The organism is Gordonia sp. QH-12, from assembly GCF_001578675.1.
In the GTDB taxonomy this organism is placed as follows: domain Bacteria; phylum Actinomycetota; class Actinomycetes; order Mycobacteriales; family Mycobacteriaceae; genus Gordonia; species Gordonia sihwensis.
This window is the reverse complement of sequence record NZ_KQ969285.1, coordinates 1-57,671: the sequence shown is the minus strand read 5'-3', so window position 1 is coordinate 57,671 and position 57,671 is coordinate 1. Positions and strand designations below refer to the sequence as shown.

Annotated in this window: 48 protein-coding genes, 1 tRNA gene and 1 riboswitch (1 of these 50 running past the window's edge); of the genes, 21 read left to right on the top strand and 28 right to left on the bottom strand. The window is 67.9% G+C overall.

The genetic code is table 11. The features are described 5' to 3' along the window. On the bottom strand, positions 1-436 hold the 5' portion of the coding sequence (locus Y710_RS04875; RefSeq protein ID WP_052692385.1) for a SigB/SigF/SigG family RNA polymerase sigma factor. Its footprint begins 323 nt before the window's first position; the window shows 436 of its 759 coding nt (coding positions 1-436); it begins with the start codon at positions 434-436; its stop codon lies off the left edge, out of view. Positions 437-690: 254 nt separating this feature from the next. Beyond that, positions 691-1,278: an HdeD family acid-resistance protein gene (locus tag Y710_RS04870; RefSeq protein WP_006895167.1), complete on the bottom strand. Its 588-nt coding sequence runs from the start codon at positions 1,276-1,278 to the stop codon at positions 691-693. 387 nt (positions 1,279-1,665) lie between these two features. On the opposite strand from Y710_RS04870, the gene Y710_RS04865 reads away from it, so the two are divergent. Continuing rightward, on the top strand, positions 1,666-2,160 hold the full coding sequence (locus Y710_RS04865; protein WP_045537654.1) for an FBP domain-containing protein: 495 nt from the start codon (positions 1,666-1,668) through the stop codon (positions 2,158-2,160). Here Y710_RS04865 and Y710_RS04860 read toward each other — a convergent pair. After that, entirely contained in the window at positions 2,058-3,257 is a 1,200-nt protein-coding gene (locus tag Y710_RS04860; RefSeq protein WP_062366609.1) for an NAD(P)-binding domain-containing protein, read from the bottom strand. The two genes, Y710_RS04865 and Y710_RS04860, sit on opposite strands and share 103 nt — an antisense overlap. A 97-nt stretch (positions 3,258-3,354) precedes the next feature. Between Y710_RS04860 and Y710_RS04855 the strand changes: the two genes are divergently transcribed. Together Y710_RS04855 and Y710_RS04850 are read left to right on the top strand one after the other, a co-directional pair. After that, entirely contained in the window at positions 3,355-3,969 is a 615-nt protein-coding gene (locus Y710_RS04855; protein WP_045539747.1) for a TetR/AcrR family transcriptional regulator, read from the top strand. Then, entirely contained in the window at positions 3,966-5,624 is a 1,659-nt protein-coding gene (locus Y710_RS04850; protein ID WP_062366607.1) for an MDR family MFS transporter, read from the top strand. Before Y710_RS04855 ends, Y710_RS04850 begins: the two co-directional genes overlap by 4 nt. 50 nt (positions 5,625-5,674) lie before the next feature. On the opposite strand, the gene Y710_RS04845 is transcribed toward Y710_RS04850, so the two are convergent. From Y710_RS04845 to Y710_RS04830, 4 genes are all read right to left on the bottom strand, one after another. After that, positions 5,675-7,045, bottom strand: coding sequence for an FtsX-like permease family protein (locus Y710_RS04845; protein WP_062366605.1), 1,371 nt, complete (start codon positions 7,043-7,045; stop codon positions 5,675-5,677). Continuing rightward, positions 7,042-7,806 (bottom strand): ABC transporter ATP-binding protein, encoded by a 765-nt coding sequence (locus tag Y710_RS04840; RefSeq protein WP_006895161.1) that lies wholly within the window; start codon positions 7,804-7,806, stop codon positions 7,042-7,044. The genes Y710_RS04845 and Y710_RS04840 overlap by 4 nt, the downstream gene beginning before the upstream one ends. A gap of 119 nt (positions 7,807-7,925) precedes the next feature. Next, the gene (locus Y710_RS04835) at positions 7,926-8,567 is read right to left on the bottom strand and encodes a response regulator transcription factor (protein WP_006895159.1); all 642 of its coding nucleotides are present in this window, start codon (positions 8,565-8,567) and stop codon (positions 7,926-7,928) included. After that, positions 8,564-9,760, bottom strand: coding sequence for a sensor histidine kinase (locus Y710_RS04830; protein WP_062366603.1), 1,197 nt, complete (start codon positions 9,758-9,760; stop codon positions 8,564-8,566). Before Y710_RS04830 ends, Y710_RS04835 begins: the two co-directional genes overlap by 4 nt. A gap of 111 nt (positions 9,761-9,871) precedes the next feature. On the opposite strand from Y710_RS04830, the gene Y710_RS04825 reads away from it, so the two are divergent. Continuing rightward, positions 9,872-10,606: a hypothetical protein gene (locus tag Y710_RS04825; RefSeq protein ID WP_039866923.1), complete on the top strand. Its 735-nt coding sequence runs from the start codon at positions 9,872-9,874 to the stop codon at positions 10,604-10,606. A 51-nt stretch (positions 10,607-10,657) separates the two neighbouring features. Here Y710_RS04825 and Y710_RS04820 read toward each other — a convergent pair. The 3 genes from Y710_RS04820 to dnaG all read right to left on the bottom strand — a co-directional run bounded on the left by Y710_RS04820 (position 10,658) and on the right by dnaG (position 14,795). Continuing rightward, positions 10,658-10,731: transfer RNA gene (locus tag Y710_RS04820), tRNA-Ile, on the bottom strand. A 38-nt stretch (positions 10,732-10,769) separates the two neighbouring features. After that, the gene (locus tag Y710_RS04815) at positions 10,770-12,773 is read right to left on the bottom strand and encodes an OPT family oligopeptide transporter (RefSeq protein ID WP_045539753.1); all 2,004 of its coding nucleotides are present in this window, start codon (positions 12,771-12,773) and stop codon (positions 10,770-10,772) included. Between the two features lie 111 nt (positions 12,774-12,884). Beyond that, positions 12,885-14,795, bottom strand: coding sequence for a DNA primase (gene dnaG, locus Y710_RS04810; protein WP_006897813.1), 1,911 nt, complete (start codon positions 14,793-14,795; stop codon positions 12,885-12,887). A 155-nt stretch (positions 14,796-14,950) separates the two neighbouring features. Here dnaG and Y710_RS04805 point away from each other — a divergent pair, with 155 nt between their 5' ends. The 3 genes from Y710_RS04805 to Y710_RS04795 all read left to right on the top strand — a co-directional run bounded on the left by Y710_RS04805 (position 14,951) and on the right by Y710_RS04795 (position 17,369). Further along, positions 14,951-15,427, top strand: coding sequence for a DUF4262 domain-containing protein (locus tag Y710_RS04805; protein WP_006897814.1), 477 nt, complete (start codon positions 14,951-14,953; stop codon positions 15,425-15,427). 65 nt (positions 15,428-15,492) lie between these two features. After that, complete coding sequence (locus tag Y710_RS04800; RefSeq protein WP_062366756.1) at positions 15,493-16,533, top strand: ATP-binding cassette domain-containing protein; 1,041 nt, start codon at positions 15,493-15,495, stop codon at positions 16,531-16,533. After that, the gene (locus Y710_RS04795) at positions 16,530-17,369 is read left to right on the top strand and encodes an ABC transporter permease (RefSeq protein ID WP_006897816.1); all 840 of its coding nucleotides are present in this window, start codon (positions 16,530-16,532) and stop codon (positions 17,367-17,369) included. Before Y710_RS04800 ends, Y710_RS04795 begins: the two co-directional genes overlap by 4 nt. Before the next feature lie 16 nt (positions 17,370-17,385). On the opposite strand, the gene Y710_RS04790 is transcribed toward Y710_RS04795, so the two are convergent. From Y710_RS04790 to Y710_RS04765, 6 genes are read right to left on the bottom strand one after another with little or no spacing between them, the layout of a single operon-like run. Further along, positions 17,386-20,574 carry an ATP-binding protein gene (locus tag Y710_RS04790; RefSeq protein ID WP_062366601.1) on the bottom strand — a complete coding sequence of 1,063 codons (3,189 nt, stop codon included), beginning with the start codon at positions 20,572-20,574 and terminating at the stop codon, positions 17,386-17,388. Positions 20,575-20,623: 49 nt separating this feature from the next. Next, positions 20,624-21,652: a FecCD family ABC transporter permease gene (locus tag Y710_RS04785; protein WP_006897818.1), complete on the bottom strand. Its 1,029-nt coding sequence runs from the start codon at positions 21,650-21,652 to the stop codon at positions 20,624-20,626. Then, positions 21,649-22,701 carry an iron chelate uptake ABC transporter family permease subunit gene (locus Y710_RS04780; protein ID WP_062366599.1) on the bottom strand — a complete coding sequence of 351 codons (1,053 nt, stop codon included), beginning with the start codon at positions 22,699-22,701 and terminating at the stop codon, positions 21,649-21,651. Before Y710_RS04780 ends, Y710_RS04785 begins: the two co-directional genes overlap by 4 nt. Next, positions 22,698-24,068, bottom strand: coding sequence for a siderophore-interacting protein (locus tag Y710_RS04775; RefSeq protein WP_197462912.1), 1,371 nt, complete (start codon positions 24,066-24,068; stop codon positions 22,698-22,700). The genes Y710_RS04780 and Y710_RS04775 overlap by 4 nt, the downstream gene beginning before the upstream one ends. Next, positions 24,017-24,490, bottom strand: coding sequence for a siderophore-interacting protein (locus tag Y710_RS04770; protein ID WP_052692453.1), 474 nt, complete (start codon positions 24,488-24,490; stop codon positions 24,017-24,019). The genes Y710_RS04775 and Y710_RS04770 overlap by 52 nt, the downstream gene beginning before the upstream one ends. After that, positions 24,490-25,494, bottom strand: coding sequence for an ABC transporter substrate-binding protein (locus tag Y710_RS04765; RefSeq protein ID WP_006897821.1), 1,005 nt, complete (start codon positions 25,492-25,494; stop codon positions 24,490-24,492). Before Y710_RS04765 ends, Y710_RS04770 begins: the two co-directional genes overlap by 1 nt. A 163-nt stretch (positions 25,495-25,657) precedes the next feature. Here Y710_RS04765 and Y710_RS04760 point away from each other — a divergent pair, with 163 nt between their 5' ends. After that, positions 25,658-26,407 (top strand): helix-turn-helix domain-containing protein, encoded by a 750-nt coding sequence (locus Y710_RS04760; protein ID WP_062366595.1) that lies wholly within the window; start codon positions 25,658-25,660, stop codon positions 26,405-26,407. Here the strand turns inward: Y710_RS04760 and Y710_RS04755 are convergent. After that, positions 26,397-29,435, bottom strand: coding sequence for a hypothetical protein (locus tag Y710_RS04755; protein ID WP_231875677.1), 3,039 nt, complete (start codon positions 29,433-29,435; stop codon positions 26,397-26,399). The two genes, Y710_RS04760 and Y710_RS04755, sit on opposite strands and share 11 nt — an antisense overlap. Before the next feature lie 225 nt (positions 29,436-29,660). Further along, entirely contained in the window at positions 29,661-31,031 is a 1,371-nt protein-coding gene (locus tag Y710_RS04750) for an FAD-binding oxidoreductase (protein WP_062366591.1), read from the bottom strand. Between the two features lie 144 nt (positions 31,032-31,175). Here Y710_RS04750 and Y710_RS04745 point away from each other — a divergent pair, with 144 nt between their 5' ends. Next, positions 31,176-32,003 (top strand): alpha/beta fold hydrolase, encoded by an 828-nt coding sequence (locus Y710_RS04745; protein WP_062366589.1) that lies wholly within the window; start codon positions 31,176-31,178, stop codon positions 32,001-32,003. 69 nt (positions 32,004-32,072) lie between these two features. Here Y710_RS04745 and mgtA read toward each other — a convergent pair whose 3' ends face one another. Beyond that, entirely contained in the window at positions 32,073-34,829 is a 2,757-nt protein-coding gene (mgtA, locus tag Y710_RS04740) for a magnesium-translocating P-type ATPase (protein WP_062366587.1), read from the bottom strand. Positions 34,830-35,092: 263 nt separating this feature from the next. Continuing rightward, a riboswitch (M-box (ykoK) riboswitch) is annotated at positions 35,093-35,270 on the bottom strand. A gap of 376 nt (positions 35,271-35,646) precedes the next feature. Here mgtA and Y710_RS04735 point away from each other — a divergent pair. After that, on the top strand, positions 35,647-36,201 hold the full coding sequence (locus Y710_RS04735; RefSeq protein WP_231875676.1) for a S1 family peptidase: 555 nt from the start codon (positions 35,647-35,649) through the stop codon (positions 36,199-36,201). A gap of 118 nt (positions 36,202-36,319) precedes the next feature. Continuing rightward, entirely contained in the window at positions 36,320-36,673 is a 354-nt protein-coding gene (locus Y710_RS04730; protein ID WP_197462911.1) for a VOC family protein, read from the top strand. Between the two features lie 34 nt (positions 36,674-36,707). Here Y710_RS04730 and Y710_RS04725 read toward each other — a convergent pair whose 3' ends face one another. Continuing rightward, complete coding sequence (locus tag Y710_RS04725) at positions 36,708-37,208, bottom strand: O-acetyl-ADP-ribose deacetylase (protein WP_062366585.1); 501 nt, start codon at positions 37,206-37,208, stop codon at positions 36,708-36,710. 40 nt (positions 37,209-37,248) lie between these two features. Continuing rightward, positions 37,249-37,734, bottom strand: coding sequence for a PPOX class F420-dependent oxidoreductase (locus Y710_RS04720; protein ID WP_062366583.1), 486 nt, complete (start codon positions 37,732-37,734; stop codon positions 37,249-37,251). A gap of 112 nt (positions 37,735-37,846) precedes the next feature. Here Y710_RS04720 and Y710_RS04715 point away from each other — a divergent pair, with 112 nt between their 5' ends. The 3 genes from Y710_RS04715 to Y710_RS04705 are packed head-to-tail and all read left to right on the top strand — an operon-like array spanning position 37,847 to position 43,355. Then, positions 37,847-39,358 carry a DUF3375 domain-containing protein gene (locus Y710_RS04715; protein WP_006897831.1) on the top strand — a complete coding sequence of 504 codons (1,512 nt, stop codon included), beginning with the start codon at positions 37,847-37,849 and terminating at the stop codon, positions 39,356-39,358. Next, entirely contained in the window at positions 39,355-39,954 is a 600-nt protein-coding gene (locus tag Y710_RS04710) for a DUF4194 domain-containing protein (RefSeq protein WP_006897832.1), read from the top strand. The genes Y710_RS04715 and Y710_RS04710 overlap by 4 nt, the downstream gene beginning before the upstream one ends. Beyond that, positions 39,951-43,355 carry an ATP-binding protein gene (locus Y710_RS04705; RefSeq protein ID WP_006897833.1) on the top strand — a complete coding sequence of 1,135 codons (3,405 nt, stop codon included), beginning with the start codon at positions 39,951-39,953 and terminating at the stop codon, positions 43,353-43,355. The genes Y710_RS04710 and Y710_RS04705 overlap by 4 nt, the downstream gene beginning before the upstream one ends. Before the next feature lie 13 nt (positions 43,356-43,368). Here the strand turns inward: Y710_RS04705 and Y710_RS04700 are convergent, their stop codons facing one another. Genes Y710_RS04700 through Y710_RS04690 form a run of 3 tightly spaced genes read right to left on the bottom strand, consistent with a single transcriptional unit; the run spans position 43,369 to position 45,413 of the window. Beyond that, the gene (locus Y710_RS04700) at positions 43,369-43,587 is read right to left on the bottom strand and encodes a dodecin (RefSeq protein WP_006897834.1); all 219 of its coding nucleotides are present in this window, start codon (positions 43,585-43,587) and stop codon (positions 43,369-43,371) included. Between the two features lie 57 nt (positions 43,588-43,644). After that, positions 43,645-44,328 (bottom strand): IMPACT family protein, encoded by a 684-nt coding sequence (locus tag Y710_RS04695; protein WP_006897835.1) that lies wholly within the window; start codon positions 44,326-44,328, stop codon positions 43,645-43,647. 47 nt (positions 44,329-44,375) lie between these two features. Next, positions 44,376-45,413 carry a hypothetical protein gene (locus Y710_RS04690; RefSeq protein ID WP_081598149.1) on the bottom strand — a complete coding sequence of 346 codons (1,038 nt, stop codon included), beginning with the start codon at positions 45,411-45,413 and terminating at the stop codon, positions 44,376-44,378. A 57-nt stretch (positions 45,414-45,470) separates the two neighbouring features. Between Y710_RS04690 and Y710_RS04685 the strand changes: the two genes are divergently transcribed. Continuing rightward, positions 45,471-46,052, top strand: a complete 582-nt coding sequence (locus Y710_RS04685; RefSeq protein WP_062366581.1) for a TetR/AcrR family transcriptional regulator — start codon at positions 45,471-45,473, stop codon at positions 46,050-46,052. Between the two features lie 93 nt (positions 46,053-46,145). Here the strand turns inward: Y710_RS04685 and Y710_RS04680 are convergent, their stop codons facing one another. After that, positions 46,146-47,798: a DUF222 domain-containing protein gene (locus tag Y710_RS04680; RefSeq protein WP_062366579.1), complete on the bottom strand. Its 1,653-nt coding sequence runs from the start codon at positions 47,796-47,798 to the stop codon at positions 46,146-46,148. A gap of 206 nt (positions 47,799-48,004) precedes the next feature. Between Y710_RS04680 and Y710_RS04675 the strand changes: the two genes are divergently transcribed. The 4 genes from Y710_RS04675 to Y710_RS04660 all read left to right on the top strand — a co-directional run bounded on the left by Y710_RS04675 (position 48,005) and on the right by Y710_RS04660 (position 53,502). Next, positions 48,005-48,748, top strand: a complete 744-nt coding sequence (locus tag Y710_RS04675) for an N-formylglutamate amidohydrolase (RefSeq protein WP_062366578.1) — start codon at positions 48,005-48,007, stop codon at positions 48,746-48,748. A 241-nt stretch (positions 48,749-48,989) separates the two neighbouring features. Then, positions 48,990-50,120 carry a pyridoxal-phosphate-dependent aminotransferase family protein gene (locus tag Y710_RS04670; protein ID WP_062366576.1) on the top strand — a complete coding sequence of 377 codons (1,131 nt, stop codon included), beginning with the start codon at positions 48,990-48,992 and terminating at the stop codon, positions 50,118-50,120. Between the two features lie 482 nt (positions 50,121-50,602). Next, positions 50,603-52,483: a DUF2075 domain-containing protein gene (locus Y710_RS04665; protein WP_197462910.1), complete on the top strand. Its 1,881-nt coding sequence runs from the start codon at positions 50,603-50,605 to the stop codon at positions 52,481-52,483. A gap of 110 nt (positions 52,484-52,593) precedes the next feature. Then, on the top strand, positions 52,594-53,502 hold the full coding sequence (locus Y710_RS04660; RefSeq protein ID WP_062366574.1) for an HNH endonuclease: 909 nt from the start codon (positions 52,594-52,596) through the stop codon (positions 53,500-53,502). Between the two features lie 81 nt (positions 53,503-53,583). Here Y710_RS04660 and Y710_RS04655 read toward each other — a convergent pair whose 3' ends face one another. Continuing rightward, entirely contained in the window at positions 53,584-53,850 is a 267-nt protein-coding gene (locus Y710_RS04655; protein WP_062366572.1) for a hypothetical protein, read from the bottom strand. Between the two features lie 156 nt (positions 53,851-54,006). Between Y710_RS04655 and Y710_RS04650 the strand changes: the two genes are divergently transcribed. Continuing rightward, positions 54,007-54,585, top strand: a complete 579-nt coding sequence (locus Y710_RS04650) for a hypothetical protein (protein WP_062366571.1) — start codon at positions 54,007-54,009, stop codon at positions 54,583-54,585. Here the strand turns inward: Y710_RS04650 and Y710_RS19045 are convergent. Next, entirely contained in the window at positions 54,580-55,074 is a 495-nt protein-coding gene (locus tag Y710_RS19045) for a hypothetical protein (protein ID WP_231875675.1), read from the bottom strand. The genes Y710_RS04650 and Y710_RS19045 overlap by 6 nt on opposite strands. Positions 55,075-55,181: 107 nt before the next feature. Then, positions 55,182-55,514 carry a uracil-DNA glycosylase family protein gene (locus Y710_RS19265; protein WP_062366568.1) on the bottom strand — a complete coding sequence of 111 codons (333 nt, stop codon included), beginning with the start codon at positions 55,512-55,514 and terminating at the stop codon, positions 55,182-55,184. Between the two features lie 823 nt (positions 55,515-56,337). Here Y710_RS19265 and Y710_RS04630 point away from each other — a divergent pair. Next, positions 56,338-57,582, top strand: a complete 1,245-nt coding sequence (locus Y710_RS04630; RefSeq protein ID WP_062366564.1) for a hypothetical protein — start codon at positions 56,338-56,340, stop codon at positions 57,580-57,582. Positions 57,583-57,671: the final 89 nt, after the last annotated feature.

Genomic DNA, 57,671 nt, shown 5'->3' with positions numbered 1-57,671 from the left:
CGAGGTCGGCATCCAGTTCGGCCGCCAGCTCGGCACGCGTCGGTAGCCGATGGAGTCGGTGCGTCAGGCGTCCTTCAGCCGTCCCGATCCTCGATGACAGTTCCTTGATGCTGCGAGGAGTGCGAAGGACCGCGGTCCGGTCCCGGAAGTGCCTGCGCACCTCGCCCATCACTGTCGGGACGGCGAATGACAGAAAATCGGACCCGCGAGACGGCGCGTACCTGTCGACGGCCTGGACCAGTCCCAGTCGTGCCACTTGCACGAGGTCGTCGTGGAACTCCCCTCGGCCGCCGAACCTCTGCGCGATGTGCTGAGCGAGCGGGAGGCTCGCCACCACCGCCTCGTCTCGAAGGCACTTTCTGCGGGGATCCCCCGCGGGAAGCGCTTCGCGCTGCGCGAGCAGGTCCCGCACGTGGTCGTACCCGTCGTCGGTCATGGCAGAGCTCCTTCAACGCCGACCGCACCCAGGCGTGGCCACACGTGACCGGAGCCCGCTGTGCGGTGATGATGTGAACGCCCGGGCGCGGTGCGCCTTCCGGGCAGGAGTTCGGCTGCCGTTTCAACCGAGTGGATTCGACGCTACCCGCTGCGAGCGTCCCGCGGAAGGCAATCGGCCCCACCGACGCATATCGCCCCCGACCTGCGGGTCGGGGGCGATAGGTTTTCCGGCAGTGCCTGCGCAGTTCGGTGTCAGACGGACTTGACCTTCGACCGCAGCATGAACGCGTGCACGATCTCGACTGCGCCGACCACCACGAGCATGATGCCCGAGACGACGGTGAGGGTGGCGACCGACGAGATGGGCCAGATGATCAGGATTCCGCCGGCGATCACGGTCACGATTCCCAGGAAGATGCCCCAGCCACGGCCGGGCAGGCCGCTCGCCGAGTCCATGAAGACCGACAGTTCGGTGACTCCGCGGAAGATCCAGCCGATACCGACCCACAGTGCCAGGAGAATCACCGCGGTCTCGATGTTCCGGAAGGCCACGAAGGCCAGCAGAATCGAGATGGCGCCGGAGAGGAACGAGAGAACGCGCCACCAACCGTGGGTGTGCTGCACTCCGAAGGTCGCGGCGACCTGGAAGATGCCCGAGATCAGCAGATAGATGCCGAAAAGAATGGCGACCACCAGAAGTGTCGCCGCCGGCCAGATCAGGACGATGACGCCGAGGATCAGCGAGGCGATGCCGATTCCGAGGAGGCTCTGCCATGTGCGGGTCGCGATGTCCTTGACGGCGTCGCGCGCCGCAGCGCTGAGCGGATCATTGATTGCCAAAGTGCTCGTCGGCCTTTCTCTTTCGATGGGTGACGATCGGTGTGGACCGTCTCCGGGAACCGGGCGAGAGGCGAACTCTGTCCGGATTCATCGGAGCAGGACGATACTAGCGCGGACGGCCTTCCCCGTCCCGGTACATCGGCCCAGGTGATACGGCATCGTCACCGAGTCCGCACACCCGCCGCGCGATGCGCTAGCGTGGAGTCGACATGATCACTCACATTCAGGAGATGTCCGGCGCGTTCCGCGCCGCGAACAGATGACCGCGCTCCGCAGCCGATTCCAATGGATCGGCCAGTGGATCCTGCCGTCGCACCCGCGCCCGCGGGCCGACCTCACCTCATCTCTCCCGCGCGACCACGCGCATTCGACTGATCGGTCATCGATATGAAGCAGTACACCCAACAGCAGATCCTCGACTCGTTCCGCGGCGCCACCCGCAGCGAGATCAAGAAGGTCACCTTTCCCCTCGACTTCGACGACGTCGACTTCTCGCGCCTCGAGTACTACGGCTGGCGCGACCGCAAGATGCCCCGCCGCGCCTACATCGCGGTGGAGCACGACGGCCGGCTCGTGTCGTTGATCCTCAACCGCGCCGAGGCGACGCCGTCGCGCCGCACGATGTGCACCTGGTGCCGGGACGTCGACCTCAGCGAAGAGGTGGTGCTGTACACCACCAGGCGCACCGGTGCGCAGGGCAGGCGTGGCGACACCATCGGCACGCTGGTGTGCTCGGGGTTCCACTGCTCGAAGCACGCCCGTAAGCTGCCGCCCGCCTATCACAAGGCCACCGACCTCGACGCCATTCGGGCCGAGCAGGTGGCCGGACTGCGCAACCGCGTCGGATCGTTCGTCGCCGAGGTGCTCTCGACCGAGGACTGACGCGCGGCGCGGGCCGCACGGCGGCCCGCGCGGGTCGCGCCGAGCGTCGAGGCACTGCGGCCGTAGCCCACCAGGAACAGACCGGGGACCCGGACCACGCTGACGTCGTCGTCGGCCATCAGCACGCCGCCGGAGGGCTCCCGGATCCCGAGCGGGGCCAGGTGTGCGAGCGACGGCCGAAAGCCAGTGGCCCAGATGATCACGTCCACCGGTTCGCTCGTGCCGTCGGCGAACTCGACACCGTTGCGCACCAGACGCGCGAGCGGACCGCGCGAGGACAGGACACCGCTGTCGATCGCCGGCGCGAACCGCGGGGTTCGCGGCAGCCCCGTGGCCGCGACCACGCTCAGCGGTCGCAGACCCGCACGGGTCCGGGCCGCGACACCGTTCTCGACGGCGAGCCCCCATCGAGCGTCGAACGGGGTGTCGCGCCAGCGCGGCGGCGTGCGCGTCGACCAGATCGGGACGGCACCGGCCTCGTCCAGGAGTACGACGAACTCGACAGCGGATATGCCTCCGCCGACCACCAGGACCCGCTGTCCGGCGAAGTCCTCCGGTTCCGGAAAGTCCCGGGTGGTCAGTTGACGGCCCGCGAAACGACCCGGGTACCACGGCACATACGGGTGATCCCACGTGCCGGTACCACTGATCACCGCCGACGCACGGTAGGTCCGCGTCGCTCCGCCGGGGCCCTCGGCACGGACGAGGAAGCGCCACACCGGTTCGCCCGTCGGTTCGACCGCGACCACTCGCCACGGTCGCGCCACCCGGAGACCGTGCTCGGCCTCGTAACGCCCGTAGTAGCGCTTGATCACCTCGCGCGCGGGCTCGTCAGGATCGGCACCGGTGAGCCGTGTGCCGGGCAGGTCGTGGACGCCGTTCACCAGGCTGAAGGTCAGGGCGTCCCAGCGATGGCTCCACGCTCCGCCCGGAGTCGGGTTTGCGTCGAGCACCTCGAAGTCGCTGCCCGCACGCAATCCGCCGCGCTGGAGGAAGTAGGCGGCCGAGAGTCCGGCCTGGCCGGCGCCGATCACCACGATCCGGCGGTCGACTGCGGCCGCAGTCAGCGTCGTCGGCACTTCTGGGTCTCGGCTCATGACTGAGGCAACCGCACGTACCTCCTCGGTGTTCCGAGACAGTTGCGTCAGTCACAGTTGCGTGCACAAAACTTTTCACTCGTGCAATACTGCACTAGTGCAAAATATTTCTGAACTAGGCCTTCGGGAACGCCAGCGTCTTGAGACGCTGCGTGCACTGCGAACGGCCGCCGTCGAACTGGTGGGTGAGAACGGACTCCACGACACCACGGTCGCCGAGATCGCCGACCGCGCCGGAGTGTCACGACGGACGTTCTTCAACTACTACGCGTGCAAAGAGGACGCCGTCCTCGGAGCCGTGCCGCCGACAGTGCCCGACCAGGCGCTCAAGGATTTCGTCGAAGCCGGTCCCGGCCCGGACCGCCTCGACCGTGCCGTCGATCTGGTGATGGCGGTCGCCAAGAGCATCCGACAGGGCGGCGGCCCCCATTCCGACCACCGCGAGCTGATCCGTCGGTTTCCCGAGCTCGTCGAACGGATGCAGCAGCACGGCACCGCCGCGCAGGAACTGCTGAGTTCGGTGATCACCGAACAGATCGGTGAGCGAGCCGGCCCGGAATCGGTGGACGACGCCCGCGCGCTCATCATGCTCGCCGGCGCCGTCCTGCGCTTCGCCTACAAGAAGGACCCCGAAGTCCTCGACAACCCCGACTCGCCCGCCCTCGCCGACGCCGGCGCAGTCTTCCGCCGAACCATCAAGGACCTGCTATGACCACTTCCCTCGCCGAACCAACGGACGGCACTACCGGGAATACCGAGCGCCGCAGCGTGATGCTGCTGTTCATCGGACTGATGATCACGATGCTGCTGGCATCGCTGAACCAGACCGTGCTCTCGACAGCTCTGCCGACCATCGTCGGTGAGCTCCAGGGCGTCGACCAGATGACCTGGGTCATCACCGCCTACATCCTCGCGTCCACCATCGTGATGCCCGTATACGGCAAGATCAGCGACTTGCTGGGCCGCAAGCCCGTACTGATCGCCGCGATCCTGATCTTCCTCAGCGGTTCGGTGGTCGGCGCACTCTCCGGGAACATCACCTGGCTGATCTTCGGCCGCATCCTCCAGGGCATCGGCGGCGGCGGATTGATGATCCTGTCGCAGGCGGCCATCGCCGACGTGGTTCCCGCCCGGGAACGCGGCCGCTACATGGGCTTCCTCGGCGCGGTCTTCGCCGTCTCCTCGGTCGCCGGCCCGCTGCTCGGCGGCTGGCTCACCGAGGGCCCGGGCTGGCGCTGGGCGTTCTGGCTGAACCTCCCGCTGGGTGCTCTCGCGATCGCCGCCACCCTGGCCTTCATGAAGCTGCCGAAGGTGCAGCACGAGGTGCGACCGCGACTGGACTACCTGGGTATGGCTCTGATCGCCGGCGCCACCACCAGCCTCGTGCTGATCTGCACCTGGGGCGGGCACACCTACGACTGGCTGAGCCCGCAGATCCTCGGCCTCGCGGTCGCGACCGTCGTCCTGGCTGTGGGATTCGTCGTCGCCGAGCTGCGCGCCGACAACCCGGTCATGCCGATGAAGCTGTTCGCGGATCGCAACTTCACGTTGACGACCGTCGCGAACCTGATGATCGGCGTCGCCATGTTCGGCGCTCTGGGCTACATGCCGACCTACATCCAGATGGTCACCGGAGTCGACGCAACCGTCGCAGGCCTGTTGATGATCCCGATGATGGGCGGACTGCTCATCACCTCGATCGCCTCCGGTCAGGCCGTGGCACGCACGGGCCGCTACAAGATCTTCCCGATCATCGGCTCCATCGTCATGGGCGTCGGCCTGGTGCTGATCGCGTCGATGCACATCACCACTCCCACCTGGCTCATGTGCGTGTATCTGGCCGTCTTCGGCATCGGCATCGGCCTGTCGATGCAGATCCTGACCCTCATCGTGCAGAACTCGTTCCCGGTCACCATGGTCGGCACCGCGACCGCCGCGAACAACTACTTCCGTCAGGTCGGCGCCACCCTGGGATCGGCGGTCGTCGGATCGATCTTTGCCTCCCGCCTGGCCACCCTGCTCACCGAGAAGCTCGCGGGCAGCGGCGCGGGAGCCGGCGGCGACGCGGGTCGCAACGGTCTCACGCCGGCAGCGGTGAACGCCCTGCCCGACGCCGTGCGCATCCCGATCATCGAGTCGTACAACGAGGCGTTGCTGCCGATCTTCCTGTTCTTCGTTCCGCTGGCCGGGATCGCACTCGTGGTCCTGCTGTTCGTGAAGGAGAAGCCGCTCGCGACGACCGTCCAACGAGAGGCAGCCGAACTGCTCACCGAGGAGGAATTGCTGACCGAGGCCGAGATGATCACCATCGAAGCCGCAGAGGAGGCCGGCAACGACAAGGCCGCGGCGACCCGCTCCCGCGAGTAGTCGTCGGCGCGAGCCCGTCACCCGCTCCACCCCTTTCTCTACCCTTCGTCTCAGGCGACGGCGAGCGCGTCCACCGGCGTCACCGACACCGCACGACGACTGGGCGGCAGGGCGGCGATCGCCACCAGCACGACCGTTCCCGCGACGATTCCCACGAACGCGCCCAGCGGCAGTCCGATCGGGAATCCCGGCGTGATCGCACCGATGAGCGACTGGCTGCCGACCGCCCCGAAGATCACGCCCAGCGCCAGACCCGCCACCATCGCCGTCCCGGACAAGGCGATCGATTCGAGAGTGATCGTGGCGCGGACCTGCCTGGCGGTGAAGCCCATCGCGCGCAGCATGCCGATCTCACGAGTCCTCCCGATCACTGTCAACGACATCGTCGACACGAAGCCCACCGCTGCGATGAGCACCGAGATGAGAATCAGTCCCACCAGCACCCACGTCATCATCGACATCACGTGCCGGTTCTCCTCCACCTGTTCGGGCGTGAGATCCCAGCGGTCGATGGACTGCTGCAACGACCTCATACCCGCGACGATCGTGGTGATCAGGGTGACGCCGATGAACAGTCCGACGGTGGAGCGTGTGGTGCGGCCCGGGTCGGCGACCGAGTTCTTGCGCGCGAGGATCGCCGCCGGGCTCGCGCCCAGGAGCCGTCCCACACCGGCGACCATCGCGGGCACGAGGATCGGCGCACCGACCAGCAGTCCCACCGCGGCCGTCGCGGTGCCGAGGAAGGCCACGACGAATCCGCTCATGCTCCCCTCCTCCCCCAACAGACACGCGGCTCCGAGCAGGAGCGCGCCGACACCGGTCGCGATGACGGCCGCGGTGCCGCGAAGCCACCGCATCGAGCCCTTCGGCGCGACGACGGCGGCTCCGGAGAGCGTCTTCCGCGAACCCACCATTGTCGCGCCCACCGCGACACCCACCACCACGATCGCCGCGAGCACGGTGGTCGGGGGAAGGTAGCTGTACCGGATGGACGGAAGGATGTCCCGCGACACCATCACGGTCCGTGCGGCGTCGGCCAGCGTCACTCCGGCGACCAGCCCGATCCCGGCACCGATCGCCGCGACCTTCGCGACCCCGCGCACCAGACTCGACCGCAGCTGTCTCGACGAGGCGCCGATCAACCGCAGCAGCTCGAGTTGCTTGCGTCGGCCGGCGATCACCGTGTCGACACCGTTGCCGATCACCAGCGCGGCCACGAACAGCGCGATGAGAATGAACACGGACGACACGATGCCGAGCACCACTCCCACGTTGCCGCCGTTGTGCTCACCGGCCCGGCCGAGGAAGTCGGAGGCCGTGAGCACCATTCCGGCGTACGCCGCCGACAGGCCGCAGACCACGCCCACGGTCGACAGTTCCCGCAGCGAACCCGCCGTCAGGCGGTAGTCCGTGGCCCTCATGCCGCCGCCCCCTGGAGATTGATCAGGAGGTCGGAGATCTGGTGCGGGTCGAGGCCCCGGTACTCTCCGACGATCCGGCCGTCTGCCAGTACCAGGATGCGATCGGCGTACGACGCGGCCACCGGGTCGTGCGTGACCATCGCGATCCCCTGCCCGTACTCGCGAGCGGCCGTGGTCAGCAAGGTCAGCACCTCGCGGCTGGTGCGCGTGTCCAGGGCGCCGGTCGGCTCATCGGCGAGAATGATGGTCGGGCGGCCGGCCAGGGCCCGAACGATCGCCACCCTCTGCTGCTGTCCGCCCGACAGCTGGGACGGCAGATGGTCCAGGCGATCGCGGAGTCCGAGCGAACCGACCAGGTGAGCGATCCACGCCTGCTGCACGGCGTCCGGCTTGTGTCCCGCCAGGACGAAGGGCAGCCGGATGTTCTCGTCCGCGGTCAGCGTCGGGATCAGATTGAACGACTGGAAGACGAAGCCGATGTTGGTGCGGCGCAGGAGCGTCCGCGCGGTGTCGTCGAGCCCGACGATGGGCGTCTGGCCGAGCCAGATCTGACCGGAGGTCGCCTCGTCGAGTCCGGCCATCACGTTCATCAGGGTCGATTTGCCCGACCCCGACGGGCCCATGACGGCGGTGAACTCGCTGCGGCGGATGTCGACCGAGACGTCGCGCAGCGCGTGGACTGGGTTCGCCGGATCACCGTAGGTGCGCGACACGTGGCGCATGACGACGGCGGGTCCGGTACTGATCTCGTTGGCGTTCATACGTCAAAGTTATGGCTCTGACCTGGCTCTTCGCGTCCGCCTACCGGCGCAAATCGCGTCCTCCGACGGGCGGGTGCGGGGTCATCCCGCAGATGTACGCCGCTGCGTCCTCCGGCTCGTCAGACGAGGCCGTGCTCGTACGCGTACACCACGAGTTGTACGCGGTCGCGCAGCGACAGCTTCGCGAGAATCCGGGAGATGTGCGTCTTGACCGTCGCCTCCGACAGGAACTCGGCTTGCGCGATCTCGGCATTCGACAGCCCGGACGCGGCACGCACCAGGATTTCGCGTTCGCGGACCGTGAGCGCGTCGTACTCCGGTCCGGGACGGGCGGTACGGGTTCCGTGCCGCTCGAAGAGCCTTCGGGTGGCCGATGCCGCGACCACCTGGCTGCCGTCGGCCACCGCGCGCACCGAGGCCAGCAGGAACTCCGGTTGCGCGTCTTTCAGGACGAATCCGCTCGCACCGGCTTCGATCGCCCGTGCGGCGGCCTCGTCGACGTCGAATGTGGTGAGCACGAGGATCTTCGGCGCCTCGTCGCCGAGGTCGGCCACGAGTTGACGGGTCGCGGTGATCCCGTCGATGCCCGGCATGCGCACATCCATGAGGATCACATCGGGCGCGGACGCGCGCACCGTCGACGAGAGGTTCAGCGCCGACGACTCCTGCGCCACCACTTCCACATCGGGTTGGCTGTCGAGAATCATCGCGATCCCGCCACGGAACAGCGGCTGATCGTCGATGAGGGCGACGCGGATCATGACGGTCCTTCCGGACGAGCAGGGATGACGAGTTCGACGAGCCAGCCGCCTTCGACGGCGGCGCTGGTCAGCGTACCGCCGGCGAGTTCGGCCCGCTCTGCCATGCCCCTGATGCCGTGGCCCGCGCCACCGGGAGCCAGCGGCTTCTCCGACAGCGAGTTCGCCACCGTGAGCCGGCATCCGTCCGACCAGTCCTGCCGGACGTACACCGGCGCACCCAGGTCGCCGTACTTGAGCGCATTCGTCAATGCCTCGGTGAGGACCGCGAAGGCGACCCGCACACTCAGCGGCGACGCCGCGTCCTCGTCACCGATCTCGGTGGACTGCAACGTCATTCCGGCTGCGCGCATCCGTGCGTAGAGCTGGTCGCGGTCGGTTCGCGCGTGCTCGGCCGTCGACTCGGTGCTGCGCAGTTCCTCCAGCACGCCCCGGACGTCGGCGAGCGCCTGCCGCGCCGTGTCGGCGATGACGCCGAGCGCCTCCTTCGCCGCCTCAGGACTGGCGTCCAGGGCGAAGCGTGCTCCTTCGGCCTGCGCCACCACCACCGCGAGCGAGTGCGCCACCACGTCGTGCATGTCGCGGGCCAGACTCGACCGCTGGGCCTGCTCGTCGTACAGGTCGAGCAGTCGCCGTCGTTCGAGTTCGGAGATCTGCTCGGCGATCCTCGCCTGTTCCACGCTGTGGCGCTGATACCGGATGAATCCGAAGGTCCAGCTGCCCACCAGCAGCACCGCGATGCCGACGAAGGTCATCGTGTGCGAGACGATCGTCGACGCCTCGGCATCGGTGCCGAACGCCGTCGACCTCGGATACACCCACGCCGCGATCGCCGAACCCACGACTGCCACGGCCAGCGACGCGCCCCGGACCCGACGATCCGGATGATTGCCCGCCGTGTAGTAGAGCACCGAGTAGAGCAGGCACGGTCCCACCGCGACGTCGTAGGTCGCCACCTGGATCACCGCCGACGTGACCGCCAGCAGCATCATCACCGACGGCGCGGACCGGCGGCACATCAGTGCCAGCCCGATCAGCAGGCTGACCACCTGCACCGTCGTGGTGAGACCTGACGAGAAGGCCAGCATCAGCACCAGCAGAATCAGACCGATGACGGCGTCGGCGATCGTCGACCGTCGTGAGAGGTTCGGGAACGCGAGGGGGTCGGCGACGCGGTACCTGCCGATCATGACCATGCCACTACCGTGCCATGCCCGGAGCGCATGGCCGACTCGATCCCCTGTGACCGGCGATGCATTCGACGCTCGATCCGCCGATTGTGCCAATGAGCGTTGTACCGTTCACGTGTGACTTCGTTAGCAGACCGTGGGAGACGGAGCGTCACGGGCATCGCACAGCAGTCGACCGCACTGGTCGGCCGGGCCGCGGCCTCCGCCACCGACGCCCTCGCAGTGCCGGGAGCCCGAGCGCTGGCGACCGCGCGCACCTTCACCAGCCCGATTCAGGCACAGTCCGCCCCGGTTCCGGTGGACGGTGTGGAAGCCGCCAACCGGCTGCTGCGCCAACTCGGCATCACCACGTTCACGCCGACCGTCGGGCTCAGCACCGACCTCACCTTTCCGGTCGCGGTCGGCGGCGCCGTGGCCGGTCCGTACACCCCGGGAATCGGCAACCTCACCATTGCGAACGTCAGCGTGAACGCGGTGCGCGGCGGCGAGATCCTCTACGGTTTCCTGCCCGTGGGCGTGTTCGCCGACTTCGGCGACAAGTCCGGCGTCCACGTCGCTTGGTTCAACGTCACCACGCTGCGCGGTGGGCTCGGCGCGCCGCTCGGCGGACTCACGGACACGGTGATCGACGCGGTCTCCAAGCGTGTGAAGTCCGCACCGATTCCGCCGGTGATGTACGCCGGCACGGTCTCTCGCCTCAAACGAGCGCTGCGCGTGATCCCGTCGAACGGCGTTCGCGGAGGTCTGGTCGACACCGGCCAGGGCGTCGTGGTGTGCGCCGTCTACGGCACCGTGCGACGCGGCCGGACCTCGTACTTCTTCCTGCCGTCGATCGGGGTGACCCGGGCCTGAGCGGGGCGGTCGGCGGGAGCAGGGATGTTGACGGACGCAGGGGTGTTTCAGTGGGGCGAGCGGGGCTCGAACCCGCGACCAGCTGATTATGAGTCAGCGGCTCTAACCGACTGAGCTATCGCCCCTGAGCCGAATCGGCCCGAGGACAGAGATTACCCTCCGCCTACTTCTTGCTCTGCACCGCAGTGGCGGCGGGCCCGTCGTCGGAACCGATCCGCTTCACGTAGCTGTACATCGCCGTGAGCATCACGGCGAATACCACGACGCCGATCACCTGCATCCAGTTGCCGAGTCCGTCGCCGACGATCGCCAGCGGCGAGTCGTCTCCGGTGCCGGCGACGATGCCGGCGAAGACGACGCCGTAGAGGCTCTCGCCGACGATCAGGCCGGTCGCGAGGAGCACGCCGAGCCGCTTCTTCCGTTCGCCGCCGATCGGGTCGCGCAGCGCCCACTTGTCGTACGCCAGACCGATGAAGGCACCGATCGGAATGATGAGCGTGAGCGACATCGGCAGGTACATGCCCATACCGACGGCCAGCGGTGGCAGCTTGAGGTTCGAGGTGGTCCGCTTGAGCACCTCGTCGACCACGATGACGCCGGCGCCGATCGCCGCGCCGAGGCCGATCAGGGCCCAGTTGAGGTCGCCGCCGAAGACGCCCTTCGCCAGTGTCGAGAGCAGTGCGGCCTGCGGGGCGGCCAGGGCGTTCTCCGTGGCGTTCGGGGCGCCCTGGAAACCGAAGGCGTTGTTCATCAGTCCCAGGATCGGCGGGATCACGGCGGATCCGAAGAGCACGCCGATGATGAGCGCGACCTGCTGCTTCCACGGCGTGGCGCCGACGAGTTGACCGGTCTTGAGATCCTGCAGGTTGTCGTTGGAGATGGTCGCGACACCGAACACCACCGACGAGGTGAACAGCGTGTACGCGATGAGCGCCTCGGTCTGACTCGTGCTGTCGGCGGGGCCGTGCGTCACCTTGATCAGCAGTGCCGCGCACAGGACCACCAGCACGCCGACACCGGAGATCGGGCTGTTCGACGATCCGATCAGGCCCGCCATGTATCCGCACACGGCGGCCACGACGAGGCCGATCACGAAGACGAAGATGATCGTGACGATCAGGATGCCGGTGGCGCTCCCGACCAGCGCGGTCCCCTTCATGAAGTCCCAGAGAAGCCATCCGATCGGGATGAGCGCGACGATGATCGTCAGGCCGACGTACTGGATCGGGATGTCGCGTTCGGTCACGTCGACGCTCTCGCCCGACCTGCGCTTGCGTGCGCTGGCCGCGGCCGCCACGATGCCGCGCAGGATCGGGCCGATGACGGTCAGCAGCGTCCACACGGCCGCGACCGCGATCGCGCCGGCGCCCACCATCCGCACGTCGGCGCTGAAGACGCTGTTCACACCGTCGAGCAGATCGCCGGAGGGAATGGCGTCCCATGTCCGCGTCGGAAGGATGACGAAGAAAGAGATCACCAGGCCGACGAGCATCGCGATACCGACCCCGATGCCGACCAGGTGGCCGACGCCGATCAGCGCCATCGACAGGCTGGCACCCACCATCGTCGCGCCCGAGCCGACACGGAACGCGACCGCGACCTCGGAGGCGATCAGCTTCAGCGAACCGAGCAGGGAGAAGAACGCGGCGCCCACCGCACCGAGAACGATCGCTCGCATACCGCCGCGGTTGGGGTCGACGGCGTCGGGGTCGCGCCCGGACGAGTCGCCGACCTTCAGGACCTCCGCGGCCGCCACTCCCTCGGGATACGGCAGATCAGAGCCGGTGACGAGCGCGCGCCGCAGCGGGATCGAGTACATGACGCCGAGGATGCCGCCGATCGCGCAGACCGCGACGGTCATCCAGTACGGAAAGCCGGTCCACCAGCCGATCATGATGAGACCGGGCAGGACGAAGATGATGGCCGAGAGCGTGCCCGCCGCCGACGCGATGGTCTGCACGATGTTGTTCTCCACGATCGTGTGATCGCGGAAATAGCGCAGTACCGACATCGAGATGACCGCCGCCGGAATCGCTGTGGCGAACGTGAGACCGACCTTGAGTCCGAGGTAGACGTTGGCCGCGGTGAAGACCAGGGTGATGAGACCACCGAGGATCACGCCGCGAGTCGTCAGCTCGCGCACCGAGCTCCTCATCACCTGCGTCATGCGCTTACCCTTTCCGCCGGGACGAGGGCGTCCGTCAGCAGAGAATCACCTTACGACGCACCGCAGACGATGCTGGGGAGAACCCGCCGATGGACGCCGCGGCCGAACCGCTCAGACCGCGTCCGCTCCGGCGTCGAAGGCCTGCTCGAGCAGACTGCGCCGATACGCTTCGAGCGCCACGAGGTCGCCGAAGAGCGCGTTGTAGCCGTCGGGGTCCCCGGCGGGCGACATCCGGCGCAGCTTCGATTTGATGTCGGCGATCTGAGAGCCGACCCAGATCTCCTGCGACCGCGCCAGGACGCTCGAGATGTACTGCGGCACACGGTCGTCCTCGACCGGGAGCGGCTCCACCGCCAGCTCGGTGACGAGCGGAGCCACCGCGGGGTCGTCGATCACGCCGTGATGGACGGCGTCCACCCAGGCGGCGCCGCCGAGACCGCTCGCCGCTCCCCCGGCCGCCGCTATCGCCTCGCGGACAGCCAGGTACGAGGGATCGGTGAAGCACTCGCCGGGCAGGGAATCGAAGACCGTGCCCGCGATGGCGGGATACTGAAGCGCCGCCTTGAGCGCTTCGCGCTGGTGCCAGAGCCGCGGGTCGTTCGGCAGCGGTCGCGCGGTCGGCGGCGGCGACATCGCCTCGGGCCGGGTGCGCGAGTTCCGCTGCCGCGCGTTCGCGCCGCGCCGGCCACCGTGTCGCTTGGCCTCGGCGCGCACGCGCGAGAGAACCTGGGCCACATCGTCCCAGCCGACCCACCCGGCGAGCTGGCGCGCGTATTCGTCCCGCAGCGCGACGTCGCGGATCCTCGCCACCACCGGCACCGTCTCCCGCAGGGCCGCCACGCGGCCCTCCGCGGTGTCGAGGTTCTGCTGGGCGATCAACGACTTGATCGCGAACTGGAACATCGGGATGCGCCGGGCGATGAGATCGCGCAACGCCGGATCGCCGGCAGATTGTCGGAGCTCGCACGGATCCATACCGTCGGGCGCGACGGCCACGAAGGTCTGACCGGCGATGGACTGCTCCCCCTCGAAGGCCTTCAGCGCCGCGGCCTGACCGGCGTCGTCGCCGTCGAAGGTGTAGATCACCTCGCCGCGGAAGTACGAGTCGTCCATCATCAGCCGGCGGATCAGTGCCAGATGGTCCTCTCCGAACGCCGTGCCGCAAGAGGCCACGGCCGTGGTGACACCGGCCATGTGCATCGCCATGACGTCGGTGTAGCCCTCGACGATCACGACCTGGTGGCCCTTGGCGATGTCACGCTTGGCCAGGTCGAGTCCGAACAGCACCTGCGACTTCTTGTACAGCATGGTCTCGGGCGTGTTCATGTACTTGCCGAGGTTGTCGTCGTCGAAGAGCTTGCGCGCGCCGAACCCGATGACATCGCCGCCGAGATTGCGGATGGGCCACAGCAGACGCCGATGGAACCGATCGATGGGCCCTTTGCGGCCCTGCTTCGACAGCCCGGCGGCTTCCAGCTCGGAGAACTGGAAGCCGAGCTTCAGCAGGGCCTTCGTCATCGTGTCCCACCCGGCGGGGGCGTACCCGCAGCCGAAATGCGCCGCCGCAGTGCCGTCGAAGCCGCGTTCGGTGAGGAAGTCGCGCGCCACCTGCGCCTCGGGCGTCGCGAGCTGTTCGGCGTAGAACTGCTGCGCCGCCGCGTTGGCGGCCACGAGCCGGGCGCGCGTGCCGCGGTCGCGCTTGATCGCGGTGCCGCCGCCCTCGTAGTTGATGGTGTAACCGATCCGGTCCGCCAGCTGTTCGACGGCTTCGACGAAACTGACGTGCTCCTGCTTCTGCAGGAACGTGTAGACGTCGCCGCCCTCGCCGCACCCGAAGCAGTGGAAGTGCCCGTGATGAGGCCGGACGTGGAACGACGGTGTCTTCTCATCGTGGAACGGGCACAACCCGGTCATGCGGTCCGCGCCGGCCCTGCGCAGCGTGACATAGTCTCCGACCACGTCTTCGATGCGCGTCTGCTCACGGATCGCGGCGATGTCGCGATCGGGGATTCGGCCTGGCACGCACCCAGTCTAGGCGCCGCGCCCGAACGGGGTCGGCCGGGCGCGACTCGCCCGGCGCACCTCGCCGCTTTCTCTTGAAGCCGACTTCTGTCGGACCCGCGTCGTACAGTGACACCACCAATCGAACAAATGATCGAATCGGTCAGGAGGATGTCATGTGTGAGTTCGACCCACGGTGCGACGGCGCGGACGATCTGGTCGGCGACGCCCTCGCGCTCATCGCGGAGGGACGCTGGTCGGTGACCGGCGTGCTCGGTGACGCCGCCAACCCGCCCCTGACCTACACCACCGGGCTGACCGAGCACGGACGCCCGGAACTGGTGATGACCGGGCTCCCGCCGGATCTCGCCGGGATCCTGCTCGACCACGCGGCACGGGCGGTGGTCGCCGACCCTGGCTTCGGCCCGGGGTCCGACGTACCCGCGCGGTTGCGCCGCCCGGTCCGGTTCCGTGCGATCGACGTCATCGACGCCGGAGCTCTGCGGCTCACGCGGGTCGTCTACGGCGCCCGGTTCGATGCGATACAACTCGTCTGGCCCGACGACGACGGCCGGTACCCGTGGCAGTCCGGGTACTCCATCCCGGCACGGGTGCAACCGCTGCTCGGCGTGCCCGAATCGGAGGCCGCGTAAGCGGCGCGCGGCCGGTGTAAGCCGACGACAGCGCCGTGAAAGCGCACGGGCGCATGGTTTCCGGCATGAACACATACTCCTCAACGCTCCCCCGGTCGAGCGCTTCAACCGGGCGTGACTCCGATCTCGCCATCGACGCCCGAGGTCTGGTCAAGCACTTCGGGTCGACGAAAGCCGTCAACGGCGTCGACCTCGCGGTGCCCGCAGGCACGGTCTATGGGGTCCTCGGTCCCAACGGTGCGGGCAAGACCACCACCGTCAGCATGCTGGCGACCCTCCTGAAGCCCGACGCCGGATACGGCCGGATCTTCGGCTACGACGTGGTCGAGGATCCGGTCGCGGTGCGGTCGCTGATCGGCGTCACCGGTCAATACGCGTCGGTCGACGAAGACCTGACCGCAGCGCAGAACCTCACGCTGTTCGCCCGGCTTCTCGGCAAGTCGAAGGCTCAGGCGCGCAGCCGTGCCGAGGAACTGCTCGCCGACTTCTCACTGGAGGAGGCCGCGAACCGTCCGCTGAGCGACTTCTCCGGCGGCATGCGCCGGCGTCTGGACCTCGCGGCGTCCCTGATCGACACTCCACCGCTGCTGTTCCTGGACGAGCCGACCACCGGACTGGATCCGCGCACGCGCGCGCAGATGTGGGAGACCATCCGCAAGCTCGTCGCACAGGGTTCCACGGTCCTGCTCACCACGCAGTACCTCGACGAGGCCGATCAGCTCGCCGATCGGATCGCCGTCATCGACCGCGGTCTGGTGATCGCCGACGGAACCGCGGACGAACTCAAGCAGTCCATCGGCTCGAGCACCCTGATGCTCACGCCGGCCGATCGTGACGACGCCGCGCACGTGGCCCGACTCGCCGAGCGGGTCCTCGGCGAGTCCGCGACCCTCAGCCCCGAGGCCGGTCGCATCACCGTGGCACTGCACCATCCCGACCGCGTGCCCGACGTCCTGCTCGCCCTGCGCGACGAGCAGATCGAGATCGACGAGATCACCGTCTCCAAGCCCACCCTCGACGAGGTCTTCCTCACGATCACCGGGCACTCCGAATCCGATGAGTCCGACCCGCGCACCGAAACCGACGCCGAGGAGGCACTCCGATGACCACCACCCTGACCCCTCCCTCTCCCCGGACCGCGATCAGCATCGAACAGGTCCGGACGCAGGCGAAGCGCTCCATCGGCTTCGGCGAGACCGTGAGCCAGTCGTTCTCCCTGGCCCGCCGCAGCATCATCAAGATGCTCCGCAATCCGGAGCAGTTCTTCGACGTGGTGCTGCAACCGATCATCTTCACGTTGATGTTCACCTACATATTCGGCGGCGCGATCAGCGGCGACACCAAGAGCTACCTCCCGGTCATCATTCCGGGAATCCTGGTGCAGACTGTGATCGTGACGTCGATCGTCACCGGCACGCAGCTCCGCGAAGACATGAACAAGGGCGTCTTCGACCGCTTCCGATCGCTGCCGATCGCGCGGATCAGTCCCCTCGCCGGCGCACTGCTCGCCGACGTCGTCCGGTATCTCATCGCCACCGTCATCACGTTCGCGGTAGGCATCGCGATGGGCTGGCGACCCGACGCCCTCGGCGTCCTCGGCTCCACCCTGCTGGTTCTGGTGTGCAGCTTCGCGGTGTCGTGGATCTTCGCCTTGATGGGCTGCCTGGTGAAGAAGGCGTCGGCCGTGCAGGGCGTGTCGATGCTGATCATGTTCCCGCTGACCTTCATGTCGAACGCGTTCGTGCCGGTGGAGACCATGCCGGGCTGGCTGCAGGGATTCGTCAACGTCAATCCAGTGAGCCACCTGGTGACGGCGGTCCGCGAGATGTGCAACGACGGGCACGTCGGTTCGCATGTGCTGTGGAGCCTGATCGGTGCCGCGGTCATCACCGCGGTGTTCGCCCCGCTGGCCGTGCGGGCATACATCCGCAACGCGCGCTGAGCCGATCGAACAGCCGTCAGTCGCGGCCCTCGCCGAGGATCTTCACGGTCTCGGCGAGGGCCGCTTGGCGTCCCAGACCGCCTAATCGCGCCCGGGCACGATCCCACACCTCGTCGGCGGCGCCCGACACCTCGCGCCGGCGTTCCATCAACTCCTGCATCGCGGGATAGTCGCGTCGTGCGTGCAGCCGCTCGGCGAGCACCAGCAGTGCCACCCCGCGTTCGTCGCCGGGCCGCAGTGCGCACAGCAGTGCGCCGCTCACCAGCGCCACGTTTCCTGTCTGCGGAAGGTCGTACCATCCGAGTTCGGCGATGGTGGCGCCGAGCGAGTCCGCGAAGGGCGCGACGTAGCGTTCTGCGGCCTCGCAGGCTCCGATCTGTATCAATCCCGCGGCCACCGCGCTGAGCGTCATCACCGCACCGGGATCGCGGGTGGCCAGCGGGTGCCCCGCGAGCAGCACATCACCCGCCTCCTCATATGCCGACCGCGATCGGTCGCCCGTCATCCGCCGGTACTCGGCAGTCGCGAGCATCATCACCGCGACGGCCTCGGGGTCGCCCTGCGGCGTCGGGACGCCCGGCTCCCAGCCGTGCGCGATGGCGTCGAGTTGCCCGCGCGCCCGATCGAACTCCCCGAGCTGCAGTAACGCCGCGACGACGTACGCGCCCACCTGCTGGGCGTCGTCCTGGGCTCCGAGTTCGCGGAAGCGTCTGAGACTGCCTTCGTACAGGCGCAGACCCTCGCGCCACAGACCCTGCTGGCTGTAGAGACTCGCAGTGCTCATGTCCACCATCGCCGCGGCGAACGAGTCCGGCCGAGCGGGGAACTCCGTGAGCTGAGCGCTGATCCGCAGCGCACCGACCAGGTCTCCGCCGTTCTCCTTCATATTGAGCAGCAGGGTCAGGGCGATGGCGCGCACCACCGCCGCGTGGCCGGGAGCAGAGCCGCGCACGATCGTCCGGTACACCTCGATCATGGTGCGGCTCATCAGCAGCGCCGAGAGGAACTCCGCGGGATCGTCGAATGTGTGCTCCGGGCGATGCAGCCGACGCAGCCGAGTGCGGACTCGGGCCGTCGACCGCTGACGCCGGCGCGGAATGAAGTGCAGGGCCGCGGCGATCAGCGTCACCTGCCACGCTTCGCGCTCGGCGTCGTCGAGATCGGACGGCGGCACGGGCAACGCGTCGACGATCCGCTCACCCCACGACTGCACCTCCTGATGCAGCCCGCGGCTCGACCAGAATGCGCTCAGCACCGGGAACACCGTGACGATCGTCGGCCACGCGGGCGCGCCGAGTTCCACGGCCCGCCGCAGCACCCAGACGAGGTTGTCGGCCTCGCGGTCCACTTCGGCCGCCAGGTCGCGATCGGCCTCGACGTCGTATCGGGCGCGGATGTCGCGGCAGAGCTCGCGGGCCCACCGCTGCATCGCGTCGACCACCTCGCCCGTCGCTCCCGTCTCGGTGAGTCGCTGCTCACCGAACTCACGGACCATCTCGAGCATCCGGAACCGGGCACGACCGCCGGCGTCGTCCACCTGCAGAAGTGACTGGTCGGCGAGCGAGGCCAATGCGTCGTCGAGCGCGATGCCGCTGGTACCGGTGACCACTGCCGCGGCCTCGCGTGAGAATCCGCCGGGGAACAGGCACAGCCGCGCCAGAGCCGCACGGGCGCCCGGGTCCAGCAGTTCCCAGCTCCAGTCGATGACGGCATACAGCGTGCGGTGGCGGTCCGGTGCCGTCCGGTCGGTGGAGCGGAGCAGCTCGAACCGTTCGGCGATGCGCTCGGCGATGTCCTCCACGCTCATGGTCCGCACACGCGCCGCGGCGAGCTCGATCGCGAGCGGCAGCCCGTCGAGATGTTCGCAGAGTGCCGCGACGGTCGACGGTTGGAGCTCCACGTCGGGGCGTACCGCACGAGCGCGCAGGGCGAACAGTTCGGCGGCCGGAGAACGATCGCCGGCGACTCCGAGCACGGGGAGCTGATACACCTGCTCGGCCGGAATCAGCAGCGGAGACCGGCTCGTGGTGAGCACACGCACACCCGGCTCCGCGGCGATCAGCGAGTCGACCAGTGCCGCGCACGCGTCGATCACCTGCTCACAGTTGTCCAGGATCAGGACCGACTCACCACCGCGCAGCGCGTCGGTCAACCGGTCCGACAAACTGCCGGACACGACGCGCGGCCGGGCATTGCTGCCGAGCTCCGACTCACCGACGCCGAGGGTCGCGGCCACCGCCGCGACCACGTCGTCACCGTTGCGGACGGCGGCGAGCGGGACGAAGTACACGGCGGTCCCGCGCTCGCTCAGGCGACGGCCGACCGCATTGGCGATCCTCGTCTTCCCGACGCCGCCCGGCCCCTGCACGGTCACCACCCTCCGATCGGACAGCAGGCTCTCCAGCGCGGCGAGGTCGTCGGCCCGCCCGATCAGCACGTTGCCGTCCTCGCGCAGTCCCACCCGCGCGCCGGTCGGCCTGCGCCGCGGCACGGCCACGGTCGGCGGCTGCGCGGCCAGCAGGTCCGCGTTCAGTGCCGTCGCCTCCGGTCCGGGGTCGACGCCCAGTTCTTCGGCCAGGGTGCGCCGGAGCCGGGCGAACACCGCGAGCGCCTCGTTCCGGCGTCCGCGGCCGGCCAGCGCACGCATCAGCAGCAGATAGCCGGGTTCGTCGAGTCGATCGGCGTTCACCCGTTCTCTGGCGAGTTCTTCGGCGACGGCGTAGTCACCGGTCGCGAGTGCGGCCTCCGCCGCCGCCTCGTCGATCCGCCGGCGCACCCCGTCGGCCAGGTCGGCGAGTTCGCGCGCGAGGTCGCCCCCGCCGAGGTCGTCGCCGGGCGTGCCGCGCCAGAGAGCGAGCGCGGCATCCGGCCGACCGGCCGCGGCCAGTCGCCGGGCCCGCTCCAGATCGGTGACCACGCCGGTGAGCCGGTACCGGCTTCCGGTGCCGTCCAGACTCGCGCCGCCGAGCAGCCCGCGCAGGCGGGAGACCTGCGTGTGCAGAGCCGGACCCGGCGATTTGGGCGGCTGATCGCCCCACACCTCGTCGATCAGGCGGGCGGCCGGCACCGCTCGGCCCTCGGCCAGCGTCAGGGCCACGAGCAACCGCCGGGCACGTTGGCCGGGCACCTCACGGCCGTCGATCGTCACCGGTCCGAGCACACCGATCACGGTCGGCGCGCTCCCGGCGCGGTCGTCGTCAGGCACTCGGTCAGCGTACCGACAAGACCTCGACACGATCAGCGCAGTCACCGTCTCAGCGCGCCGACTCGCGCAGCAGCAGCCAGATGAGGTACAAGCCGCCGACGGTGACGGTGACCACGCCGACCGGCGGACGCGCGCCGGCGAGCAGATACTGCGCGATCAGATCGGATGCCGCGAGCACCACGGCGCCGACCAGCGCCGATCCGGTCAGACTGAGCGACGGTGCGCGGCACAGCCGGCGCGCGATCTGCGGAGCGGCGAGTGCGATGAAGGCGATCGGCCCGGCGACCGCAGTGACGATCGCGGTGCTGAACACCCCGACCAGAACCATCAGGAGCTTGGTGCGTTCGACATCCACTCCCTGCGCGGCGGCCACGTCGTCACCCAGTTCCAGTTCCCGCATGCGGTGCGCGATCACCGGCAGAACCGGAAGCATGAGCGCGACCGCGCACAGTGTCGCGACGAGCGGAGTCCACGTGATCCCGCCCAGACTTCCCGCACCCCAGATCGCCGCCTGCAGCGCCTCGTCGAGGTCGGCGCGCACGCTGAACCAGTGATTGACCGAGGTGAGCACCGCACTGACGGCGATGCCGACCACGATCAACCGGAATCCGGCCATTCCCTGCCTGTACGCGAGGACGAAGACTGTCAGTGCGGCCAGTGTGCATCCGACGACCGCCCCGGCCGCGGTGGCCGCATATCCGGAGCCGCCGGCCATCAACACCACGATCACTCCGGTGTAGGCACCTGAGTTGATGCCGATCACATCCGGACTGCCGAGCGCGTTGCGGGTGATGGCCTGGAACATCGCGCCGCTGATCCCCAGACAGGCGCCGAAGAGAACCGACGCCAGAGCTCTCGGCGCCCGCCAGGAGAACACGAGTTCCTGCTTCCTCGACCCCTCGCCGCGCATGAGCGCGAGCAGGTCGTCGAAGCCGAGGCCGCTGCGCCCGAGAACCAGGGCGCCGACCAGCAGGGCCCCGATGAGGATCAGAAGTGCCGAGTTGACCACGACGGCGCGCCGGGTCACGCGCAGACCGATCGGCCCGGCGAGCACCTCCACCGTCCGGTGCGCGCTCATAGACGTCGCGTCCGTCGGACGAGCCAGATCAGAACCGGTGCGCCGAACAGGGGCGTGACGATCCCGACCTCCAGTTCTTCAGGCCGCACCACCACTCGGCCGAACAGGTCCGCCGCCAGCACGAGCACCGGGCCCGCCAGCGCAGAGAATGCGATCACCCACCGTTGGTCGGCACCGACCAGCATCCGGACCGCATGCGGCACCATGAGTCCGACGAACGCGATCGGTCCGGCCGCCGCCGTGGCCGCGCCGCACAGGAGGACCAGCGAGACCACCGCCGCGGCCCGCGTGAGCCCGAGCCGGGCGCCGACCGACCGCGCCACGTCATCGCCGAGAGCCAGCACGTTCAGCGAACGTGACGCAGCGAGGGCAAGGACGAGTCCGGCGACGATGAACGGCGCGACGAACTCCACCGTGCCCGGGGGCCGGTCGGTGATACTGCCGACACCCCAGAACCGCATGCGCTCGAAGCGGCTGGGATTCACCAGCGAGAGGCTCAGACTCAGTCCGTTGAGGACCGCGGTCAACGCGACCCCGACGAGCGTCAGCCGCAGTGGCGTGGCTCCGCCGGGACCGCGCGCGGCGATCGCGGCCACCAGAACCGCCGCCACCACGGCGCCGACCATGCCGAGCCACACGAACTCGGAGATGGTCGTCAATCCGAGGTACGCCACGCCGACGGCGACCGCGAGGCCCGCGCCGGCGTTGACGCCGAGAATCCCGGGATCGGCGAGCGGGTTACGGCCGACTGCCTGCATCAATGCGCCCGCCACTCCCAGCGCCGCTCCGACGAGCAGTCCGAGCAGTGTGCGCGGCAGGCGCACGTCCATGACGGTGATGTGGTCGATGGACTGATCGCGGTCGGTCAGCGCTGCCCACACGGTCGAGAGCGGCAGTGCCGCTGAACCGACGGCGAGACTGAGACCGCAGATGAAGACCAGCACGGCGGCCACTGCGATCAGCGCCGCCATGCGTCCGCCGATCCGGCGCTCCGTGGGTTGCCGCCGGCCCTGATCCGGCCGCACGGCCGTCTCGGTGCCGCTGTTCACTCCGCGGGCTCACACACGAGCGCCGAGACTCCCCACCCCAGCGCGGCCTCGTCGACGACCCGCCAGCCCGCATCGCGCGCGAGGCGACCGAGTTGCTCGCGGTCGCGCGGTGCTCGTCCGACGAGGGCCAGCGAGAGAACTGCGTCCTCGGCGACGCGCGGACTCAGCGCGTCCGGAGAAGTGGATTCGACGATCACCAGCCTGCGCACCGCGGGCCGCGGAGCCGCTAGCAGCGCCACCGCCTCCTCGTCCTCGCAGTGCGCCAGCGCGCACGCCGCAATCGCCGTCTGAGCCCTCGGCCAGTCGTCGGTGAACAGGATGTCCCCGGCACCCGCGGCCTCCTCGAGGACGGCGCGTGGCGCGCCCTGAGCGACGACGGTGGGCACCGCACCGGGTCCGATCGCGCCCGCCGTCCGCAATCCCTGCGCGAGGGTGACGGCGCCGGGCCCGAAGAAGACCGGCGATCCGGTCCACAGCGCGGACAGCGCCGCAAGCGCGGGGATCAGGAACTGCAGGCGCTCGGCGTCCTCGATGAGTTCGGCGTACACAGCCGCGTCCGACGCGGCGAACCGAGCGAAACTCGTGCCGGTGCGGCGGCGCCACGCCGGCTCAGCCGCCGGCAGACACTCAGCCAGCTCGGTCAGCGCCAGGATCTGCTCGGCGCGTACGCCGTCGAACTGCTCGCGCGCATGATCGTCGGTGAGGAGAACGTCGCCTCTCTCCCCGACTGTCAGCGCCGTCCCGGCGGCGCTCAGCACCCGGCACGCGATGAGCAGGTCGAGGAGCGGGGCGAGCCGCTCATCCGGAATGCCGAGACGTCGCGCGAGTCCTGCGCGACCGATGCGACCGGCGTCCACCGCCTCGATGAGTCCCAGTCGCAGGGCCGCTCGGACCGCGAACCAGGTCACCGGCGATTCCACAACCGCCGGTCCGGCGGTCGGCGCGCCGTCGTCCGCGGCGGCCTGCTCCGGGACGAGCTCGCGCAGATGCCAGTATCCGGTGATGTCGACGTCCCGTTTGGGCACCGCGAGCTCTCGCTTGACGTACTTGCGGATCGGCAGCAGGCTGCGGCTCTCCCCGGCACCCCAGATGTAGGGGGCACCGTCGAGCGGCACGATCCCCGCGACGGCATCGGCCAGAGCGGCGCCATCGCCCGGTTCAGCGCACACCCAGGTGATCTCGTCGTCCGGGCCGACGGGAAGGACCTGCTGTGCGACGGGGTCGGCGACGGCGAGGACGGCTCGGACCGGCCCCGGCACCGGTCGTTCCGTGAGGAATCGGCGTACTGCGGGCAAACCGGTCTCGTCTGCGACCATCAGCGTCCATGTCGCATTCGGCGGCACCACCGTGGACGACTTGGGCCCCACGATCCAAGGTCGTCACCGGGTCGCGCGGCGGCCGCCCAGGCCTCGGCGGGCCCCGCCGCCGATCGGTCCCCCGAATCGCTGTGAACGACGAAATCGAATGCGATGGTGCCCGCGTCCGCGTCCACCTCGACCGGCGTGTAGTCGCGCGACTCGCGCACCGGCGACGCCGTCCACTCGATACCGTGCGCGCGCTGCACCGGCAGCGCGTCGGCGATGTCGCCGCCCGGTGCGAAGATCAGCTTCACATGGTCGTCGAACCCGGGGCTGGCGAAGGCCGGAAAGAGGACACCGTCACGCTCGAAGGCCCCCAGTTCCTCGCCGCCGAGCCGCACGCGCCGCAGCCGCGGGTTGACGAGCTCGTTGGACTCCACGACCAGCCGTCGCAGGATGATCGGCAGCGGTGTGAGCCGCGACTGAGTCATCAGTGCTCCTGTCCCGGACCCGCTCCGCCGAACATGCCCTCGACGATGTCGAGCATCGCCATCGCCTCGTGGTAGTCGCTGCGTTGCACCCAGTACGGAAGGTCGTGTGCCTGCTTCTTCTGGAAGGCCGGCAGTGCCGCGTAGATCGGCTGCTTGGCGAGTTCGGCGACGGAGGTGACGTCGGCGTTGAAGCCCAGGACGAACACCGTGTCCTGATTGATCCACTGGCCCACCTGTTCGGTCGAGAGCGCGAAGCTGTCGCCGCCCGGGGTGTACGGCTGGAACCGGCCCGTCGCGAACAGCGGTGCGGGACGGAAGCCGAGCTTCGCGAACTCGGCGGGCAGCCCGCGCGTCTCGATGGGCACGTACACGTCTCCCGCCGCGGTGAGCGACAGGAAGGTGATCTCACCCTCGGGGACGGTGATCTCGTCGCGGACTTCGGCGACTCGCTTGTCGTAGGCCGCCGAGGCCTCGGCGAACTTCTCCGGCCGGTTGAAGACGTCGTCGGCGAGGAACTCGTATTGGTCGCGCCACTCGGTCAGATCTCCGCTCACCACGACGGTCGGCGCGATCTTGCTGAGTTCCGGGTACGCCGCGGTGGCGTGCTTGAGCGGAAATCCGAGACCACCTGCGACGATGAGATCGGGTTCGGCCTCCAGGATCGACTCCATGTCGAATCCGTCGTTGCTCCAGGGGAGGAAGGTCGTGCCCGCCTTCTGCGCCTTCTCGGCCCACGCGGCGTTGAACTCGTGCTTGCCGTCGGTCACCTCGGGGGTCGTCGCAACCACCGGGACGTCCATATCGAAGAGATAGCCGGCCAGGGCGTAGTTGAGCAGCACCACCCGCTTCGGTGCCACCGGGACGTCCACCTCGCCCTGGGACGTCTTGACCGCACGAGTCTGTCCAGACGCATCGCCCCCGGACGTCGAACAGCCCCCGAGCGCCAGGGTCAGCACGGCGACCACGGCCAGCATCGTCGCAGGCAGTGCACGAGATCTGAGCATCACTTCCACCATCTCGGTTCGGCGCACGGGAGACGGCCCAGCGCGCACATCTTATTAGGCAAGACTAAGCTAATGGACCGAACGACCGGATTCGGTCCGGACGTGACACGATCTGCCGACCAACCTGACATGCCGGTCGCCGACACGATGAGAGGTGTGAACGATGGCCGAACGCGTACCGAGCCGCCTCGCGACCCTGGTCCCCGGCGCCGCTCCGAAGTTCCTGGGGCACGGAACGCACAGCCACCACCTCCCGCACCTCATCTACGTCGCGGCTGGTTCGGCGACACTCGACGTCGCCGGTGAGCAGGTATTGCTCGCGGACCAGGAGGCCGTGTGGCTGGCGGCCGACCTTCCGCATTCGGCGCGCTACTCCCCCGGCAGTCTGGTCCTGGGCCCGCTGCTGTCGCCGACGACCACCCCACCCGAGCCGGTGCATCGGCTCGGCTCGGTGCCCGCTCTCACCGCCGTGATGACCGGTGTGCTCGGGGCAGCGCCCTCGACCGCAGAACAGGTCGCGGTGTTCCGCGAGGCGATCGAGGAGGTCCTGGCCGGATTGAGCGGCCCGTACTTCGCCCTGCCGATGCCGCGACATCCGGTGGCGGCCGCGATCGCGGTGGAGGCACCGCTGTCGGCACGGCCGCTCGACGAACTCGCCGACCGGCACGGAACGAGCGTCCGGCACGTCCAACGCCTGTTCGTGTCAGAGACCGGGATCCCGTTCCGGCAGTGGCGAGTCCGCGCCCGGCTCAACGTGGCGATCGACCGCCTGCGCGCGGGCTCCTCCGTCCGCCGCGCAGCGCTCGCGGCCGGCTACGAGACCGCGTCGGGCCTGCAGAAGGCGCTGCGGCGTGAGGCCGGGGTGGACGCCGAATCGATTCGATCCGCTCGCCGCACACGACTCACTTCTTAGCGCGCACCCGGTCGAGCGCGTCCGAACGCACCGCCACCGCATTCGCGATCAGCAGGTCGGCGGCCACCATAGCCGGACAGTAGTCGGCCAGCGTGGCCCACATCGCGCGACCCTCGTCGGTCAGCACCGGCTGCTTGAGCCGGCCGTACGCCTGCAGGCGCCCGATGGCCGCGAACGCCAGCGATTGCATCGAGAGCAGCATCCAGGGATTGCTGATCGTGTCGACGCCGTCGAGCGCCTCGTTGCGCGCGGCGATCAGGTCGTACAGTTCGGGCGAGGCGCGGCGTACATCGCGCAGCGTCTTGTTCACGTACCGCGGCGCCTCCAGGCTGACCGGATCGGTCATCCACTCGGCGCGGCGATGGAAGGCCTCGATGGTCGCCGCGGTCCGCATGTCGAGATCGACCAGCGGGCCGGGAACGATGCGGAAACGTTCGAACAGCGACTCCACCTGCGCCCGTGCCATCGCGTCGACGGCCAGCACGTTCCGGTCGAAGACACCGGTCCGCGGGTCCTCCATGCGGCCGGTCGCGATCACCCGGAGCAGATCGTCGCCGCCGCGTGTGGCCAGGTAGGACTGCAACTCGTCGCGCTGCGGACTGGCCGGGTCGACGATGGCCGAGGTCGCGAGGAGGCAGCTGACGTACGGGTTCGGGTGGGCGCCGTCGTACGGCTCGGGTGCGGTGAACACGCGCTCGGCCAGTCCCGACCGGATCAGCAGCGCCGGGATGCGCGAGGGCGCCACCGGGCTGTCGCCGAGGGCGATGAGCGAGGCGGTGGGGTCCGCGGTCAACAACTCATCGGCCGGAGCCCCGACCGCCTCGATCGGTGCCGCATCGGGGGCGGGCGCCGCCACCTCCGCGGCCTGGACGGTGTCCAGACGCAGCCATTCGGCGGTGAGGGCGTCGGCGCCGGCTGCGGAGTCCGCCACCGGCGCCTGAGAGGTGGACGCCGAGCGCGCCACGCGGGCTACCTCCGCCTCCCCGGAATCTCCGTGCTCATCCTCGATCAACGCGACGAGGCTGCCCCGCAGAAGCCGTTTGGCGGCGTCGACGACCGACCTGGCCGCGAGGGTGAACTCAGTGCCCGCGCGGGAGTCGGCCGCCCATTCGCGGACGATGTCGCCGTCCCCGTCCAGCAGCGCGAACGACACGTCCACGGCGCCGGGCACCCGGACGGTGAGACGACCGGCACCGGCGTCGTCGACTCCGATCGTCGGCAGTGAGGTCTGCCAGGCCGATGGGTGGCCCGGATGCTCGAAGCGGATCTCGGCGTGCGGCGGACGGATCAGCAGCGGCAGATCGTCGTCGCCCGCATGGACGGTCGCGACGCGTTCGGTGTCACCGGGACCGAACGCCAGTTCGCCCTCGTCGATCTTGAGTCCGGTCTCGGCGACGAGTTCGCTCACCGATTCCGCGAGTCCGTCGGCCTGCGGCAGTCGGACGACGGGATCATGGGTCACCTCGAGCCCTTCGGCGAGCACCACCGTCAGTCGCCGATCGAGTCCGTACGAGTCGCCGGCGGCGATCTCGAACCGTCCCACCAGGGGTTCCTCGAGACCGTCGAACGGGTCGGCCGAGGTCACGTAATCGGCAGCGGCCCACGGATAGTCGATCAGCCAGTCCAGGTCGCCCGCTCGCCGCACGCGCACCCGCCACTCCTTGGTGTCGTCTCCGTCGTGCGCGGGCAGATCCACCAGCGGGCGTTCGCCGTAGACGGGATCGCCGTCTGCCGTGGTGACGCCCGCGATCGGCTCCGGGAGCGCGTAGGCCGGCGACTCCACCGGCAGGATCCGGCGCGTGCGCCCGGCTCTTCCATCGCGTTTCAGGGTCAGTTCGGTGTGCCCGGCAAGGTCGACGGTCCGCAGTTCCCAGCCCTCCCACGGGGCGGGCACGGTATCGGTCACGGCGATCTTCCTCCGTGTGCCCGAGACCAGGTCGGCGTCGCGCGGCATCAGGACGAGCACCTCTCCCGCCGGCAGCGACTCGAACCGCGAGATGCGACGGCCGTCGTCGGCGAACACGATGATCGGGTCGGCGGGATCGAACAGAGGTACCGAGCGTCGCACGCCGGTGTCGAGCCGGATCAGGACGCTCTCGCGCACCGCGACGCCGATCGGAAGTGCGATCGCCTCACCGGCCGGAACCGCGAGTTCCTCCGGGGCGTCGCCGGTCCACACCCGCCACACCGCGGCGTCGTCCCGCGCGGGAACCACGATCCGCACCTCGCCGTCGATCGCGTCGAAGCGGAGGTCGGGCGCGCGGTGGCGGCACAGGTCGCGCGCGGCGGCATCGTCGTTCAGGAAGGGAGTGCGCCGCACTCGGTCGAGCACCGATTCGAGCATCGCCCGCGGGAGATCCGCGGTGCCCGGAGTGATCGCGTCCGGCGTCCAGGTGTCCGGATGCACGACCGTCGCGAGCAGAAGTTCGCACAGGCGATTGAGAAGACCGACGGCCACCTCGGGGGCATGCTGCAGCAGCACGCGATAGTCGGCGGGCAGGGCGCGGCGCCGGTGCTCGAAGCCCTGCTCGGTGAGGCGTTCGAGAACGGCGACGCCGGTGGGCTCGTGCCCGGCTGCCACATGATCCTCGATCACCCCCACGAGCGCGTCCACCGTCGGCACGGTCGGACCCGCGTGGAGCTTCAGCAGCGGCACCACCGAGCTCTCGCGCAGCGACGGCACGTCGCGGAGCCCGCATTCGCGCAGCAGGTCGCCGATCAGCTGTCCGACCACCGTCTCGAACGCCGGATCCCGGTCGCGGCCGATGGCATCCCAGAAGTCCGGCCAGTAGTGGTCCTTCGGGTCGGTCCGCAGCGCCGCGTGACCCACCAGCCCGGCGAGGGTCAGAGCGGGGAACCGCATCAGCAGGGCGATGTACGCCCCCGGCGGGATCTCCCCCATCAGGGCACCGATCTGGCCGCGGGCGCATCGATACTGTCGCGCGTCGAGGTCCGCGTCCAGCACCAGCCCGTCGGCGGTGAAAGCGTTCCGCAGCTCGGCTTCGAATCCGGTCGCACGATCAGTCACCGAAGTGGTCATTCGAGCGTTCTCACCACACCTTTTCGCAACGTCTACCGACCCCGGGGCAGGGCCGCACCAATGGGTGGCGATCAATTGGGGAGGCCACCGAGACAGACGGACATTACCCGGTGCCGAGAGCTTTCCCCGAACCCGCTTCGAGGTCTGTGTCCATGTTCACGCGGGCTTGACGAACGCCTCCCGGACACGCTCACCGTAAGTCGACTGATGGCGCTACGAGAGCATCACGCCGGGGTTCAAGAGCCCCTTCGGATCGACGGCCGACTTGATCATCTCCATCAGGTCCATGACGTCGTCGCCCACCTGGTCGCGAAGCCATCCCTTCTTGAGCCGGCCCACACCGTGTTCGCCGGTGATGGTGCCGCCGAGCGAGATGGCGAGGTCCATGATCTGGCCGAAGGCGCGGTTGGCGCGGGCGGTCTCCTCGGCGTCGGCGGGGTCGTGAACGATCAGCGGATGGGTGTTCCCGTCACCCGCGTGGGCGATCACCGAGATCAGCACGTCGTTCTCGGCTGCGATGGCGCCGACGCCGTCGATCAGATCCGGCAGGGCGGGCAGCGGCACGCCGACGTCCTCGAGCAGCAGCGCGCCGATCCGCTCCACCGCGGGGATCGCCGCACGCCGCGCGGCCGTGAACGCCTCCGACTCGACCGGATCCGACGTGGCGAAGACCTCGGCGGCCCCGCAGGCGCCGAAGGCCTCCTCGATCAGCGCCACCTCCGCCGCACCGGCGGGTCCCGGCGCGTCCGACTGCGCCACCAGCAGGGCGCCCGCCTCGCGATCGAGGCCCATCTTCAGCATGTCTTCGACGGCGTTGATCGAGACGCCGTCCATGAACTCGAGCATCGCCGGCCGGATCTGGGACGTCACCGCCAGCACCGCCTCGACGGCCGCCCGGACCGACCCGAACGAGCCCACGACGGTGCAGGCCGGAGCCTGTGGCGGCAGCAGTCGCAGTGTCACCTCGGTGACGATGCCGAGCAGGCCCTCGCTGCCGACGAACAGCTTGGTCAGTGGCAGGCCCGCGGAGTCCTTCAACTGCTTGCCGCCGAGCCGGAGCGCCCGGCCGTCGGCCAGGACCACTTCCAGGCCCAGCACATAATCGGTGGTGACCCCGTACTTCACGCAGCACAGCCCACCGGCGTTGGTCGCGACGTTGCCGCCGATGCTGCAGATCTCGAACGACGACGGGTCCGGCGGATACCAGAGCCCCTTCTCGGCCGCGGCCGCCTTCACCTCGGCATTCAGCATTCCCGGTTGGGTGACGGCGGTGCGGGTCGCGGTGTCGACGGTGAGCTGCCGCATCTTCTCGGTCGAGATCGTCAACGCGCCGTCGACCGCGGTCGATCCTCCCGACAGGCTCGTCCCAGCGCCCCGGGTGATGATCGGCACGTCGTGGGCCGCCGCCCATCTGACCGCCGTCTGCACGTGCTCGGTCGTCATCGGCCGCACCAGCGCTGCCGGTGTCCCCGCGTCCGGGTCGTTGGCGCGGTCGTATCGATAGGCGCTCAGCACGTCGGGGTCGGTGATCACCATCCCGCGGGGCAGCGACTCGATCAACGACGTCAGGTCCGGTGCAGTCATGGGTCCACGATAGGCAGCACCGGAGTGTGCGGACCGGTGAACGAACCCTTGACCGGGCCTCGGGCACCACATAGCGTTCGGCAGAGAGAGTTTTTCCGTTACCCGCGGTTACGTAAATTTCCGCGGCTTGCCTCGGGAGCAGTCATGGAGACCTTTTCGCGAGCCGGCTTCACCTTCGACGTCGCCGACGCGGGCACCGCCGACAACGGCACAGTCGTTCTGCTGCACGGCTTTCCGCAGACCTCGCAGTCGTGGACCGGAGTATCGGAGCGATTGAATCAGCGGGGCTACCGCACCATCGCGCCGGACCAGCGCGGCTACTCTCCCCGCGCCCGTCCGCGCAGGCGAGTCGAGTACCGCATCGGCGAACTCGTCTCCGACATCGAGTCCCTCATCATCCAGTCCGATGCGCGGCAGGTGCATCTGGTCGGCCACGACTGGGGAGCGCAGGTGGCGTGGATGCTGACCGCCACGCGACCGGACCTGGTCGCCACGCTCACCACCGTCTCGGTGCCGCATCCCGCGGCCTTCCTGAAATCGATGCTGCAGAGCGACCAGCTCCGCCGCTCCTGGTACATGGCCGCCTTCCAACCGCCCCGCCTGCCGGAGCTGCTGATCGCCCGGAAACCCGAGTTCTTCGACCGCATGCTCGCCTCGACCGGCATGGACGATCAGATGATCGCCGACACCCACCGGCAGATCATCGACTCGGGGGCACTGACCGGCGGCCTGAACTGGTATCGCGCGCTTCCGTTCGGCCGCCCCGGCGCTCTGGCGCGCCGCATCACCGTGCCGACCACTCACGTGTGGGGCGCAGGCGACACCGCGTTGGCGCGCCGCGGCGCCGAGCTGGCCGGAGACTACGTCGACGCCGACTTCCGGCTCCGGATCCTCGAACACGCCAACCACTGGATCCCCGAACAGAACGCCGCCGAACTGACCGAGATCATCCTCGACCGGATCGAGAACTGAGAACTGTGAAAACTTTGGCTCCCGGAACGGTGTGAGAGACCGTTCCGGGAGCCAAAGTTTCTGCCGCGGTCAGATCCACGCACCGTATCGGCGCACGAACATCCGCTTCGCCACTTGCGTCACGACGCAGTACCCGACCAACGTGACGATCAGCCACGGGAAGTACGACCACGGCAGCGGCACCAGACCCAGGCCCTGACCGAAGCCGGTGAAAGGCAGGACCAGTCCGAACACGCAGACTGCGGCAGTGGCGAGCACCACCGGGAGTCCGGCCCGGGACTGGACGAACGGAACCCGGCCGGTCCGCAGCAGATGCACGATGAGCGTCTGCGAGATGATCGACTCCACGAACCAGCCGGACTGAAACAGCGCCGCGTGAACCGGTGAGTTCGCCGCGAAGACGAACCACATCAGCGCGTAGGTCGTGATGTCGAAGATCGACGACAACGGACCGATCCGCACCATGAACCTCCCCAGTCCGCGGCTCTCCCACTTGCGCGGACGCGCCAGGTCCTCCGAGTCCGCGCGATCCCACGGCAGAGTGAGCATCGCGAGGTCGTAGGCCAGGTTCTGCACGAGCACCACGATCGGAATCATCGGGATGAACGGGAGCAATGCGCTGGCGACCAGCACCGAGAACATGTTGCCGAAATTCGACGACGCCGTCATCTTGATGTACTTCATGGTGTTCACGAAGGTCCGCCGGCCCTCGATCACTCCCGATTCGAGAACAGTCAGGTCCTTCTCCAAGAGAATGATGTCGGCCGATTCCTTGGCGATGTCGACCGCCGTGTCCACCGAGATTCCGACATCCGCGGTCCGCAGAGCGGGCGCATCGTTGATGCCGTCGCCCAGGAACCCGACGGTGTGTCCCCGCGTCCGCATCGCCTCGACGATCCGCGCCTTCTGCGTGGGGTTCACCTTCGCGAACACACTGGTGCGCTCGGCGAGTTCGGCGAGCTCCTTCAGGGACAGGTCGTCGATTTCGGCGCCGCTCACCACCCGCCGGGCGTCGACGCCGACCTTCCGGCAGACGGTGGCGGCCACCATCGGGTTGTCGCCGGTGATCACCTTCACCGCCACGCCGTGTAGCCGCAGACTGGTGATCGCCGCCGCGGCCGAATCCTTCGGCGGGTCGAGGAACAGCAGGAACCCGACGAGCGTCATGCTCGCCTCGTCGTCCTTGGTGTACTCGTTCTCGGTGAGACCGCCCTCGGGGTGGTCACCGCGTTCTGCGACGACCGACCGGACGGCGACGGCGAGCACGCGCATTCCGAGCGCATTCTGTTCCGCTACCAGATCGTCGAGTTCGGTGCGGCGCTGGACGGTCAGCGGCAGTTCGGTCCCGTCGCGACGTTCGGCGACGCACCTGTCGAGCAGTTCCTCCACGGCCCCCTTGGTGACGATCAGGCGCGACAGTCCGTCGTCCACCACCACCGACAACCGCCGGCGCTCGAAGTCGAACGGAATCTCATCGACGAGGGTGTACTCGCGTTCGATGCGGCGCACGATCCGCGAGCCGGCCGAATCGAGCACCGCGTCGTCCAGCAGATTCCGCAGCCCCGTCTGAAAGTGTGCGTTGACCGCCGCGTACCACAGCGGATCGTCACTGTCGTTCGCCGTGACGTCGATGTGCCGCTCCAGAACGATGCGGTCTTCAGTGAGCGTTCCGGTCTTGTCGGTGGCCAGCACATCCATCGCGCCGACGTTCTGGATGCTGCCGAGCCGCTTGACGATCACCTTCCTCCGCGCCATGAAGTTCGCGCCCTTGGCGAGGTTCGCGGTCACGATCAGCGGAAGCATCTCCGGCGTGAGTCCGACGGCGGTCGTGACGCCGAACAGGAATGCGGTGGTCCAATCCTTGGTCAGTCCGTTGATCACGAACACCACCGGCACCATCACCAGCATGAACCGGATCAGCGTGTAGCTGACCTTCTTGATCCCGACGTCGAAAGCGGTCTCCGGTCGCTCACCGACGATAGCCTTCGACATCGAGCCGAAATAGCTGTTCCTTCCCGTTCCGAGGACGACGGCGGTGCCCGATCCCGACACCACGGAAGTGCCCATGAAGGCCAGGTTGGGGGCATCGAGCAGGTCTGCTGCCGTCACCTCGACGACCTGTTCGGCGGTCTTCTCGGCGGGCAATGCCTCGCCGGTGAGCATGGCCTGGTTGATCTGGAGGTCGTTGACCGCGATCAGCCGCACGTCGGCCGGGATCATGTCGCCCGCCGCGAGCCGGACGATGTCTCCCGGCACCAGGTGCTCGACCGGGAGTTCCTCGGTCACCGCGACGCCCCGCCGGTTCCGGGTGACCGCCGCCGTCGTCCGGACCATCGCCTTGAGGTTCTCGGCCGCCCTCCCCGACCGGTACTCCTGCCAGAACCGCAAGATCGCGCTGACCAGGACCATCGCACCGACAGTGACGACGCCGGTGTAGTCACGGCCGCCGGCCGGATCGGCGAAGACTACATCGGTGAACACCATCACGACGGCCAGGAATACGAGGATCGCAATGAAGGGGTTGACGAAGGCGCGAGCGAATTGCACGACCACCGGCGCGGGCCTGTCATGATCGAGTTCATTGGCGCCGTAGCGGAGTCGGCGTGCACCGACCGCCTCGTCGACGAGGCCGTCGAGCGAGGTCGACTGCGCGGAAAGCACCGCGTCTGCGGTGCCGGTGGCGGCGTCGAGCAACGCTTGCACGCGCGTGGAGTCGATGGTGCTGGTCGTGGCCTGCCGGCGCACGTCGGCGCCGGATGGCCGGCTGTCGTGCGAGTGCTCGGCGCGTCGGCCGAGCACGTCCAATGGAGTGCTGAAATTCTGCATGAGGAATCCCCGGTGATTCGGGCACGACGGAGCCCCGCGCTGCCTGGGGCAGCGCGGTTCTCCACGCCAGTGCGAGGTGAAAGGAATGGGACGGTGACCCGGGCAGGACCGTTCTCAGCGGCCGTCGCTACGAGAGCCGAGGCCGGTCGGCCTGCGCGGGTACGGCAATCGACTACTTCCGTCGTCGCTCACGGCCGATCACCTCCTCACGCTCGGCATACACGACGCGCACGAGGAGGCCGGAACCACGGAGATGGATCGACGAACGACTTCCACGTAAGAGCTTCGGCACTGCACGACGTGTCCGTCCGCGGGAGCGGACGGAAGCCACTTCGGGTCAACCCTTAATCCGGGAGGACCTGTCCTAACCTTGGGCGTCTCTCGACGTCGTGAGATCAGTGGCCTGTGTTCGTGCAGGAGCTTCGCCTAACGAAGTGCTTGCCCGACCATTGTGCGTCGCTACACGTGACACCGCAACTCGAGCGGCGCGCCGGAGGCGTTGTTCTCGGCGAATCCGGCAGATCCGCGTTTTGAGTTCGGCCCGCTGCTGTGCTGGACTGACTCCGGATTCGGCATATCGTCGCAATTCCATTGCGGGGGAAGGCTGTCGGCCTTCGGTACCGGCACTGCGCCGTGTCGCGGCGTCGGTCGACTACCCGATCGGCACATTCTGGGGAGGATGAATGAAGAGACTTCGTACAGCGGTGATCGCGATCGGCGCTGCCGCCGTCGCGCTGAGCCCGGCCGCGGTCGCGCACGCCGCGCCGGCCGCCGCCGTCGGAGGCGGGAGCGGCATCGTCATCGACAATCGGTCGCTGTGCACGGTGACCGCGTCGGTCACGACCGCGGCGGCAGGCTGGTCGGCCTCACCGCCGGCCACTGCGGCGATGTCGGCGACGCGGTCAGCCTCGAGCGCAACCGCCGGGCCGGCACCATCGGCCGGATCGTCACCAAGAGCAAGGGCTGGGACGTCGCCGTCATCCGCCTCGATCCGGCACGCGTCCGCGCGGTCCGCACCGTCGGGCACGCCCGGATCACCGGCGTCGGCGTCTATCCGCAGCCGTTCAGCAATGTCTGCAAGGCCGGTCGCACCACCGGATTCACCTGCGGTCCCACTCTGCTGGTGAACGGCTCGCGAAGCTACAGCTACGTGTGTTCGGCACCCGGCGACTCGGGCGGGCCGATCATCGAACGCGGACGCGTCGTCGGGATGCTGAACGGCTCGCTGCGTCTGGCCGGCCCCGGCACGTCGATCGCGTGCGTCGATCCGGCACTGCCGGTCTACACGCCGATGGCGGCCACGAAGATGACCGACATTCTGCGGTCGCTCAACGCCAGCGGTCTCGTCGGCGCGGGATTCCGTACAGTCTGACGCCGGAGCCCACCGCCGGAGCGGACCGATTCTCACGGATCGGTCCGCTCTCGCCGTCTCGGCGGGCGCGAGTACTAACGTCGAAGCCGAGGGTGACGCCGAACCGAGGGAGCCGACTGTGCGCACCATGAAGATCAGCACCAGCATCCCGGTCGACGACGTCGACCGCGCCAAGTCGTTCTACACCGACTTCCTCGGCTTGCGCGAGGAAGAGTTCAACATGGGCTGGGTCGCCCGCTGCACCGACCCCGATTCCGGCGCGCACGTCCAACTCGTCTCACGCGACAAGACCGCCCCGGTCGATTCGGCACTGTCTGTGCACGCCGACGACGTCGACGCTGCCTACGCCGAGGCACAGGCGGCCGGATACGAGATCGTCTACCCGCTGACCACCGAGGAATGGGGTGTCCGCCGGTTCTTCGTCCGTGCACCCGACGGAACCGTGCTGAACATAGTTCAGCACCGTGACTGAACCGGGACCCCGGAAGCGCCGCAACCGCGGATGCTCAGTGCGCGACGGCCTCGCGCAGCAGTTGTTCGAGCGCGCCGTCGAACGCCACGAGCAGCACCGACGACACCCCGGTCGGCGTCGCACGGACCGTCTGCACCGCCGCCGCGGCGGCGTCGTACTTGGGCCACCCGTACACACCGGCACTGATCAGCGGAAATGCGACGGTCGCCGCCCCCAGCGTGTCGGCTACTTCCAGCGACCTGCGGTAGCACGACTCCAGCAGCGACCGATCCCTCTGTCCCGCTGCGTAATTCGGCCCCACGGTGTGGATCACCCATCGCGCCGGGAGATCGCCCGCGGTGGTGTGTCCGGCATCGCCGGTCGCGAGGCCGTCCGGAAACCGTGCGATGCAGTCACGCAGGATCGCCGGCCCGCCGGCGCGATGTATCGCGCCGTCCACACCCCCGCCGCCCCGCATCGCGTTGTTGGCCGCGTTGACGATCGCGTCCACGTCGAGGGTGGTGATGTCCGCGCGCACCACGTCGATGCTCGCCATCGTCTCCTCCGTCTCCTCAGTGTCCTCAGTTCCCGTGTCCTCAGTTCTCCGCGGCGTCCAGCCGGTCCGCGACCTCCTGGGGGAAGCCACCGGTCGCGATGGGCCCCCACCGCTGCGGCGTGATCCGGATCAGGGACTTGTTCTGCAGCCGCATCGCCGCCCGGTACTCGTCCCAGTCCGAGTGCTCACCGGCGATGCTGCGGAAGTAGTCCACGAGGGCGTCCTCGGCCTCGGGCATGTCCAGGACCTCGGCCGTCCCGTCGATCTGCACCCACGCATCGTTGAAGCTCTCCGAGAGCACCAGAACGCTGACGATCGGGTTCCTGCGCGCGTTGGCGGTCTTCGCCCGGCCCGGATACGTCGCGATGACGATCCGGCCCTGATCGTCCACTCCCGCGGTGACCGGTGACATCTGCGCGGTGCCGTCCCGCCGCGTCGTCGAGAGGATCATGTGATGCCGCGATCGGGCGAAGTCGAGGACTTCGGGCAGGGTCACAGAGGTATTGGTTGCGATGGTGCGTGCCATGTCGCCGAGGGTAGTCCGAGCACTGCGCTCCGGACAGGGCTCGGCGATCATCGGTCCGGCGGCGCCGCCACCGTGAGCCCGCCCACGCTCCGGACCCCGCTACCCTGACCCAGTGCAATTCGACGAGATCGTCGCCGTCCGGAGGAGCAATGCTGCCTGGCGACTGCTGAGGGCCGACAACGCGCCGTTGCTGCTGTCGTTCCTGGGACGGGTCTTCGTCGACGACAACGTCCGCGAGATCTCGGAGTCGGCACTGGTCAGCCTGCTCGACGAGGAGTTGTACTCGTTGAACGAGCGGCTCGGCGAGGGAACCTATCCGCGATCGCCGAAGGCCTACCTCGACGAGTGGTCGGCCGCCGATACTGCGTGGCTGCGCAAGTACTACGTGATCGAGAGCGACGAGCCGCACTACGACGCGACCCCGGCGGTCGAGCGCGCCGTGGCCTGGGTCCGGTCGCTGCGCGACCGCGACTTCGTGGGCACCGAGTCACGTCTCAAGACCGTGCTGGAACTACTGCGGCAGATCGTCTACGGCACCACCACCGACGCCGAGGTCCGGCTCGCCGAACTGCGCCGCCGTCGCGCCGAACTCGACGCGGAGATCGAGGCCGCCGAGCGGGGCGAGTTCCAGGTCCTCGACGCCACCAGCCGACGGGAGCGCTACCAGCAGTTCGCCGACATCGCCCGCGCGCTGCTCTCCGACTTCCGTGAGGTGGAGACCAACTTCCGCACCCTCGACCGCCAGATGCGGGAGCGCATCGCCACCTGGCGCGGCACCAAGGGCGAACTGCTCGACGAGATCGTCGGCAGCCGAAACGTCATCAGCGACTCCGACCAGGGCCGCAGCTTCCAGGCCTTCTACGACCTCCTGCTCTCCGCCGACCGACTCGACGAGCTCGACGAACTGGTCCGGCATGCGCAGGGCCTCGACGAGGTCGCCGACTCCGACATCCGGCTCACCAACATCCACCACGACTGGCTCGACGCCGGAACCCGCGCGCAGGACACGGTCCGCCGGCTGTCGGAGCAGCTGCGCCGCTTCCTCGACGACCAGGCGTGGCTCGAGAACCGCCGCGTCATGGACCTGCTGCGGAGCATCGAGTCGTCGGCCTACGCCATCCGCGACCGCCGCGTCGACGACTTCGCCCAGGAGATCGACTCCCCGGCACCGAGCGTGAATCTGCCCCTCGAGCGTCCGCTGTACCGTCCCGCCGCGGCGGTCGAGGTCGCCAGCGAGGGCATCGAGGAGGGCGAGGCTCAGGGGGCCTCGGAAGCGCTGTTCGAGCAGATCCACGTCGACCCCGCGCCGCTGATCGACGGCGTCCGACGGGCGCTGCGCCGCTCCGGCCAGGTCACGCTCGCCGAAGTCCTCGCCGAACGTCCCCTCGAACAGGGGCTCGCCGAACTGGTCACCTATCTGTCTCTCACCGACGACGGCTTCGGGAAGGTCTTCGACGAAAGCGCCGACGAGACGGTCTCGTGGACTGACGAGAGCGGTGGCCGCCGTGTCGCTCGCGTCCCGCGCGTGATCTACACCCGGCCGTCCCCTACCGCGAGCCCCACCGCGGGCCCCACCGTGAATCCGACCGCCGACCCCACCGCCCCCGACCAGGAGACTCGATGAGCCGCCCCGTCCCCCGCGACGAGCTGAACCTCTCGCTCGCGGTCACCTCGCTGATGAAGGGCGTCGTCTACCGCGACACCGCCGAGACCGCCTGGCGCCACGTCCTCGGCCTGGCCGCGCAGGTGAGCGATTACGTCGCCACGCTCGGTCTCACCGTCGTGATCGACGAGGCCGAGGGATATGCCTTCCTGCGGTCCAAGAGCGACGACGAGCTGGCCGACCTCGGGATCGGGCGTCTGGTCGCCCGCCACCAACTGCCGCTGCATCCGTCGTTGCTGCTGGCCCTGTTGCGCAAGAAGCTCGCCGAGCACGACACGTCCGATGCGGGCAACCGTCTGATCGTGACCGGTGCGCAGCTGCGTGAAATGGTCAGCCCCTTCTTCCCCGCCACCACCAACGAAGCTCGGATCGCCGACCAGGCGGACACCGCGATCCGGCGCGTCGTCGAACTCGGCTTCCTGCGCCGCATGCCCGGCCAGGACGGCGAGTACGAGGTCCGGCGGGTCATCAAGGCCTACGTCGACGCCCAGTGGCTGTCGGATCTGGACGCCCACCTGGCCGAGTACGCCGAGATCGCCACCGAGGAGCGACGATGACCGGACTGTTCGCGCCCACCGAACTCGAGAACGCCGATTCGGCACGGTCGGGATTCCGGCTCCAGCGCTTCCAGGTGCTCAACTGGGGCACCTTCGACCAGCGTGTGTGGACGCTGGTGCTCGACGGCCAGAACGGATTGCTCACCGGCGACATCGGGTCCGGCAAGTCGACGCTGGTCGACGCCCTGACCACGCTGCTCCTGCCGGCCCACCGGGTGGCCTACAACAAGGCCGCGGGCGGCGAGTCGCGCGAGCGCGACCTGCGCTCATACGTTCTGGGCTACTACAAGTCCGAGCGCAACGAGGTGACCGGCGCGTCGCGTCCGGTGGCACTGCGCGGGATGTCGAACTATTCGGTGATCCTCGGCGTCTTCCACAACGAAGGCCACGACGAAACGGTCACGCTGGCGCAGGTGTTCTCGATGCGGCACGACAGCGGCCAGCCCGAGCGGTTCTTCACCGTCACCGACCGCGCCCTGGACATCGCCACCGACTTCGCCGACTTCGGCTCCGACCTGCGCGCCCTCCGCAAGCGCCTCAAAGACGGCGACACCCGCATCCACGAGCACTTCCCGGAGTACGGGCGCGATTACCGGCGGGCGCTCGCCATCCGCTCCGAGCAGGCCATGGAACTGTTCCATCAGACCGTGTCGATGAAGGCGGTCGGCAACCTCAACGACTTCGTCCGCGACCACATGCTCGAGCCGTTCGACTCCAGCGGATGGGTCGACACGATGGTCTCGCATTTCGAGGACCTGACCGCCGCCCACGACGCGGTGGTCCTGGCACGCACTCAGCTCGAGGAACTCGGACCGCTGCTCGCCGACGACGACCGCTACCGCCGTCACGTCGAGATGGCCGCCGAGCTCAAGGCCCGGCGCGGCGCCCTGCGCCACTACTTCGCCCAGCAGCGCCACGACCTTCTCGCCGGTGAACTGGAGAACCACAACCGTGACCTCGCGGCCACCCGCGCGGCGCTCGAAGCGGTCGACCGTGATCTGGCCGACCTGCGGATCGGCCTGCGGGAGCTGGAGCTGCGCCAGGCGGGTCTCGGCGGCACCGACATCGCGGCGCTCGAACAGCAGATCGTCGACGCTGCGCGCCAACGCGAGGAACGCGCCGCGGCACACGAGCGGTACACCCGGATGATCGAGGACGCCGGGCTGGCGCCGGTCTCCGACCGCGGACAGTTCGAACAGCGCCGCACCGAGGTCGCGGACGCCGTCGAGGCGCTGGACGCCGAGGCCGCGGAGGTCGACAACGCGCTCAACGAGGTCCGGTACAGCCGCAGGCAGTTGGACGGCGAGGGGCGGCGCGTCGCCGGCGAGATCGCCAGCCTGCGCGGGCGGACCAGCAATATCCCCGAACGCAATCTGCGGATCCGCGAGCTGATCTGCCAGGGCGTCGGCCTTCCGCACGACGAGCTGCCGTTCGTCGGCGAACTCATCGGCGTCCGCGCGGACGAGAGCCGCTGGGAGGGCGCCGCCGAACGGGTGCTGCGCGGCTTCGGCCTGTCCCTGCTGGTCGCCGCCGACCTGTACGACGAGGTCTCGGCATGGATCGACGCGAATCATCTGGGCGGGCGCGTCGTCTACTTCAAGGTGTCCGATCACGTCTCGTCGAAGGGTGCGCCGACGCCGCCGCCGACCGCGCTCGCACACAAGATCGACATCAAGGAGGGACGCTTCGAGACCTGGCTGGAACGCCGGCTGTTCGAGCGGGCCCGGCATGTGTGCGCCGAGACGCTCGAGGAGTTCCGCGCCGCGGACTACGCGGTGACGGTCAACGGGCAGGTCCGCTCCGGCGGCGGGCGGCACGAGAAGGACGATTCCCAGCGGGTCGACGACCGTCGGAACTTCGTCCTCGGCTGGAGCAACGAGCAGAAGATCACCGCGCTCTTCACCGCCGGCCAGCGGGTGCAGGACGACCTCAACCGGGTCGATCAGGAGATCGCCGATCTCGAGGATCGGCGGCGAGCCCTGATGGACCGCCGCAATGCGCTCACCGGTTTGGACGCCTACCCGAGCTTCGATGTCATCGACTGGATGAGTTCGGCGGCCCGGATCGCCGAAATCACCGAGCGCAAGACCGAGCTCGAGCATTCCTCGACCGAACTCGCGGAAGTCACCGACGCCGTCGCCGCCACGCGCGAACAGCTGTCGGCCGCCGACGCGACTCGAGACGGATTGCGCGACAAGGTCTCCCGCCTGGAGATGGCGCGCGATCAAGGAGAGAAGGCGCGCAATGCGGCGCAGGCGGTGCTCGCCGAACCGGAGTTCGCCGAGGCCGAAGCCTACTTCGAAGCGATCGCCGAGGCGGTCCAGGCCTACCGAGCCAAGGTCGACGGCGGTGCCGACCAAGTGCTCACCGTCGCCGAATGCGCAGAGTTGGAGGCGTCGCTGACCGAGAAGCTCACGGACGAATCCGAGCAGCACACGAGCCGTGCGGGAACGTACGAGACGCGTGTGGTGAACCGGATGTCGGAGTTCAACCGCAACCATCCGGTTCTCACCACGGAGTTCGACGCGGACATCGCATCGGCCGACGAGTACCGCGAGTTGCATCGTCGGCTGGCGGAGGACGATCTCCCCCGCTTCGAATCGGAGTTCAAGAACTATCTGAACACCAATGCGATCCGCGACATCGCGATCTTCGCCGCCAAGCTCAACAAAGAAGTCCACCAGATCCACTCGAAGATCGACACGATCAACGAGTCGCTGGCCGGGATCGAGTACAACCCGGGACGCTACATCCGGCTCGACGTGAATCCGACGGCCGCGCAAGACATTCGGGAGTTCCGCGCCGATCTGCGCAAGTGCAGTGACGGTTCCTTCGATTCCGGCGGCGACGATCAGTACGCCGAGGAGAAGTTCCTCCTCGTCAAGGCTCTGGTGGAGCGCTTCCGCGGCCGCGAGGGTTTCACCGACCTCGATCGCAAGTGGACCGAGCAGGTCACGGACGTGCGCAACTGGGTCACCTTCGCGGCGTCGGAGCGATACCTCGACGGCGACGGGGAGTACGAGAACTACACCGACTCCGACGGCAAGTCCGGCGGCCAGAAGGAGAAGCTCGCGTACACGATCCTGGCCGCATCGCTCGCCTATCAGTTCGACCTCAAGTGGGGAGCCACCCGCTCGCGCGATTTCCGTTTCGTGGTGATCGACGAGGCCTTCGGCCGGGGCTCGGACGATTCGGCCCGTTACGCGCTGTCGCTGTTCGCGCGCCTCGGCCTGCAGTTGCTGATCGTCACGCCGCTGACGAAGATCTACACGATCGAACCCTTCGTCTCCGCGGTCGGATACGTGGAGAACCGCGGCGGCAGCTACTCACAGCTCCAGTGCCTCACCATCGAGCAGTACCGCGAGAAGCGTGCGGTGCGGGAGTTGGTGCACGAGGCCTGAGTCGGGAGCCTGCTCAGGTATCGCGCGGTTCCAGTGCGAACCCGATCTTGACGGTGACCTGGAAGTGCGCGATGGCGCCGTCCTCGATGTGGCCGCGGGTCGACACCACCTCGAACCAGTCGAGGTTCTTGACGGTCTCACCCGCCCGGCTGATCGCATTGCGGATGGCGTCGTCGGTGCCGGTGGTCGACGAACCCACGACCTCGATCACGCGGTAGACATTGTCGCCCATGACTCGCTCCTATCGATTGGGGTGCCTCTCCCCTGTCTATCAGTTCCGGCTCGGTCGTCAGCGGGTTTGGGCGTCTGGAACTGGCACGTCCACCCATGTCCGGCCCGCCGGCTCGGCCGTCCCCGCACCCGAGGTCGCCGCCGCGACCACCGCCTCGACGTCGTCGGCCTCGGCCGCGACCACCAGGGTCACGTCGGCGCCGTACTCGGTGTCGATCACCTGCGCGCCCTTCGAGCGGAGCAGCCCCTCGACACGTCCCGCGTCCGCGTGTGCCAGCCGGATCCGCCACAGCGAGCGCGGCTCCCGGCGCACCAGCGGTGCCGTCTGCAATGCCAGCGACACCGCGTCGCCGTACGCGCGGACGAGCCCGCCGGCGCCGAGGAGGGTTCCGCCGAACCAGCGCACCACCACCGCGCAGACATCGCTGAGTCCGGCTCCCACCAGCACGTCGAGCATCGGGCCGCCGGCGGTGCCCGACGGCTCGCCGTCGTCGTTGGTGCGGGTCGTCTCGCCTCTGGCTCCCAGCACGAATGCCGAGCAGTGGTGCCGCGCGTCGCGGTGAGCGCGCCTCTGCTCGGCGATCAGTTCGCGGGCCGCGGCTTCGGAGTCCACGCGGCGCACCACGGCGAGGAACTTCGAGCGCTTCACATCGAGCGTCGCGACGGCGTCCGGCCCGCCGGCGAGCGTGAGATGACCGGTCGGGCCGGCGTCGGGTGCTGTCCGGGGCGGCCGAGTGTCCATGGGTTCATCTTGCCGTACCACCGGCAACGATCGCCGCGAGCGCGAACTCATCTGATCCCGAAGATCTTCACGAACATCGGCGTATCGAGCAGGGTGTGCGGTGCAATGGCGTGGTAGGCCCACAGATGCGTCCACGCGTTGGCGCTGCGGATGGTGATGAAGGTCTTGAACATCCCCGGACCGGTGTAGAAGAGGAACAGGTACAGCACTGAGACGAGTGCGTCCGACGGCGAGGCGAAGTTGGTCCATCCGTCGAAGAAGTGCAGGGTCGCATACGTCAGACCGCCGAGCACCACCGTCGCGGGCACCGACCCGGTCAGCTTCAGGTACCGCGGCGTCAGGATGCAGTAGATGAAGACCATCGTCGGCAGAGCTGTGCCCGCCAACCCCAGCACGAGGGTCAGCGGGGCGCCCAGCAGTGCCTGATGCGCGGGCAGTCCGAGGATCGACGACGATCCCGCCACCGCCAACTGCACGGCCGACTCGATGAGCAGGACCACGACGATCAGCAGGAGGTCGGCACGGCGGTCGGACGACGTCAGACTCAGTTGCTCGGAGGTGTACCGCCGCCGGAAGACGATCAGCGGCACCACGGCGAACACGATGAGGTTGTACAACGCCCAGCTCAGCGTCTCCGGAATCGTCACGGGCTGGTCGGTGCGGATCACCATGCCGTCGAGGTGGAAGCTGAAGGCGTGCCAGCCGAAGGCGCGCCCGAGCAGGAAGCCGCCGACCATGCCCGCGACGCCGTAGCCGAGCGTCGCGGCCACCTCGGCGCGCGCCCTGGTCCGCTCGGGTGCCCGCGTCGCGATGTCGGGCACCCTCCGATGGCGCGTGAGCAGATGCACGACGACCATCAGCGCGAAGACCTCGAGATACATCAGGTCGGTGCCGATCACCTTCTGGGCGGTGGGCGGTTCGGCGAGTTCGCTCGCGTGCAGCGGCAGATGCCGTCCGGCCACCGCGATCAGCACCGCGTTGATCACCAACCATCCGGCAGCCGCGAGCCAGACGGCGCGACCGGGCCGTCGCCTCCGCCGTGATGCGGAGCGGCGGTCGAGGACCAGGTCTCGCGTGCCAGCCATACTAGAATCATACGCTCGTATCATACGAGTGTATAGATACTCGGCTACACTGTTCTCATGTCCGACGCCTCCGTCCGCGACCGCATCCTCGACACCCTGCTGCGGCTGGCCGCCGAACGCGGCGCCGAGGGCGTCACCGTGCGGGAAGTCGCCTCCGCCGCCGCGGTGTCGATCGGCACCGTGCAGTACTACTGCCACTCCAAAGAACAGATGCTGACGATGGCCTTCGACGAAGTGAACCGGCGGATCGCCGCCCGGGTCGACGCGATCGAGTACGACGGGCCGGTCGGTGCCGTGTTGCGACGCGCCCTCCTCGAGTTCCTCCCTATCGACGACGTGCGCCGCCGCGAGGCCTCGGTGTACCTCGCGTTCAGCACGCGAGCGGTGGTGGAGCCGACCCTCGCTGCCATCCGCCACGACCTCATCACCGAACAGCATCGGCTCTGCGCTGACGCCTTCCGGCTCGCGCAGCAACGCGGCCAGGACGTGACGGTCTTCGACGCCGATCAAGCCGCCTGGACCACCGTCGCCCTGATCGACGGACTCCTGCTGAATCTGTTGAGCGACCCGCGGGGGCTGTCGGCGGCCGGCGCGATCGAGGCTGTCGACCGCCATCTCGGTGCCCTCACCCAGATCTGACCGGCGCCACGATCGGCATTCTCAATCAGCTCGAACGCGATGACACACCGGTTCATCCGCCCGCTCGGTGGCGCGGCCGGCGTTCTCGCACCCTCAGAACTGGGGCTCACCCCACTCCGTCCCCCACGCAGTCCCGCACTCCGTCACCGAAGCCCCAGTCGGCACCACAGCCTCCACGACCTCACGAGCTCGACGATTCGCCGCCCGCCGCCGCATCCGGTACTGATGCTTGGCCTCCACTCGCGTACGCGGTCGTTCCGGTGCAACACCGGCGTGTCCGGATCCTGGGCGTGTCGGCGCCGGGTGTCTGCAAGTGAGGTGGCCGAGCTCCGGCAGGAGCCACATGTTCAACGCCCGCTGACGTACCGTGAACCCCTCCGGCGTGGTGACCTCAGTCCAGATCACACCGTTCGCGTCCACGACCTGATCGTCGACCCATCCGCCGACGAACGTCTTCAGACCATGATGGAAGCGGCACTTCGGATTCAGGTTGCACACGCACGTCGGGCCGCCGGCAGTCGGATCGGCGTGGTTGAACTCGCACACGTGGTCCAGGTCCGACTTCCACGCCGCCCGCTCACATCCCGGCCACGAGCAGGTACCGAACAGACCCCGCATCGCCGCATCCACTGCCGCAGTCGGCCGATAGGCGTTGCCGGGCTGCGCCTGATGACCGACGAGCTCATCGAGATCCACCTCTCGCCGAACCGCGTCCGGACGAGCCGCCAGCTCCCGCGCGTGCTCGGCGGAGATCGGACCGTACCCGTCAAGATAGGCCGGGGTGTCGGACTCCCCTCCGAGAGTCTCCTTGCGAACCACAACGTGCAGCACCACCCGTGCGCACCGCGACGCAATCGCCTCCGTCGACAATTCGGCGGTGCAATCGTCCCGACCGCACTCGCACACGAAGTCGGTCCCCGCCAGACGCGCGACGGCTGCCGCCGACCGACGCTCACCGCGAGTCCGCGGATCGTGCGAGCACACTCCGGCGATCACCGCGTCCAGCACGTCTTTCACGACCATCGCGTCCTCGGTCGACGCCGTCACGATCACCTCGGACACGCCCTCGCCGAGCGGGTTCACCCGCACCTGCTTGGCGAGCTTCACCTGCTCGCGGGTCAGCGTCACCGCATCCGGATCATGTTCAGCCACAATCGAACTCACCAGAGCCTCCACCCGGCCAGCCGACAGCTTGCCCACCACGGACAGCGTGTGCGCGATCTCGGCGTCGATGAACGCCAGCAGATCCGAATCGTCGACGAGCGCCGTCTGCTCGACCACCCGACGAAACCACGCCGGGCAGATCAGGCCGTCACGCATCAACCGGCCCACCGCCGGAATCCGCTCCATGCACGCCACTGCGGCCTCCACGAAGTGCTCGGCCGTGCACTGCCTCACCCCCGCCACCGTCGCATACGACGCCGCGACCTGGCACAGCGGATCGTAGAGCCGCGTGTACGCGTCGGCACCCGACTCGACACCGCCGGCCGGGCCATCGGACTCAGCCTGCTTGGCTAGCAGCAGTGCATGCACCGCTTCGTAGCGATGCCACAACACCAGCCCCTGGTAGCAGTCCGCCCGCGCCGCGAACCCGAGCAGAGCAGCACGATCGGCCCGCGAGGTGCAGTCCGCCGACTCTCCCGTAGCTCCCGGACGACCGATCCGAATCACGATCGCACCCTCGTCGACCACCACCGACGAGCCCGCCGACGCGGATCCCGAATCACCTCTGACCTTGATGTTCATTGATCCCCCTCCGTTCGAATCGAACTTGCATTCGATGTTATCCGGAGGGTCTGACATGAATGATCGCGAGAACTTCCGCCAACCCTGAGCCGACCGCCATGTGTAGATCGAGGATCCGGATTGTCGTAGGCCCGTGCTTGTCTGTCACGTTGCCGCATGGGCGGGGACGTGCCGTTCGTCGGCGCCACTACGTGTGAAGGACCAACATGCCCCCTCGCGCAACGATTCTCAACGGCGACCCCGACTCGCCGGTCCTGCTTCATGTCGCCCGCCGTGCTCAGCTCGCACGGCCGCACTCCATCGCACCGTCGATCCCACTCGAGTCCCTGGACGCCGCAACCGAATCGGTGGCCAAGTGCGCGCGGACGCACGCGGCGGTTCGTCCGCACCTGATCGTGAACGACCTCTCGCCGCTACCAGAAGCACCACGTCCGCCCGGTGATGCGGACCCGATCGACCACATCCAGCCCTACGCCTGGCTGGTGACCGATCTGATCGAAGAGCGGTTGACCGCGACCGGCTGCGCGGTGATCGTCGACATCTGTTCGTACCCGAACGAGTCGACTCCGGTCGACGACCAGCAGCAGCCACACCCCGAGGCCTGTCGCGGCATCGACTTTTCACACACTCCGGCGGCGCTTCTCGATGCGGCGGTCATCGCGTTCGGTGAGTTGGTCTCCGCCGGACCCGACATACCGCAGCCGCGGCGGTACGTGCCCCAGACACAGTACGGAAACGACCAGCGTGTCCAGGCGATCACGGTGGCGATCCGCAACGACGTCCTGCTCGACAGACACTTCGCGGTCAACCCGGAGTCGGTCGAGCGACTGGGCCGAGCGATCGGCGAAGTGATCGGGGCACGGGTGTCACCACCCGCGGTACACCAGGACGACAGCTCCCCAGACCTGTCGATCGAACGGACGAATGTCAGACCCCAGTCCTATAGTTAAGCCCTTAAGTAAGGCAAGTAAGGCATCTCACTCGAACTGGAGGATCGTGGCACCGACTTCCCGGACGGAACCTCCGGTTCGGTTCCGCCGCAGCCGCCCTCGGATTGCCGAGAGGTGTCAGAGCCTGCGGATAGCGTACTCGCCCACTTCTCTGCGGGCCGCACGACTGTCGGTGTCGGCCGCGTCACTGTATCCGCAGGCCCGGCACACCGAACCGACCACGTCATGAGAACCTGGTCAGGTGACTCTTCCTCATGACGACATCGATCCAGACGGCCTGCTCGAGTACTCGGTCGTGTTCACCGACCGTTCCCTGAACCACATGTCCAAGCGGTTCATCGGCGTCATGCAGGGTCTCCTCGGCATCCTGCGCACCACCTACCACGCTGGCAGCGTCGCTGTCGTTCCCGGCGGCGGCACCTATGGCATGGAGGCGGTGGCGCGTCAGCTCGCGACCGGGCGCCGCGTGCTCGTCGTGCGCAACGGCCTGTTCTCGTACCGGTGGTCGCAGATCCTTGAGACCGGTGGCATCACCGATCAGGTCACGGTGTGCCAGGCGCGTCCGGTCAGCGACGCCCACCAAGCCGCGTGGGCTCCGGCGCCGATCGACGAAGTGGTGGCCGCGGTGCGCGAACAGCGCCCCGAGGTGGTCTTCGCTCCCCACGTGGAGACCGCGTCCGGCATTCTGCTGCCCGACGACTACCTGACGACTCTCGCCGCGGCGGTTCACGAGGTGGGCGGACTGTTCGTCCTCGACTGCGTCGCCTCCGGTGCGCTGTGGGTCGACATGGCCACCATCGACGTCGACGTCCTCCTCACCGCGCCGCAGAAGGGCTGGAGCGGCACCCCGTGTGCCGGCTACGTCATGCTGCGCGAACGCGGCCGCGACGCCGTCCTCAATTCGACGTCCACCAGCTTCGCGATGGACTTGCGCAAGTGGCTCTCGATCAGTGACTCGTACGTCGACGGCCAGGCCCCGTACCACGCGACGATGCCGACCGATTCGCTCGCGCACAACGTCGAGCTCATGCGCGAGACCGTCGACCTCGGCGCTGAGGAACTGCGCAGCCGTCAGCTCGACCTGGGCAGCCGGGTTCGCAAGCTGCTCGCCGCGAACGGCATGCCGTCTGTCGCCGCCGAAGGCTTCGACGCCGCGACCGTGGTCGTCGCGTTCACCGACGACGCCGCCCGCAAGACCGGTGCCGCGTTCAAGGAGGTCGGTCTGCAGATCGCCGCCGGCGTCCCGCTGCAGTGCGGCGAGGGCGAGGACTACTCGTCGCTGCGCATCGGCCTGTTCGGCGTCGACAAGCTGACGGATGTGGACGGGACTGTTGAGCGGCTGAGTGCTGCGTTGGAGCGGTTGAAGGGGTAGCTAGCACTCCCTCGCGCTTGTGCCGTTCCTGATGCCCCGAATCGGGGCACCAGGAACGGCATAAGCGTTTCTGGGCAGTGCCGACGGACGCAATAAGCACGCAGATTAGCGCGGTACCAACCGCGGCATGCTTGCCGGCGTCGGACGGGCTCCAAAGAGCCTCGCTCAGCGCTTCCCATCGAGTCCGCCCAAGAAGCAGCTTCATCTCGTGCTGCGCACGACCGAATTGTTGGGCGTCCATCGTTCGTCGCCGATCATGACCACGCCACTACGACAATTTAGACTAATCGTTCGTTTGGGCCGCGTTGCCGTCAGATCTGCCGCTCACTGACACTCTCCGGAGCACGCGCCGAGCCCAGTCACGCCCTCTGCTGACTGTCCGATAACCTGACCAGAAAGCGGCCCGACGGACTTCTGGTGCAACGCACCGCCTGATATGTCCCCACCCGCACGACGATTCGTGCTGCCCTGGGGACTGATCCGTGACGTTGCTCCGCACCACCGCCGACGATGTGCGCTTCGCGCAACCCGATTCACTGGTGGAACAGTTGCTCGAGCAGATGGTCTTCGCCACCGGACGCAGGGCCGCGCCGGCTGAGCAGAATTCGTGGCGACGCAGCCTACCCACACTCGCCGGCGACCTCCGCGACGCCGGACTCACAGGCGTCGAAATGCTCATCGAGTACCACATGCCGCTCACTTCGCAGCGCGCCGACGTTGTGCTGGCGGGAGTCCATCCCGAGACGGGCGCGCCGTCGTACGTCGTTGTCGAACTCAAGCAGTGGACGGCCGCGTACTCCTTCGAGGACAGCAGTGAAATCGTCGAAGTGCCAGGCATGCCCGGCGGCCCGAAGCTGAATCCGATCAACCAGGTTCGCGGGTACTGCGACTATCTGGCCGACTTCGCGCGTGTGCTTGAGAACCAACCGGATTCGCTCGCCGGCGTGGCATACCTGCACAATGCCACCGATCCGTCGCTCGTCGCCGACCTTCGTGGCGTCCCGATCAGTACGCGTGGGCAGCTGTTCACCGCTGCCGAACGCGGCCGATTCCACGACTTCCTCCGGTCGCGACTCGCTGCCGGCGTCACAGGCAGGACCGCTGCCGATCTGCTGCTCAACTCGCACGTCGCACCCTCGCGCCAGCTGCTGAAGGTCGCCGCCGACGAGGTCAAGCATCGCTCGCAATTTCAACTGCTGGGCAACCAGCAGCTCGCGGTCGACCTGGTGCTGCATCAGGTGGAGCAGTCACGAAGAGCCAACTCGAAACGCGTCATCGTCGTGACCGGTGGACCCGGCAGCGGCAAGAGCGTGATCGCGCTGGAGCTTCTCGGCGAGATCGCCCGGCAGGGCAGGTCGGTCCTGCACGCGACGGGATCGCGATCGTTCACTCAGACCCTGCGGAAGGTCGCGGGTTATCGGGCCCCGCGTGTTCAGAAGATGTTCGCGTACTTCAACAGCTTCATGACCGCCGAGACCAACGGCCTCGACGTGCTGATCATGGACGAAGCGCACCGCGTACGCGAAACGTCCGTCGACAGGTACACCAAGGCAGAACTCCGCACGGGGCGCCTGCAGGTGGACGAGCTGATCTCCGCGGCCCGTGTACCGGTGTTCCTGCTCGACGAGCACCAGGTGGTCCGCCCTGGAGAGATGGGGTCCCTCGAGCAGATCACTGCCTACGCGAAGTCGCTGGGGCTCGAAGTAGTCCATATTCCGTTGGAGTCACAGTTCCGCTGTGGCGGTAGCGAGGAGTATGTCCACTGGGTCCAACGGCTGCTCGGCCTCGCCGGCCGCGCGGCACCCACCCAGTGGACTCCGGACCCGCAGTTCCAGGTGGAAGTGGTCGACAGCCCGTGGGACCTCGAACGGCGACTCCAAACGAAGCTCGACGAAGGCTACTCGGCGCGAATGGCCGCAGGTTACTGCTGGCCGTGGTCGAAGCCGACGCCAGACGGCCACCTCGTCCCCGATGTCCGGATCGGCGACTGGCATCGTCCGTGGAACTCCCCTGCCAACCGACGACTCGGGGACGCGCCGCCGGCCGCACTCTGGGCGACGCAGGACGGCGGCTTCGGCCAAGTCGGTTGCGTGTACACCGCGCAGGGCTTCGAGTACGACTGGAGCGGCGTCATCCTCGGTCCCGACCTCGTCTGGCGCGACGGCGGATTCGTCAGCGTCCGAGCTGCGAACAAGGATCCAGACTTCCGCAATCGCACGAAGGTCTCCGACCTTCGGTTCGACCTCCTGCTCCGCCACGTCTACAAAGTGCTTCTCACTCGCGGGATGGTCGGAACGATCATCTACTCGACGGATCCGGAGACCCGCGAGGCATTGCGCAGGCTGATCCCCGCGCGTGCGTGACCGCACGACCCGACAACTGAAGACCGACGAACGAAACGAGCACGGCCCGACAGGCTTCCGCACAGGACATGCCTCCACCCGGAGCGAACCTGGATTGGGCATGCGTACAAATGGCCGGCTGGATCGTGAAGATCAGCGAGACCACTCCCGAACACGCCGACTTCGCGATCGAAGACTGCCTCTGGGATATCCGGAACTATGGCGCGTTCAAAAAGATCTCCGCCGGTGACGACGTCTTCTTCTGGCTCGGCGGCGGAGCACCCGACGGCGGGTTGAAGGGCTGGGGCCGGGTCGAGGACGGGTTGACGCCGCTTACCGGTGACATGCGACCGGCCCGCTGGGTCGACGCAGATTCCGGCGGCTACACCCACCGATTCACGTTCGAACCGCTCGCCTCCTCTCCCAAGTGGAATCCGACGTGGAGTGAGCTCCAGGACACCTTGGGCAAGGGTCTCGCGGCTTCCGCCCCGGTGAGTCCGCTCTACGACATTGTTCACGTCCAGCTGATGCGCGGTCTGTACATTCCGGGTGCTGCGAGAGGCGTGGACCTCACCTTCGGCACGCCGAAACGGCCGAGCCCCGTCGACGACCTCGAACCGTACCGCCCGAGTAGCGGCACCGATTCGCGAAGCGTAGTCAAGCGAGCGATCGCCGTTCGTCAAGGTCAGCCTGCGTTTCGGAAGCAATTGCGCGCGGCTTACGACGAAACGTGTGCGATCACCGGCTACCGCGTGCCGAACGCACTCGAAGCGGCCCACATCGATCCGTATCGCGGCGCCGACAACCACCACGTCCAGAACGGTCTCCTGCTCCGCTCAGACATTCACACCCTCTTCGACCTCCATGAACTCACTATCGACGAGGACTATCGCGTGGCGCTCTCGCCCGCTCTCCGCAGGACTGAGTACGCCCACCTGCACGGCAGACAGATCGAGCTTCCGGCGTCGGACAGCGACCAGCCATCAGCTGAGGCACTTGCGCGGCACCGTGCCGATTGTGGTTGGTATTCAACGCAATAGCGGGTCGTCTGTTCGAGTGAGCAAGCCGTCGCGTCCGACAGTCCGCCGGATTCGCCGCGTACGCTGAGCGGATGCGTGACGTCATCTGATCGCGCGGGAGCACTGCGCTGAGATTGTTACGTCCTCGAGTTCACAGGCGGGCAGCGGTATGTCGGCAAGGCCACCGACGTCAGAAGGCGGCTCTACCAACACCGTCGAGACACTGTTCATCACCCTGCGTGGACCGATATTGAGAGGATTCAATTCCGTCCTATCGAGAGCGGGGATCTCGACGGTCCAGAGCGGTCCGAAATCGCGCGGCAGCGGGGCCAGCACGTTCTGCGGAACCGCGTTCACAATCTCGGCCATGACCAGAAGTCGACTCTAGACGACCTCATCGATCCCCAGATTCAAAGGACGTGGCTGGATCAAGCGGACACGCTCGACATCGACGCGATCCGGCGACGGGCCGAGCGCCGGGTCGGAAAGCATTCACGTGTCTTCCGTTCCCCCTTCGGGGCCGAGATGATCGACGATCTAGCAACCATCATCGAGTTGTTCATCCCTGCCCCGCAGCAGACCGAAGGCCGGTTCTGGTCCGTCACCGACTGGCCCGACACCGGCGGTGGCCGCGGGTTCACGGTCAACGTCGGTGGCGTCGAGCTTGCGTACTGTTCGCGGCCCGAGAATGACGCCGGTACCCCGCCGACAATGTATGTCAACGCACCCGCGGGAACATTCGCTGCAGATATCCGGGGCTCATTCGCCGGCCGACTCGGCCTCAAACGAACGCGCCTCGTGGCCGAGACTCGATATCCCGGTCGGCCGGCGATCGTCGACCTGGTCAGCTATAAGAGCCTCGACGAGATCAATCGCCTATGCACCCCGGCTGGGACCGTGCTGGACGTGCTGCTGTCGACCGACACTCCCCAACAGTCCGCGGAGAGTGTTCGCGCGATGTCACTTGCCGCGATGAGGCAGCGGGCCACCCCGTGGGCAGGATCGCACAGCGCCGCGCTGGCGACGATGGCGTTCCGTATCATCGCAGCTCGCGAGAGTCCGATTCAGCTTCCGGAGTATGGAGAACTCACTGCGAACCTATGACTGATCACCGCCGATGCGATACGACACGCTGTCCCGGAGAACCGCTGTCGCCCCGAGAGTATCCATCCCCCGGACAGCCAACGTTCGTTGAGCAAGCGCGATCGGCAGCGCCGCGGAGAACTTGAGCCCCTTCACCGCGCGTGCGTCGACGGCGGGCAACGGCCGATCATTCGAAGCCAGCACCGCGGCAATGCCGTCGCGGATGTCGTCTCGTGTCAGGTCAGAATGCAACCGAACGGACTCTGCACCAAGCCGTTGCCGGGGCGGAATCAGGTCCGGTGCCCACGCGGCCAACGTGCGATTCGCCTTGGCTCCCGCCCACGTCCACCATCGCCAGTCGCCGCGGTCATCGCGCCGGATCACAATCGACGTCGGATGAACGTCCGCAGCGCGTTGCGATCGGTACCCCGCTAACGCTTCGGTCGCACGTTTAGTCAGCGTGACACCATCAGGCAGCGCACCGAGTAGCACGTCGCGAACTCCGCGCATCGGATCCGTTTCGCGACAATCGATCTCAGTGCGGACACTGAGTCGATCATTCGGGAGTTGCTCAGTGCGATGTCACCGGCGAACGGACCAGAGTCGCCGACGCCCTGTCATATCTCGATCTCGAATGCGTCGACGAACGCATCGCGCAGCCGATTCAGCGCGCCGCGGTTGTCGATTCCGGGTGGGGAGGGCGACGGACCGTAGACGACTCGACAGCCTCGCGCGAGATCAACGAAATCATGCTGCTGCCAACCACGTCTAGCTGCTGCGCCGAGAACAAGGACCACCTCCGGCGCTTCGATGAGGTCCATGAACTTGTCGAAGTAGGGTCGGCTCCGTTCGAATTCCTCGGGACTCGGATCGAACCGACTAGGCGGGAGCGGGAAGGGACAGATGTTCCACGGCACGCAACGCTGACGGTCGACACCGAGGTCTCGCATCGCTGAAAGAGATGCGCGGCACCTTCATCGTCGTTATCGAGAGAGATCAATCGTTGATCGCCCAGCTTCGGGTCTGCGTCCGCTTGCGGTGCCTTCAGCAACAGCACAACCGTAGCGCCTACTCCGCCAAAGGTCGGATCGACATACGGTAGCTCGCCGGTTCGCTGCTCAGCCCTGCTGATCCTCCAGATGAGCCGATTGATCTCGACTACGGAAGCCTCCGACTGAGCACCGCGAAAGCGGGCCGTCCTAAGTTCCGGGTCACGTAGTGAACGCGCAGTTCCGGCGAATCCCTGATTCGACACGTCTCCGACACTACGACACGGATCCTCCGTCACAACTTCAGCCCCAAACTGCGCAGGATCTTGCCCTTTCATACACGCCGACTTGGGTATTCAACGGTTCCTCCCCCGGTGCGACCGTCCGCCTCCAGCATGGCGAGAAGTCGGGCGTCACCATCCCCAACCCTCTGCCGGAGCCGGCAACTGCGTTCGGGCACGACAAAGCATCACCCCGCGCGTCACACCCGTCACGCCGACAGACCGCCCCGCCCTGAGGCGGTGGAAGCCGGTCCTCTGCGCCACCTCAAAGGATCCGGCGGTCTTCAACATCGGTATGTCCGACACCAGCGCCTTCTCGACGATCACAAGCGACTGCGGCCCGCTGCCCCGACCGGTCCCGCTGAACCAACGGCGCTGGACGCTGCACGAATAGCACGGGGCGTCCGGACCTTGTCAGGGGCGACAGCTAAAGTGCGCGGTGACTCCACTGATCTACGACGAGTTACAAGAGATTGACGAGTTCGAAGAGATCGAGGTTCTCCATGACAATCGAGACTGGGAACGTAGTCCCCATCTGGACGCTCACCACGGACGACGTCAACGTCCCAGTAGCACTCGACAAGGCGATGACCGCTGGACGACTCGCCGAGTTGCGGAGCGTACTGGCCGTGCTCGCCGAATCGCCCGTTACCACGCTCGAGGTCCGACCGCGGCCGGAGGCTCTCGACACCTCGCACGGAATGAAATTCGGCAGCGCAAGCCCGATCGCGCAACAGTTGGCGACATTCGCGGTGAACACGCCGAAAGCCACCGCTCGAGTCGCGAGCAGCGGTGAGACGCTCTACCGGATGGTTGTGCCTGCACGAGTCGCCTCGCAGGTTAGCGGCAACATCCTCAAGCCGATGACCTCGAGCGCGGCCGCCGGCGGTGTACACAGCGCTCTCGTCGGCAGTAAAGGGATCAGCGCGCAGGCGACCTTCGTGCCGGTGACTGCGGGTGCGGCGGCGGGCGCAATGGCGATCGCGACGCCGCTCGTTCTATTGGCGGTCGCGGCCGGTGCCAGCGTCTATGCCGAGCAGCAACGCAAGGCCGCGATCGAGAAGATCACCCTACTCCTCGAGAAGCTGCACCAGGACCGGCTCGACGACGAACGCAACCAGCTCGACGGATGCCGTAACTCTATCGACAAGGCGACTGCAGTTCTGCTCGATAACGGGAACATCGGCGCGACGATCGCACTCGGCCCAGCGGTCTATGCGATCGATACAGCGATCGCCGCCGCGGAACGCCGCGTCAAGCGGTGGCGCACAGCGCTCGACAGGCTCCCCGCTGACAAAGTGGAGCTCCCTGTCCTCGCCGCCGCCATTGAGGGGATCGATTCGGCAGACAGCGAGTTCTACGCACACCTCGAACTCGCGGATCTCGCGATCGCACTCAAACGACGCGTCGTCGTCCTGCAGGCCGTTGAACACGCCCAACAGGACGAAGGAAATGAGTTCAAGAACTTCGCCGAGGCGTTGAAGCTCGACACCCAGAACCTCGAAGCGCTGATCAGCGAGCTCGACTTCGTGCGCCTGCGACTGTCGTCGCTCGAAATCGACCGGTCGCACGGTTTAGCCGACTTCACGTTCGGTTCTAGTTCAGTGGATAAGCTGCTGCACACCACGTATCGACTCCGCAAGCTCGGCGATCAAGTGTCGCGCCCGGGGCTGCAGAACGACGTCGCGATTGACATTCTCCGGCGTGAAGATGGTTCGGTGACGGTGTTACCACCGGCCATTGCGTAATGCAGTTCGCGCCGGCCCGTCAAGCTGCTTCCACTGCGACGGTAGCGCAGGCAGCTGCGGTCGGTGAATCGCCCCGGGTCTGATGGAGG

What these genes read in the sequence shown, in the direction of transcription:
- Y710_RS04860 (WP_062366609.1), bottom strand. Translation starts at nt 3,257, where the DNA reads ATGAGCCGAGACCCAGAAGTGCCGACGACGCTGACTGCGGCCGCAGTC.
- Y710_RS04720 (WP_062366583.1), bottom strand. Translation starts at nt 37,734, where the DNA reads ATGGCACGCACCATCGCAACCAATACCTCTGTGACCCTGCCCGAAGTC.
- Y710_RS04770 (WP_052692453.1), bottom strand. Translation starts at nt 24,490, where the DNA reads ATGACTCAGTCGCGGCTCACACCGCTGCCGATCATCCTGCGACGGCTG.
- Y710_RS19265 (WP_062366568.1), bottom strand. Translation starts at nt 55,514, where the DNA reads ATGCGAGACCTCGGTGTCGACCGTCAGCGTTGCGTGCCGTGGAACATC.
- Y710_RS04785 (WP_006897818.1), bottom strand. Translation starts at nt 21,652, where the DNA reads ATGAGCGCGCACCGGACGGTGGAGGTGCTCGCCGGGCCGATCGGTCTG.
- Y710_RS04690 (WP_081598149.1), bottom strand. Translation starts at nt 45,413, where the DNA reads ATGGCTGGCACGCGAGACCTGGTCCTCGACCGCCGCTCCGCATCACGG.
- Y710_RS04680 (WP_062366579.1), bottom strand. Translation starts at nt 47,798, where the DNA reads ATGAACATCAAGGTCAGAGGTGATTCGGGATCCGCGTCGGCGGGCTCG.
- Y710_RS04630 (WP_062366564.1), top strand. Translation starts at nt 56,338, where the DNA reads ATGACAATCGAGACTGGGAACGTAGTCCCCATCTGGACGCTCACCACG.
- Y710_RS04835 (WP_006895159.1), bottom strand. Translation starts at nt 8,567, where the DNA reads ATGATCCGCGTCGCCCTCATCGACGATCAGCCGCTGTTCCGTGGCGGG.
- Y710_RS04660 (WP_062366574.1), top strand. Translation starts at nt 52,594, where the DNA reads ATGGCCGGCTGGATCGTGAAGATCAGCGAGACCACTCCCGAACACGCC.
- Y710_RS04815 (WP_045539753.1), bottom strand. Translation starts at nt 12,773, where the DNA reads ATGACGCAGGTGATGAGGAGCTCGGTGCGCGAGCTGACGACTCGCGGC.
- Y710_RS19045 (WP_231875675.1), bottom strand. Translation starts at nt 55,074, where the DNA reads ATGCGCGGAGTTCGCGACGTGCTACTCGGTGCGCTGCCTGATGGTGTC.
- Y710_RS04725 (WP_062366585.1), bottom strand. Translation starts at nt 37,208, where the DNA reads ATGGCGAGCATCGACGTGGTGCGCGCGGACATCACCACCCTCGACGTG.
- Y710_RS04750 (WP_062366591.1), bottom strand. Translation starts at nt 31,031, where the DNA reads ATGACTGCACCGGACCTGACGTCGTTGATCGAGTCGCTGCCCCGCGGG.
- mgtA (WP_062366587.1), bottom strand. Translation starts at nt 34,829, where the DNA reads ATGCAGAATTTCAGCACTCCATTGGACGTGCTCGGCCGACGCGCCGAG.
- Y710_RS04850 (WP_062366607.1), top strand. Translation starts at nt 3,966, where the DNA reads ATGACCACTTCCCTCGCCGAACCAACGGACGGCACTACCGGGAATACC.
- Y710_RS04830 (WP_062366603.1), bottom strand. Translation starts at nt 9,760, where the DNA reads ATGGTCATGATCGGCAGGTACCGCGTCGCCGACCCCCTCGCGTTCCCG.
- Y710_RS04700 (WP_006897834.1), bottom strand. Translation starts at nt 43,587, where the DNA reads ATGGGCGACAATGTCTACCGCGTGATCGAGGTCGTGGGTTCGTCGACC.
- Y710_RS04675 (WP_062366578.1), top strand. Translation starts at nt 48,005, where the DNA reads ATGCCCCCTCGCGCAACGATTCTCAACGGCGACCCCGACTCGCCGGTC.
- Y710_RS04650 (WP_062366571.1), top strand. Translation starts at nt 54,007, where the DNA reads ATGATCGACGATCTAGCAACCATCATCGAGTTGTTCATCCCTGCCCCG.
- Y710_RS04805 (WP_006897814.1), top strand. Translation starts at nt 14,951, where the DNA reads ATGTGTGAGTTCGACCCACGGTGCGACGGCGCGGACGATCTGGTCGGC.
- Y710_RS04800 (WP_062366756.1), top strand. Translation starts at nt 15,493, where the DNA reads ATGAACACATACTCCTCAACGCTCCCCCGGTCGAGCGCTTCAACCGGG.
- Y710_RS04695 (WP_006897835.1), bottom strand. Translation starts at nt 44,328, where the DNA reads ATGGACACTCGGCCGCCCCGGACAGCACCCGACGCCGGCCCGACCGGT.
- Y710_RS04685 (WP_062366581.1), top strand. Translation starts at nt 45,471, where the DNA reads ATGTCCGACGCCTCCGTCCGCGACCGCATCCTCGACACCCTGCTGCGG.
- Y710_RS04865 (WP_045537654.1), top strand. Translation starts at nt 1,666, where the DNA reads ATGAAGCAGTACACCCAACAGCAGATCCTCGACTCGTTCCGCGGCGCC.
- Y710_RS04745 (WP_062366589.1), top strand. Translation starts at nt 31,176, where the DNA reads ATGGAGACCTTTTCGCGAGCCGGCTTCACCTTCGACGTCGCCGACGCG.
- Y710_RS04765 (WP_006897821.1), bottom strand. Translation starts at nt 25,494, where the DNA reads ATGCTCAGATCTCGTGCACTGCCTGCGACGATGCTGGCCGTGGTCGCC.
- Y710_RS04705 (WP_006897833.1), top strand. Translation starts at nt 39,951, where the DNA reads ATGACCGGACTGTTCGCGCCCACCGAACTCGAGAACGCCGATTCGGCA.
- Y710_RS04795 (WP_006897816.1), top strand. Translation starts at nt 16,530, where the DNA reads ATGACCACCACCCTGACCCCTCCCTCTCCCCGGACCGCGATCAGCATC.
- Y710_RS04840 (WP_006895161.1), bottom strand. Translation starts at nt 7,806, where the DNA reads ATGAACGCCAACGAGATCAGTACCGGACCCGCCGTCGTCATGCGCCAC.
- Y710_RS04655 (WP_062366572.1), bottom strand. Translation starts at nt 53,850, where the DNA reads ATGGCCGAGATTGTGAACGCGGTTCCGCAGAACGTGCTGGCCCCGCTG.
- Y710_RS04710 (WP_006897832.1), top strand. Translation starts at nt 39,355, where the DNA reads ATGAGCCGCCCCGTCCCCCGCGACGAGCTGAACCTCTCGCTCGCGGTC.
- Y710_RS04845 (WP_062366605.1), bottom strand. Translation starts at nt 7,045, where the DNA reads ATGAGGGCCACGGACTACCGCCTGACGGCGGGTTCGCTGCGGGAACTG.
- Y710_RS04760 (WP_062366595.1), top strand. Translation starts at nt 25,658, where the DNA reads ATGGCCGAACGCGTACCGAGCCGCCTCGCGACCCTGGTCCCCGGCGCC.